39 protein-coding genes and 2 riboswitches (2 of these 41 only partly in view) are annotated in these 57,671 nt (G+C 29.9%); of the genes, 13 read left to right on the top strand and 26 right to left on the bottom strand.

What is annotated here, in order from left to right; genetic code table 4:
* The 15 genes from arcC to ELUMI_RS01135 form a co-directional block, all read right to left on the bottom strand.
* On the bottom strand, window positions 1-313 hold the 5' end (the start) of the coding sequence (arcC, locus tag ELUMI_RS01205; protein ID WP_025734465.1) for a carbamate kinase. The gene continues 620 nt to the left of window position 1, outside the view; the window shows 313 of its 933 coding nt (coding positions 1-313); it begins with the start codon at window positions 311-313; the stop codon falls past the left edge of the window.
* Window positions 314-355: 42 nt separating this feature from the next.
* Window positions 356-2,002, bottom strand: a complete 1,647-nt coding sequence (locus tag ELUMI_RS01200) for a YfcC family protein (protein WP_025734464.1) — start codon at window positions 2,000-2,002, stop codon at window positions 356-358.
* Between the two features lie 53 nt (window positions 2,003-2,055).
* A complete protein-coding gene (gene argF, locus ELUMI_RS01195; RefSeq protein WP_025734463.1) occupies window positions 2,056-3,051 on the bottom strand; it encodes an ornithine carbamoyltransferase in 996 nt (331 codons plus the stop codon).
* A gap of 67 nt (window positions 3,052-3,118) precedes the next feature.
* Window positions 3,119-4,321: an arginine deiminase gene (locus ELUMI_RS01190; protein ID WP_025734462.1), complete on the bottom strand. Its 1,203-nt coding sequence runs from the start codon at window positions 4,319-4,321 to the stop codon at window positions 3,119-3,121.
* 161 nt (window positions 4,322-4,482) lie between these two features.
* Window positions 4,483-5,169 carry a M48 family metallopeptidase gene (locus tag ELUMI_RS01185; RefSeq protein WP_025734461.1) on the bottom strand — a complete coding sequence of 229 codons (687 nt, stop codon included), beginning with the start codon at window positions 5,167-5,169 and terminating at the stop codon, window positions 4,483-4,485.
* A gap of 132 nt (window positions 5,170-5,301) precedes the next feature.
* Complete coding sequence (ychF, locus tag ELUMI_RS01180; protein ID WP_025734460.1) at window positions 5,302-6,396, bottom strand: redox-regulated ATPase YchF; 1,095 nt, start codon at window positions 6,394-6,396, stop codon at window positions 5,302-5,304.
* A complete protein-coding gene (locus tag ELUMI_RS01175; RefSeq protein ID WP_025734459.1) occupies window positions 6,396-6,692 on the bottom strand; it encodes a hypothetical protein in 297 nt (98 codons plus the stop codon). The genes ychF and ELUMI_RS01175 overlap by 1 nt, the downstream gene beginning before the upstream one ends.
* A gap of 189 nt (window positions 6,693-6,881) precedes the next feature.
* A complete protein-coding gene (locus ELUMI_RS01170) occupies window positions 6,882-7,274 on the bottom strand; it encodes a hypothetical protein (protein WP_025734458.1) in 393 nt (130 codons plus the stop codon).
* Window positions 7,275-7,537: 263 nt separating this feature from the next.
* Window positions 7,538-7,933: a hypothetical protein gene (locus tag ELUMI_RS01165; RefSeq protein WP_025734457.1), complete on the bottom strand. Its 396-nt coding sequence runs from the start codon at window positions 7,931-7,933 to the stop codon at window positions 7,538-7,540.
* A gap of 83 nt (window positions 7,934-8,016) precedes the next feature.
* A complete protein-coding gene (gene rsmG / locus ELUMI_RS01160; protein WP_025734456.1) occupies window positions 8,017-8,721 on the bottom strand; it encodes a 16S rRNA (guanine(527)-N(7))-methyltransferase RsmG in 705 nt (234 codons plus the stop codon).
* A complete protein-coding gene (pgsA, locus tag ELUMI_RS01155; protein WP_025734455.1) occupies window positions 8,714-9,337 on the bottom strand; it encodes a CDP-diacylglycerol--glycerol-3-phosphate 3-phosphatidyltransferase in 624 nt (207 codons plus the stop codon). Before pgsA ends, rsmG begins: the two co-directional genes overlap by 8 nt.
* A gap of 48 nt (window positions 9,338-9,385) precedes the next feature.
* Window positions 9,386-10,936, bottom strand: coding sequence for an APC family permease (locus ELUMI_RS01150; RefSeq protein ID WP_025734454.1), 1,551 nt, complete (start codon window positions 10,934-10,936; stop codon window positions 9,386-9,388).
* Window positions 10,923-12,503 (bottom strand): APC family permease, encoded by a 1,581-nt coding sequence (locus ELUMI_RS01145; RefSeq protein WP_025734453.1) that lies wholly within the window; start codon window positions 12,501-12,503, stop codon window positions 10,923-10,925. Before ELUMI_RS01145 ends, ELUMI_RS01150 begins: the two co-directional genes overlap by 14 nt.
* The gene (locus ELUMI_RS01140) at window positions 12,490-14,064 is read right to left on the bottom strand and encodes an APC family permease (RefSeq protein WP_025734452.1); all 1,575 of its coding nucleotides are present in this window, start codon (window positions 14,062-14,064) and stop codon (window positions 12,490-12,492) included. The genes ELUMI_RS01145 and ELUMI_RS01140 overlap by 14 nt, the downstream gene beginning before the upstream one ends.
* 110 nt (window positions 14,065-14,174) lie before the next feature.
* Window positions 14,175-16,838: an HAD-IC family P-type ATPase gene (locus tag ELUMI_RS01135; RefSeq protein ID WP_025734451.1), complete on the bottom strand. Its 2,664-nt coding sequence runs from the start codon at window positions 16,836-16,838 to the stop codon at window positions 14,175-14,177.
* A gap of 631 nt (window positions 16,839-17,469) precedes the next feature.
* Window positions 17,470-17,558, top strand: a riboswitch (TPP riboswitch).
* A gap of 257 nt (window positions 17,559-17,815) precedes the next feature.
* Between ELUMI_RS01135 and ELUMI_RS01130 the strand changes: the two genes are divergently transcribed.
* From ELUMI_RS01130 to ELUMI_RS01100, 6 genes are all read left to right on the top strand, one after another.
* The gene (locus ELUMI_RS01130; RefSeq protein WP_156921448.1) at window positions 17,816-18,622 is read left to right on the top strand and encodes an ECF transporter S component family protein; all 807 of its coding nucleotides are present in this window, start codon (window positions 17,816-17,818) and stop codon (window positions 18,620-18,622) included.
* A gap of 426 nt (window positions 18,623-19,048) precedes the next feature.
* Window positions 19,049-19,137, top strand: a riboswitch (TPP riboswitch).
* Between the two features lie 30 nt (window positions 19,138-19,167).
* The gene (locus tag ELUMI_RS01125) at window positions 19,168-20,211 is read left to right on the top strand and encodes an energy-coupled thiamine transporter ThiT (RefSeq protein WP_025734250.1); all 1,044 of its coding nucleotides are present in this window, start codon (window positions 19,168-19,170) and stop codon (window positions 20,209-20,211) included.
* 228 nt (window positions 20,212-20,439) lie between these two features.
* Window positions 20,440-23,223, top strand: a complete 2,784-nt coding sequence (locus ELUMI_RS01120; RefSeq protein ID WP_025734251.1) for a cation-translocating P-type ATPase — start codon at window positions 20,440-20,442, stop codon at window positions 23,221-23,223.
* Between the two features lie 94 nt (window positions 23,224-23,317).
* Window positions 23,318-26,875 (top strand): ABC transporter permease, encoded by a 3,558-nt coding sequence (locus ELUMI_RS01110; protein ID WP_025734252.1) that lies wholly within the window; start codon window positions 23,318-23,320, stop codon window positions 26,873-26,875.
* 116 nt (window positions 26,876-26,991) lie between these two features.
* The gene (locus tag ELUMI_RS01105) at window positions 26,992-30,519 is read left to right on the top strand and encodes an FtsX-like permease family protein (protein ID WP_025734253.1); all 3,528 of its coding nucleotides are present in this window, start codon (window positions 26,992-26,994) and stop codon (window positions 30,517-30,519) included.
* Window positions 30,520-30,650: 131 nt separating this feature from the next.
* Window positions 30,651-34,157 (top strand): ABC transporter permease, encoded by a 3,507-nt coding sequence (locus tag ELUMI_RS01100; RefSeq protein WP_025734254.1) that lies wholly within the window; start codon window positions 30,651-30,653, stop codon window positions 34,155-34,157.
* Window positions 34,158-34,244: 87 nt separating this feature from the next.
* Here ELUMI_RS01100 and purB read toward each other — a convergent pair whose 3' ends face one another.
* From purB to ELUMI_RS01080, 4 genes are all read right to left on the bottom strand, one after another.
* A complete protein-coding gene (gene purB, locus ELUMI_RS01095) occupies window positions 34,245-35,543 on the bottom strand; it encodes an adenylosuccinate lyase (RefSeq protein ID WP_025734255.1) in 1,299 nt (432 codons plus the stop codon).
* On the bottom strand, window positions 35,536-36,837 hold the full coding sequence (locus tag ELUMI_RS01090) for an adenylosuccinate synthase (RefSeq protein WP_025734256.1): 1,302 nt from the start codon (window positions 36,835-36,837) through the stop codon (window positions 35,536-35,538). Before ELUMI_RS01090 ends, purB begins: the two co-directional genes overlap by 8 nt.
* Before the next feature lie 191 nt (window positions 36,838-37,028).
* A complete protein-coding gene (gene mnmG / locus ELUMI_RS01085) occupies window positions 37,029-38,906 on the bottom strand; it encodes a tRNA uridine-5-carboxymethylaminomethyl(34) synthesis enzyme MnmG (RefSeq protein WP_025734257.1) in 1,878 nt (625 codons plus the stop codon).
* A gap of 148 nt (window positions 38,907-39,054) precedes the next feature.
* On the bottom strand, window positions 39,055-39,648 hold the full coding sequence (locus ELUMI_RS01080) for a lipoprotein (protein ID WP_025734258.1): 594 nt from the start codon (window positions 39,646-39,648) through the stop codon (window positions 39,055-39,057).
* Window positions 39,649-39,962: 314 nt separating this feature from the next.
* Here ELUMI_RS01080 and ELUMI_RS01075 point away from each other — a divergent pair, with 314 nt between their 5' ends.
* From ELUMI_RS01075 to ELUMI_RS01050, 6 genes are all read left to right on the top strand, one after another.
* The gene (locus ELUMI_RS01075) at window positions 39,963-40,910 is read left to right on the top strand and encodes a DHH family phosphoesterase (RefSeq protein ID WP_025734259.1); all 948 of its coding nucleotides are present in this window, start codon (window positions 39,963-39,965) and stop codon (window positions 40,908-40,910) included.
* 2 nt (window positions 40,911-40,912) lie between these two features.
* Window positions 40,913-43,333, top strand: a complete 2,421-nt coding sequence (locus ELUMI_RS01070) for a hypothetical protein (RefSeq protein WP_025734260.1) — start codon at window positions 40,913-40,915, stop codon at window positions 43,331-43,333.
* Window positions 43,334-45,232 carry an ATP-binding cassette domain-containing protein gene (locus ELUMI_RS01065; protein ID WP_025734261.1) on the top strand — a complete coding sequence of 633 codons (1,899 nt, stop codon included), beginning with the start codon at window positions 43,334-43,336 and terminating at the stop codon, window positions 45,230-45,232.
* 1 nt (window position 45,233) lies between these two features.
* Window positions 45,234-46,274 (top strand): carbohydrate ABC transporter permease, encoded by a 1,041-nt coding sequence (locus tag ELUMI_RS01060; RefSeq protein WP_025734262.1) that lies wholly within the window; start codon window positions 45,234-45,236, stop codon window positions 46,272-46,274.
* An 8-nt stretch (window positions 46,275-46,282) separates the two neighbouring features.
* Window positions 46,283-47,485 carry a carbohydrate ABC transporter permease gene (locus ELUMI_RS01055; RefSeq protein ID WP_025734263.1) on the top strand — a complete coding sequence of 401 codons (1,203 nt, stop codon included), beginning with the start codon at window positions 46,283-46,285 and terminating at the stop codon, window positions 47,483-47,485.
* Between the two features lie 508 nt (window positions 47,486-47,993).
* Window positions 47,994-48,584 carry a hypothetical protein gene (locus tag ELUMI_RS01050; protein ID WP_025734264.1) on the top strand — a complete coding sequence of 197 codons (591 nt, stop codon included), beginning with the start codon at window positions 47,994-47,996 and terminating at the stop codon, window positions 48,582-48,584.
* Window positions 48,585-48,671: 87 nt separating this feature from the next.
* Here ELUMI_RS01050 and metG read toward each other — a convergent pair whose 3' ends face one another.
* From metG to ELUMI_RS01035, 3 genes are all read right to left on the bottom strand, one after another.
* Complete coding sequence (gene metG / locus ELUMI_RS01045) at window positions 48,672-50,192, bottom strand: methionine--tRNA ligase (RefSeq protein WP_025734265.1); 1,521 nt, start codon at window positions 50,190-50,192, stop codon at window positions 48,672-48,674.
* 72 nt (window positions 50,193-50,264) lie between these two features.
* Entirely contained in the window at window positions 50,265-51,143 is an 879-nt protein-coding gene (locus ELUMI_RS01040) for a hypothetical protein (RefSeq protein ID WP_025734266.1), read from the bottom strand.
* A complete protein-coding gene (locus ELUMI_RS01035) occupies window positions 51,109-54,135 on the bottom strand; it encodes an endo-beta-N-acetylglucosaminidase (RefSeq protein ID WP_025734267.1) in 3,027 nt (1,008 codons plus the stop codon). Before ELUMI_RS01035 ends, ELUMI_RS01040 begins: the two co-directional genes overlap by 35 nt.
* Window positions 54,136-54,507: 372 nt before the next feature.
* On the opposite strand from ELUMI_RS01035, the gene ELUMI_RS04590 reads away from it, so the two are divergent.
* Window positions 54,508-54,702, top strand: a complete 195-nt coding sequence (locus tag ELUMI_RS04590; protein WP_025734268.1) for a hypothetical protein — start codon at window positions 54,508-54,510, stop codon at window positions 54,700-54,702.
* 324 nt (window positions 54,703-55,026) lie between these two features.
* Here ELUMI_RS04590 and ELUMI_RS01025 read toward each other — a convergent pair whose 3' ends face one another.
* From ELUMI_RS01025 to ELUMI_RS01010, 4 genes are all read right to left on the bottom strand, one after another.
* Complete coding sequence (locus tag ELUMI_RS01025) at window positions 55,027-55,731, bottom strand: ATP-binding cassette domain-containing protein (protein WP_025734269.1); 705 nt, start codon at window positions 55,729-55,731, stop codon at window positions 55,027-55,029.
* Window position 55,732: 1 nt separating this feature from the next.
* Window positions 55,733-56,932, bottom strand: a complete 1,200-nt coding sequence (locus tag ELUMI_RS01020) for a hypothetical protein (protein WP_156921420.1) — start codon at window positions 56,930-56,932, stop codon at window positions 55,733-55,735.
* A gap of 134 nt (window positions 56,933-57,066) precedes the next feature.
* Window positions 57,067-57,627 (bottom strand): aminoacyl-tRNA hydrolase, encoded by a 561-nt coding sequence (pth, locus tag ELUMI_RS01015; protein WP_025734271.1) that lies wholly within the window; start codon window positions 57,625-57,627, stop codon window positions 57,067-57,069.
* Window positions 57,627-57,671 carry the end of a ribose-phosphate diphosphokinase gene (locus tag ELUMI_RS01010; RefSeq protein ID WP_232695341.1) on the bottom strand. 1,038 nt of this gene lie beyond the right edge of the window, so the window shows 45 of its 1,083 coding nt (coding positions 1,039-1,083); the start codon falls outside the window, past its right edge — the gene reads right to left on this strand; it ends in the stop codon at window positions 57,627-57,629. Before ELUMI_RS01010 ends, pth begins: the two co-directional genes overlap by 1 nt.

Raw genomic sequence — 57,671 nt, 5'->3', positions numbered from 1 at the left:
CTGATTTATTTAATTTACGAGCATTAAGTTCATTAATGATCGCTTGTTGTAAATGATAACCAATATAACCTTGACTCATCGCTCCTGCTTCTGGAAAATCAACAATTGGTGATTTTCCATCAGTTTTATGTGCAAGATCAAATCCATTAGAGATCATTCCAACTTGTGGTCCATTACCATGGACGATAATGACTTCGTTGTTTTTGGCAACAAAATCAACTAAGTGTTTGGCTGTGTTTTTGACGATAATTTTTTGTTCTTCAGGATTATTTCCTAAAGCATTACCACCCACAGCAACAACTATTTTTGACATCTATTTTTACTTCCGTATTTTCTATTAGTGTTCAATTGCATGTTATGCGATTGAACCAGCAACTCCAGCAATCGCTCCTCCAATTGCCATTAAAGCAATTGAAGCCACAAGCAGAATCCCTAATAATGGTGCAACACCTTTCAAGAATTTTCCATAGTCAACTCTTGAAATCGCCATTGCCCCCATTACAACTCCACTTGTTGGAGTAATAATATTAATTATTCCTGAAGCAAATGAGAATGCCATCACTGATCCTGATCCAACAACTGGGTCGAATCCACCTCCAGTTTTATTTTGAGCAATCCCTGTTAATAGTGGGAAAACAGCGGCTGCAAATCCTGATGTTGATGGAATTAAGAAAGATAATGGTAAGAAGATAATGTATAAAACAATCACTTTACCAATTCCTGAATCGATACTTCCGATTGAACCAGTTAAACCGGAAACAACTCATTCTTGCATATGTGAATTTTTTAGAACAAAGCCAATTCCAGCAGCTGTCGCAATAATTAGACAGACACTTAAGATGTCAGCAGCTCCACCCATGAAATCTTTTAAGATCATGGTTTCTGCTGTTTGGCCTTCTTCTTTTTTCACACCAATAGTGTTAATCATTCCCACAGCAAGTGCTCCGATTAAGAAGAAACCAGCCACGATTTCTAAACCACCATTCCCGAATCCAGGAATAGTTGAGTTTAAGTATGGAATGTTTACATGGATTCAATTTGCCATATCTTCCATTGCAGTATTACCAAAAATTTTATCTCAACCAACTAAGTAAATGATCATGAATAAGAAAGTTACACCAAAGAATGCTAATGTAGTTTTCTTTCTTCAATTCATCTCAATTTTTTCTGTTACATTTGCTAAGAAAAATTCTTTATCACCTTCACGTGTAGCAAATGTAACTGATTTTTGTGGATTTGATTTAACACGTTTTGCATATCAAAATACAAATCCAATCGCAATTGCAGTAATCACAACTCATGAAATTAAACGTCAAACCAATCCATCTCCAACTGACATTAAGTCAGTTGTTTGACCTGTATTCAATCCGTCAACTGCCACTGAAATTACAAATGGGTTAACAGTTGAAGCAAGCACTCCAGCTCCAGCTCCAACTAGAACAATTAATAATCCTGTGAACGTATCAAATCCAGCAGCAATCATTAACGGAATCATAATCATGTAAAATGCTAATGATTCTTCAGCCATTCCTTCAGCAGTTCCAGCAATTGAGAAAAATATCATCAATGGAATAATTGCTCAAATTTCTTTTCCTTTTAATTTGGCAATGATTGATTGTGAAAATCCTTCAAGTGATTTGGTCACAATAACCATATTAATGAATGCTCCAAGAGTTAGAACAAAAACAATAATTCCTGCTTTTTCTAAGAACCCATTCATTGGTCCGACAAAGATATCTAAAATCCCTAGTGCTTTAATTTTTTCAACATTGTCGTGGGCAGCGATTCAAGTGCCACCTTCTTTGCCGTTTTCTCAAGCTCCTGGGATGTGAACCGTGGTTTCTACTCCAGCTCATTTCAGGATTCAAGAAAGTAAGACAAGAACTACAATAATCAACATTAAGATTGAAAATGCAGATCACATTTTGAATCCTTTTTTATGCTTATTAGAGTTCTTTGGTTTTAATTTAAATAAACCTTTTTTCTCTTCTACGTTAGTCATAGAATTCCTCCTTTTTTAATTTTTTATGTTAAACATAAACAATAGGAAAATTGTTATTTTCCTATTGTTGCAACCATTACGGCTTTAATTGTATGTAAACGGTTTTCAGCTTCTTCAAAGACAACTGAATGTTTTGAATTAAACACTTCGTCAGTTACTTCCATTTCAGTTAGACCAAATTGTTTATGAATATCTTGAGCAACTTCAGTATTTAAATCATGGAATGCTGGTAAGCAATGCATGAATAAAACTTCTGGTTTTGCGACTTTGATTGCATTCATATTCACTTGAAATGGTTTTAATTCCTTAACACGTTTTGCTCAAACTTCAGCTGGTTCTCCCATTGAAACTCAAACGTCTGTGTAGATCACATCAGCATCTTTACATGCTTTTAGCATGTCATCCATCATTTCGATTTTTGCCCCAGTTTCTTTAGCAATTTCTTTGCATGTTTCGACTAGTTTACTATCTGGTCATAAATCTTTTGGCGCAGCTGCGACAAAATGCATTCCCATTTTGGCAGCTCCAACCATTAATGAATTACCCATATTGTTACGAGCATCTCCAGCAAAAACTAATTTGCGTCCTTTTAAGTTTCCTAAGTGTTCTTCAACTGTTAAGAAGTCAGCTAAAATTTGGGTTGGATGAAATTCATCAGTTAAACCATTGTAAACTGGTACTCCTGAATATTTCGCTAAAGCTTCAACATCAGTTTGTTTGTAACCACGGAATTGAATTGCGTCATACATTCTTCCTAAAACTTTGGCTGAATCTTCAACAGATTCTTTTTTCCCAAATTGAGAACCTGAAGGTCCTAAATAAGTTACGTGAGCACCTTGATCTAAAGCCCCAACTTCAAAAGCACAACGTGTTCTTGTTGAATCTTTTTGGAAAAGTAAAACTACGTTTTTACCTTCCATCATTTTTTGTTCTGTTCCTGCATATTTAGCACGTTTTAAATCACGTGATAAATCTAACAAGTACCTGATTTCTCTTGGTGTGAAATCTAGAAGTTTGATGAAACTTCTACCTTTTAAATTTACTGCCATTTTATTTCTCCTTTTATTCTTATTTTATTTTTAAACAAGTATAGCATTTTAAAATTTTATTAATTTATTATGATGATTTTTTTGGTAAATCTTCTCTGATGATTGGCATCGTCATACATCTTGGACCACCACGTCCACGTGATAATTCTGAAGATGGAGTTTTAATAACTTTAACTCCAGCTTTTTCTAACAAGTCGATAGTTACTCAGTTTCTTTCATAAGCAATAACAACACCAGGGGCAATTGTTAAAACATTTGTCCCATCATTTCATTGTTCACGACCAGCTGCGATTGGATCTTCTCCACCACATTTAATTAATTGAACTTTGTAGCCTGTAGCTTCACTTAAAACGTCGACTAATGGTTTTTTAATTTCTTTTTTACCATCTTTTGATAATTCGAAAATTTTAAATTGATCAATTGAATCAAAAATTAATGGATGCACGATAAATTTGTCATAATCAACATTTGTGAAAACAGTATCAAGGTGCATAAATGCTCTACTTTTTGGTAAATCTAAAACCAAAATTTTATTATATGAACCTTCTTTGAAAATTTGCTTTGAAGCCTTTTCGATGGCTGCCATTGAAGTTCTTTGTGAAACACCAATAATTAATGTTTCACTATTTAAGACAAGAATATCTCCACCTTCGATGAAATCTTTTCAGTCTCTTTCATAAAAGTAAGGAACATTTCCTGCGAAACGTTTATGGTTTTTGAAAACCAAATCAGGGAAAATTGTTTCTCTGTTTCTTGTCACTGATCACATGTGATGCATTGTCACACCATTTCCAATTGATGCAAATGGATCTCTTTGGAATAAGACATTTGGTAATGGGTCTGCGATAAATGGATATTTATCAGCATCATTTGTAATTCCTAATTCTAATTTTTTAGTTCCAGCAATCATTTTAACTGCCATATCTAAATTAGTCATTTTCATTAAGAAATCTTTGAAGGGTTTTACCAAGTCTTTTCTCACGCTTGCTTCGTTGATAAATTGATCCACAAACGCTTCTTTAATTTTTGGGTTTTGATCTAATGTTTCTGCAACTAATTCTTCGATGTAAAGCACTTCTGCGCCATTTTCTCTTATTAAACTTGTAAATTTGTTGTGTTCTTCAATAGCCACTTTTTTAAATGGGACATCATCAAACAAAAGCCTTTCTAAGTATTCAGGTGTTAAGTTTTCTACTTCATCTCCAGGACGGTGAACTAAAACACTTTTTAGCTTACCAATTTCTGAAAATACATGAACTTTTTTTTCCATAATTTTATCTCCTTATTTGATATTTTTAATCGGATGTAATTCTTTTTTAGAATTGCCTCACATAAAATATTTTACTCCTGTCGATTACCTATGTAAATAACCATTTCCAAAAAAAAATAAAAAGTTAGAAAATTTTCTAATAGTATACCACAAAAAAAAGCCTATGCCCCAGGCTGATTTAATTCTTTGCTTAACTCTCTATAATGTGGTAAAAATTTTTCAACTCGACGTCAAAAATCTTTTGAATGATTAGGGAATTCTAGGTGTGTAAGTTCATGAACAATGACGTAGTCAATGATTTCTGGTTTGAAATGAATCAATTTTATATTGTACATAATTTTTTGTGTTTGCGGGTAGCAAACACCTCATTTTGTTGTCATTGCTTTTAGACTTAAATTTTTAAAATGTAAATTCATCAAACTCGCTCATTGGCCAGTTTGATTAATAAATCAATTTTTATATTGTTTCGCTAGGAAGGTATAAATTTTAGCTATTTGCTCATCAAGATTCAGATAATTTTTAATATGTAGTTCGTTATTAATCAATTTAGGATGGATGTTATCAGTTGAAAAAACGACGTTAATTTTTTGATCAAAAATTTTGATTCAAGGTTGATTACTATATAAATCATATTTTAAATGCACATCATAACTGATTTGATATTTGTTGATTGTGTGGTAATTTTTATAAATAATTTGTTCAATATCTCAATCATTGGCACGAACTGGGGCAGAAATACAAATTTGGCCATCTCTAACTTTTAACACAAGATTTTTTTGATCTCGATATGTTAAATTGTAGTTAACAAGATTGCCATTAACACTAATTGTTTTTTTCATTGTTGCCATATTTTTGTTCCCTTATAAATTATAAATAATATTATTTGTTTATCGAAAAATAATTCTAAAAAATAAAAATGTAGTTGAGCAAACTACATTTTTAAAAATTATTTTCATGCATTAATGTTTAATTCAAAGTAATTAAACATTAAATTTAAAGAAGCAAACATCACCATCTTGCATGATATATTGTTTACCCTCTAAACGCATTTTACCGTTTTCTTTGACCGCTTTTTCAGTCCCTAATTCAAATAAATCTTTGACGTTATAAACATCTGCTTTAATAAATCCTTTTTCAAAATCAGTATGAATAATTCCAGCTGCTTGTGGGGCTGTCATCCCTTTTTTAAATTGTCATGAATGCGCTTCTTGTGGTCCGGCTGTAAAGTATGTTTGAAGTCCAAGTGTTTCATAAGCTGCTTGAATTAATGATTCTAATCCAGTTTGATCAGCTCCTAATTCATGCAAGAAAGCTAGTCTTTCTTCTTCATCAGCTTCAGATAAATCTTCTTCGATTTTGGCAGAAATTTTAACAACTTTAAAGCCTTGTTTACTTGCATATTCTTGCACTTTTTTAACATAGTCATTATCAATTGAAATTTCATCATCATTGACATTAACAACGTAAATAAATGGTTTTGAAGTTAGTAATTGAAACCCTTGTAAAACTTTAGTTTCTTCTTCTGTTAATGTTAAAGAATTTAACATTAAATTATTTTCTAAATGGGTTTTGCATTTAAGGAGAACATCATTTTCTTCTTTGCTTAATTTATCATTTGATCGAACTTTGGCAGCGATACGCTCAATACGTTTTTTGATTGTCGCTTCATCAGCTAGCATTAATTCTAAATTGATAATTTCAATATCACGAATTGGGTCCACACTTCCCTCAACATGAGTAATATCTTTATTATCAAAACATCTCACAACTTGACAAATTGCATTAGTTTCTCTAATGTTGGCTAAAAAAGCATTTCCTAAACCTTCACCTTTTGAAGCTCCAGCAATTAAACCTGCAATATCAACAAATTCAATTGTTGTTGCCACACGTTTTTTAGAACCAAAAATCTCTTTTAAGCGATCTAGTCTTTTATCAGGAACTTCAACTACTCCCACATTTGGTTCGATTGTTGCAAAAGGATAATTTGCAGCTTCCACTTTAGAGTTAGTAATTGCATTAAACAGGGTAGATTTTCCCACATTTGGTAAACCAACGATTCCAACTTGTAATGCCATTATTGTGATTCCCCAATCTCTTTAATTGGTGCCTCTGTTTTAATTATTGTTTCTTGCGCTACTAGCATCATAATTCCACCAATAATTCCTAAAATAGCACCAAATAGAATTGATAGAACTGCTAGTGGAACCTTTTTTTCCATTGATTGAGTTTTTAGACTTTGGCTTGCCCAAACTAAAATAAGAATGTTGGGAATAAAAAGAAAAATAAATGAAAAAATCAAGGTCATAGAAGCTCCAATGATCATTAAAATTAATCCTGTTTTATATTTTTGTTCAAATTCTGTTTTTTGCATATATACCCCCTAAATAACTTATTAATTATACATTAATATAATTTTATATCTCTAAATTGTTTGAATACTCAAACATATTGCAGTAGTGTTTTGGACATTTTATCCATCAATTTTTAACATCATTTTCAAAATGATGTTAAAAAAAAGATTTATCAAAAATGATAAATCTTTTCGATTTTATAACACATGTTAATTGGTGTTTGACTCAATAGTTGGTTGTGCTGGTGGTGCATTTGCTTGGTCTTGGGGAGCACATAGCATCAAAATTGCACCAATCATTCCAACAATATTTCCAAAAATAATTGATAATACCGCAATCGGAATTGTTTGGTATGGTGATTGTCTTTTTAGGGATATGCTCGAAAAAACGATAATTAAAAGACACGGGACTAAGATCACAACAAATGTGATTAATCATAAGTACGTCATAACAGCTAGATCGACATATCAATCAACGTTTGTAGAAGCACCAGTTGCAATAAAAATTGATGCAATGATTGCAATCAAGGCTATTGTTAAAGCAGCACCGAGAATTGTTAATATTAATCCAGATTTATATAACCCTTCAAATTTTGTTTTCATTTAAACCTCCCCCTTCTTTTTAAATACTATAATATCTTTTGTGTATTGATATTATGATTAATATTTTACATCAAAAAAAGACCTATTCTTTAATAAAGATATTGGTAGAAAAAGTTTTTTTATTATAATCTCAATTGTTTTGTTAAATAATTCGATCAACAAATTAATTTTGTTGTTTTGATAATCACCCTGATTTAATATTTAGTTAAAAAAATTACCAATTTGGTAATTTTTTAAATTTTTTGTTTGAATTTAATATTATTTTATTCAGTCATGTTTTGAGGATTGTCATTGTATGTTATTTCTTTGGATGCAGATAACATCATGATCCCACCAACTAAAAGAATAATTCCAAAAACAAAAATTATTAACAATACTCCGAAAATAATCGACATAATCCCAATTGCGATTCTTTTATCTGCTGATTTATCTTTTAAGCTTTTAGCTCCAAAAATTAAAATTAAAATACTTGGAATTATTCCTATTATACAGATAATCAGTGTGGCCAATCCAAACCCACTGCCAATGTTTTTGAAAACACCCATGCCAATAGCGGCAATTAAGCCAAAAAGTGCAACTCACGCAAGTGAAATAGACGCTCCGACGATCGAAACTATAACTCCAGCTTTATATGTTCCTTCAAATTTTGTTTTATTCATAAAAACCTCCCGAATTTTTATTTTTATTAATCTTACGATCTTGAATTTATCTTATATTAATAACTATAAATTACTTAAAAAACTTAATTTTGCTTTGAATCTTTCTTAATTTGGGCATATTTACGGGGATATTCTTTAGGTGTTTTGGCCTTTTTTTGATAAAACAAATTGGTTCTGCTACCAAAACCAACATCAACTAGAACTTGTTTTTGAACAAGTTCTAGTTTCATTTTTTGATCTTTATTCCCCATATTTTTGATTTCTTCTTCAGCTTTAGGACCTTTTAATAGGACGAAATATCCATCAATTTTGAGCATTTGCACACCGATTTCTAAAATGATATCTAGATAAGCAACTGCTCGTGAAATGACCAGATCAAATTCTTCTTGATGTTCAATTGAAAACACTTCTGCTCTTTGATCAACAACATCAATATCTTTTAAATTAAGCAAATTAATCAGTTGTTTTAAAAATAAAACTTTTTTATTATTAGACTCAATTAATGTGATTTTTAAATTCGGAAAAAAGATTTTTAAAACAACTCCTGGAAATCCAGGACCAGTTCCAATATCGGCAATCGTTTGATTTTCCAAATTAATTTCTTGAGTGAATAGTAATGAATCCAAAAAATGTTTTTCAAAAACTTCGTTTTCAGAAGTGATTCTTGTTAGGTTATATTTTTCATTTTCTGAAACCAGAAAATCATAGTATTGATTTAATTGTGTTTTGATTACATCTGTTAATTTTAGATTTTTATATTCATCAAAAATTTTTCAATTATTAAACATTTGTGTTTCCTTTAAATAGTGTTGGATAAGCTTTAATGAAGTAATCAACTCCAGAATAAAGACTAAATCCTGTGGCGATAAACATCGGAATTTGAACAACCATATTCAATCAACCATATTCTTGGAATTGGTGTTGAGGGAAAAATTTGTATGATAAAAAGAAAATTAAACTTAATCCAAGCATTTGGAAAGTTGTTTTTAATTTTCCTCAAATTCCGGCTGCAAGAGTTACTTGTTTTTTGCTTAAAATCATGCGGATAAAATCGACAAAGATATCTCTTGCAATCAAAATCAAAGCAATCCAAACAGGCAACATTCCTGTTCAAGCAAATAGAATTAACGTTGTATTAACTAAAAGTTTATCCGCGATTGGATCAAAAAATTTTCCAAAATCAGTTACTTGATTATTTTTTCTGGCTAAATATCCGTCTAAAAAATCACTCAAACTTCCTAAAATAAATAAAATTCCAGCAACTAGATAAAAGATCGAAATTTGATAACTATTATTGCCAATAAGAAGTGTTTCTGCTTTTAAATAAAAGCCTAACAACATTAAAATAGTTATAAATGGAACTAATATTAATCTAAAAACAGTTATTCTATTTGGTCAATTCATAAGTTCTCCTAATCTTGTTTAATTTTAGCATGAACAAAAAGTTTTGGATTATACCTTTGCAATTTCCTTTGATGATTTGTTTTTGAAAAGCAGTTTTTCTTGAATGAAATAAGAACCAATTCCCATCACAATTGAGAAAACTAACATGGTTGTAAAGACCATTCCACCAGTTTCAATTCATGGTTTACCTTCTAATAAAAAGGCGTTCGGGAAAACAAATGTAAAGATTCCAAAAAATGTAAATATGCACATGGCAACTGATGAAAAAATAGCTAACGGAACAAAATATTTTACTTTATCAACTTTTACTTTGTTGGTTTTTCGATTACGAACTGCTGCAAACACAATGGCTGAAATCAAGATAAATGAAAGGGCAGAAATCGCAGAAGCAAACTCTCCCATTAACGTTAATGGAGAATATCAAATATCGTTACTCTTCGCGATCATCTCCGGCGTGATAACTGTGTTTATACCATCTCATCCAGACGTCGCAATCGGAATAAAGAATCCCATCAAAATCATAATTGCATAAATGATGATCACCATCAAAGTTTGGGCTCAACTGGCTTTTTTAGGTGTTGCTTTGGCTTGGTTTTTACCAGCATACAACAACCCCATTTCTGTATCAGCTTGCACCCCAACAGACCCGATATATGTAAAGACATTAATATTTAAACCACAAATAACAATTAAAATCACATTCGAAATAATTCTTGCAGCATCAGCTGTGGCTTTACTTGGACTTCCTCCCGATAACATTTTTTCGAAAAGTTGTTGAATTGAACCATCTGGAGAACCCAAGAACAATGAAACCGCCATTAATGCGTAGAAGATTGAAACAAAGATCATTCCAAAGAATAAGGCTTTTGGCACCACATCTTTATGTGTGGCATCTTTTTGAGCATTGGCAATATAAATATAACCATCAAATGAAAACAGAATGGCTCCAAAACCACCGATAAAGGCGGTTTTGGAAATGGAAGTAGTCGATCAATGACTTCCTCCAGCTCCTCCATTTCACATCGCAGATGAATCACCAGTTTTATCAATTAAAATAAATCCTGCAACTAAAGCAATAACTAGGGGAATGAATTTAAAAATCGTTCCAAAAACTTGTAATATTTTATTATATTTAGGTTTATAAATTTGTAATAATGAAAAACCTGTCAAAATCGCAATTCCGGCAGCTAAATAAATTGATAATTGAGTCGCTGGACTAATAACAATTCCTAAAGCTTGAAAGAAATACATAATAAATGTTCCAACAAAAAACGCTTGAGTTGAAGGCACATACATGACTAAATAGAAAATTGCAAAGAATGAGGCCACCTTTCGATTAATAAAAAGTTTTGCTCAATTTCCAATTGTTCCATTACCAAAGTGTTTGGTAGAACTAGAAATCTCAATAAAAACTCTCACTGAGATCACGCAAACAAAACCGACAAGAACTCACAAGCTAATTGCAATAATTGGGTTTTGTGTTTGTTGTAATAACTCGTTATTTTTCATATAAATACCAGCACCCATCACAGTCCCGATAACCATTGTAAATAGTGTTAAAAATTCAAACGTTTTCGTTTTTGGTTTATTCCTTAACATAATCCATTTCCTTTCTTTGGTTTGAAGAAATAAATCCTTCAAAACCACCGTCTAGACCATTTTTTTTGAAAAAATGTTCTTGAATTAAGAATAAACTAAAAACAAAAATAAACAAACAAAAACAGATTATTGTGAATAAAAAGCCTTCAGAGTCGATTCATTTTTCATTATTATTGGGTAAAACGAAAGTGATAATTCCACAAATTACAAAGAAAATTAAGAGCATTGAAGCAATGATTGCAATCGGAATAAAACCTTTCATTTTGACAACTTCTACCTTGTTCGATCTGCGATTAAAAATCGAAGCGATTAGCACAATTCCGATCATTAAGAAACCAAAAGTTGAGATCGCTGTACTGATTGTGTTGATGAAAGCTAAAATATGGTTTGTTGTAAATCTTAAATATTCTGGAACACCTAATTGTTGATGCGAACTTGATCAATTTTCATAATTAGTTGATATTCCCATTCAATTTCCTCTTGGAACTAAGGCCCCCATTAAAACTATAAATGTGAAAAAGAAAATTGTAAAAATGGAATGAACAATCCCTGCTTTGACAAATGAAACATGCTTGTTATTTGTGTAAATCAATTTAGCATCAACATCAGATTCCAAACCATTGATTGCGACCATTGAAAAAATATTAATTCCGAATAGACAAATAAACATCAAAATGATATTTGAAACAATATTTGCAATTGTGTTTGCATTTTCTGAACCAGAAATTGCAAATAATTTGGTTAATAACTGAACAATGCTTCCATCAGGTGATCCCATAAACAACGAAATTGCCATTAACACATAAAATATAGTCACAAAAACAAGTCCAAATAATAATGATTTTGGAACAACATCTTTAAACTTGGCACGTTTTTGTAGATTGGCCATATAAATAAAGCCATCAAAGGCAAATAAAACCGGACCAAAACCACGAATGAAATTTTCTGGGGCGAAATCAGAAGTTGATCACATGTTGCCTTCAAATCCACCATTTTTAATTGATGAATCTGGTCCAATTAAAAAGAAACCAGCAAACAAAGCAATCACTAAAGGAATAAATTTAAAAACCGTTGCTACAATTTGAAATTGTCTTCCGATTTGCGGTTTAAGCATATTTAATAGGTTAAATATCAAGATGAAAACAATTCCACAAACTAATAAAATAATTAGTTGATTGTTGGCAGAAAGTGGTTGATTAATCGATTTGAAAAAGTAAGCAACTAAAGCTCCAGCAAAAAGCGATTGGCAAATTGGATAATATAAAACTGTATAAACAATCGAAAATCAGCTTGCTGTTTTTCGATTAATAAACATCTTCGCTCAAGTTGGAACTGTCCCATTTCCAATATGGGTGGTTGCACTAGAAATTTCAATGAAAACATAGACAATCATGATACAAACCATCCCCACAATCAACCAAGAAATAATCGCAATGATCGGGTTATGAGTTAATTGCAATAACTCGTTATTTTTCATGTAAATACCAGAACCAATCACAGCTCCAATCACCATGATAAATAAGGATAAAAACTCAAACGTTTTTGCTTTTGGTTTATTGTTTGACATGGTTTATGTCCTTTTTATTTCCATGAGAAACAAAACCATCAAAACCACCGTGAACACCGTTCTTTTTAAATAATTGTTCTTGAATCAAAAATAAGATTAAAACAAAAACTAATAGAGCAATGAAAATCATTGTAAAGAAGAAACCATCTGATTCGACTCAAAACTGACCTTTATCAGGTAATGCAAAAGTGATAATTCCACAAGCCACAAAGAACAATAAAAGAATTGAAGAAACAATTGCGATTGGCACAAAATGTTTCACTTTAACAACTTCAACTTTTTGAGTTTTTCGATTAAAGATTGAAGCAATTAATAGCACTCCAACCATCGAAAAACCAAAAGTCGAAATAGCTGTACTTACTGTGTTAATAAAAGCTAAAATTTTATCAGTGGTAAATCCTAAATAATCTTGAATCTGTTTACCTGGATTTAACGCTGATCAACTTTCAAAATTGGTTGAGATTCCATTTCAATTTCCCCTTGCAACTAATGCTCCCATTAAAACTAAAAATAAGTAAACAATAATTGTAAAAATTGAATGAATAATCCCAGCTTTGACAAATGAAACGTGTTTATTATTTGTATAAACTAATTTAGCATCAACATCAGATTCCAACATATTGATTGGGACCATTGAAAAGATGTTTACACCGAATAAACAAATGAACATCAAAATCACATTTGAAACAATATTTGCAATTTTTTTGGCATCTGCAGAACCAGAACTTCCAAATAATTTAGCTAATAATTCAACAATACTTCCATCAGGTGATCCCATAAATAATGACACGGCCATCAACACATAAAAGACGGCCACAAAAATTAGTCCAAACAATAATGACTTGGGTACAACTTCTTTAAATTTTGCCTTTTTTTGAGCATTAGCGATTAAAATAAAACCATCAAAAGCAAATAAAATTGGACCAAAACCTCGAATGAAATTTTCGGGGGCAAAATTTGAAGTTGATCAAGTTCCACCATCCATTCCAGTGGTGTTGATTGATGAATTTGAATCAAATAAAAAGAAACCAGCAAACAAAGCAATTACTAACGGGATAAATTTAAAAATGGTTGCGACAATTTGAAATCGACCTCCAATTTTTTGATTAAACATATTCATTAAATTAAAAATAAGAATAAAAATAATTCCACAAGTTAACAAAATAATCAATTGGTTATTCGCAGATAGTGCTTGATTAATTGTCTTAAAAAAGTAAGCAACAAAAGCACTGGCAAAAAGCGCTTGACAAATTGGGTAGTATAAAACTGTATAAATAATTGAAAACAAACTAGCTGTTTTACGATTAATAAACATTTTGGTTCAAGTCGGAACTGTTCCATTACCCATGTGCATTGTTGCACTTGAAATTTCAATAAAAACATAAACGATCATGATACAAACCATCCCGACAGCCATTCATGAAATAATGGCGATGATAGGGTTATGTGTCAATTGTAATAATTGATTGTTTTTCATATAAATACCAGAACCAATGACAGTTCCAATAGTCATGATAAACAATGATAAAAATTCATAAAATTTTGCTTTGTTTTTAAACATTTTTTTCTCTTTCTAATTATTTGGTCAAAAAATAATTATTTTGATTGTACATTATTTTTTTATGTATGAGACAAAATGTCAAAATTTGTTTGTGTTCTGGTTTTTGAAATTTAATATCATTGTTTAAAAAGCTTTTTATATCCAAATTTTGAACACTCTCCAAGAACTCATGTCATCGCAATTAAACCAAGTAAAACTAATAATCAATAATTATTTGGTTGTTCAAAATTTACAACATGAGCGATTGGATGGATGTAGGTAATTAAGAATGAAAGACCAATAAAAAATACCATTCCCAAAACAAGTTGTCACGAAGGTCGTGATTGAATTAAGGAAATTTTTTCTGTGCGATAAACCAAAATTAACATCATATGTGTGATCATTGATTCTAAAAAGAATGTCGTTTGAAAGCGTTGAATTGCCCCATCAACTCCATTACTAATTTCATTGAATAACCCCATCCCATATCCAATAATTAAGAAGTTGATTACACTAATTATTGTGGCAACTATTCCATTTCAAAATGCAAAAACAATGATTCTATTTGCACTTCATTTTTTGGGATGTTCAATAGAAAATTTATCCACTTTATCGAAAACAAAAATCAAATTCGCAAAATCATATAATAGATTTTGCAATAATAATTGCACAGGTTGCATGGCTGTAAATTTTGAAAATCAAATTGAAGAAATAATTAAAGTTAACAAGAGACCAAAATTAGCTGCGATTGTGATGTTGATATATTTAATGGCATTGGTAAAAATTTCTCTTCCTTTTACAAAAGATTTTTCCAAAACTGCTAAATCTTTTTCCAAAAGAATTACTGAAGATGCAGATTTTGCCAAAGAAGTCCCGTTGTTAACAGAAATCCCAACATCAGCTTTTTTAAGTGAAACCATGTCATTAACACCATCTCCTAAATAAGCAACACTAGCATTATCTTTGGTTTGTAAAATTTCAATAACTTTAGCTTTTTCAATTGGTGAAAGTTTTGCAATGATGTTGACAGTTTTTAAAGCTTCACCCATTTCATCATCATTCATTTTAAAGAATTCATCACTATTTAACGCAATTGGATTTTGGATTTCTAAAGTCTTGGCAATTTTTAAAGCAACTTCCTTAGCGTCACCGGTTAAAATTTTTAGATCAATATTATAATCATGAATTAATTTAATTGCTTCTTTGGCGTTTGGTTTAATTGTTTCTTCAAACAACATCATTCCTTCATAAATTAAGTTTTGATCAACAATCTTTTTACTTTTGTTGTTTGATCCAATAATTAATGTTCTGAAACCTTGTTCTGAATATTCTTTAACTTCTTTCAAAATTTGATCAATGTTTTTTTGCGTAATTTTTTTGACTTCATCATTGATTCTGATGAAGTCAATATGTCTCAACATTTCATCAACACTACCTTTTGTAATTTGAAGCAATTCTTGATCGTTTTGAACTAAAACACTCGCAATTCTTGACTCATGATCAAATGGTTTATCTGCTAATAAGTTATATGTTTTATTATTTAAACAAGTTTCATTTAAAACTTTTAGAATTCCTTGTTCAATTTTGTTGGTCAAATTTTGTTGATTTGAAGCATTCAAATAAATCAATTGCCCAAGTTCATTAGACTGAATTCCATCATAATTAATTCACTTGTTTAAAGTTACTTCTTCATTGGTTAGTGTTCCTGTTTTATCCATTGCCAAAACATTAACACTACCCATGTTTTGAACCACAGATAAGTCTTTAATAACAACTTTATCTTTGGCCATTTTTTTAGACCCTAATTGCAGGTTTGAAGAAATGATCGCTGGCAGTGCTTCCGGAATTAATGAAACTGCAATTGTCAAAGCAAAAATTAATGCTTGGATTCAACTATTTTCTTGACCTCCCAAACGAAAACCAGTTGTCAAAAGAATCACTGGAATCATTGCTAAAATTGAAATAACCAAAAGTTTAACAACTTTAGCTAGTCCTTTTTCATACTCAGAAACCGTTTCTTGTTCTTCAGCCATTGTTGAAATGGAAGCTGCATAATTTTGGATCCCAACATTAATCACGACTCCAAGCAAACTTCCTTCAGTTACTGTTGTTTGAGAAAAAGCAATGTTTTGCATTTCAATCATTTTTTTACCAGTTTTATTTTCACTAAACTTAGCAACAGCTTCGCTTTCTCCAGTTAAAGAAGATTCGTCAAGCATCACGTTTTGACTATAGATAATTCTAATATCTGCTGGAACAACATCTCCTGCTTGCAAAAATATCACATCTCCAACAACTAACTCAGACTGATCTAGTTTTTGTAAATTGTTTTTAACTTTTTTAATATCAATATTGTTGATATCCATTTTTCCGTCATGAACCATGAAAGCATTTTCGATCATGTGGTGAAGTTCCTTATTGGATTTATAAGCTTTGTATTCTTGAAAGTAATCAACCCCACCTGCCAAAACGATCATAAACAAAATCACAAAAGCAGAAACTAAATCAATTGTTTGATGAGTTTTTAAAGCGTAGATTAAAATTTCAGCAATGGCGATTGCTAAAAGTAGAAGGTTAAATGGCTCGATTAAAACACTTAGGAGTTTTTTAAAATGATTAAATTTTTTATGAATAAGTTCGTTTTTACCTTGAACTTCTTGGCGTTGTTGTCTTGATGCAGAACTAACTCCAATTTCAACTTTTAAATTTTCTTCAAAATTTAAAAGTTTTGAATTAGCTAAGTCTAAAACTTTCTGTTCTTCTTGGTACCTTAATTCAGCAGTTTTCTTTTTCATTTTATGTCCTCCGTTGTAAAACTAATTATAAAATAAATTATAAGATTAATTGTTAAATTAAAATGTAAAAATATATTAAAAAATCTTAAAAGTCATATAACATTTTTGTAAATATACGATAGGGGTAGCATAAATTTTATAAACACTAATTGAACCTGATCTAATTAACAACTAGCGAAATAGGTCTGATCAGTTGTTTTAATTGTAAAATTTTTTCTAAAACTATAGTGGTTTTGATTACCTATCAAGTTTTTGGTTGATAATCTATCAAAAACTTTGGTTTATTGTGGTTTTATCGCATTATTGCCTTATTTTACTGGGTTTTTTGAACATTATATTTTTATATAAACCATTTGAAATCAATTGGTTGCGTGATTCTAATCAAATTTATTTACATATTTTAGCTTTATTTATTTTTGAATTCATAAGTATAAAAATAACTTAGATGTTTTGTGAGTTAGAGATACACTCTCCTAATATTCATTTTAATTCAAACGCTTATCAACACTATAACTGAACCCCAATTGAGATTTCATTATTTATAGACAATTAGAAATTAATCTTTAAAAAATTAAAAAAAGGACCTCAGTTCAACTAGTTAATGTTGAACAAGTTATATAATAAATATGTAAATACATGACAGAGGTAGCGCAAGCTTGAGAAACACTCTTTGAACCTGATCTAGTTAATACTAGCGGAGGGAGTCAGATTAGTTGTTTTTTCTTTGTCTCTCAAAAGGAGATTTTTTTATGCAAAAAGAAAAAGTACAAACTGTAAAACCAGTAGGTTTAGACGTAAGAAATAGGTTTAAAAAATTAAGAATTCATAAACCCTGACAACCATTAATAATTAAGATAGGTTTTGGTTTTTCTCTCTTATCTTTTCTCACAATACTGGGCTTATTAATTCTATTTAGTTTACTCAAAATGTCTTGAACCAACATCACAAACATTGAAGTTTTCGAAAATATCAAAACAATGACAATTGCTATTTTTACATTAAGTTTGGTTTTTAATTTGTTAATTACATTTAGTTGATTTTTAACTGACATCGAGCAAATTATGACCAACAAAATGCAGTTTATGCTTTTAAGTATTCTTTCAGGAGCAATTATTAACATCGGTATATTAATTTATATATTCAAAAAATATCAAGTCCAAAAAAGAAAAACAAGCATCACATGAAGGGGTTTTTGACTTAAATTAGGCTTCAGAAAATTAACAGTTTATGACATCGTATTATGTGGTGTTTTCACAGCTTTGACAATCGTGTTTGCCTATTTAGAACAATTCATGCCCGGGCTAGTTGGTGGGGGTGGATTGACTTTTAAATACTTAGGATTAATCATTCTAGGTGTTGCTATTTCACCAGCACTTTCAATTATTGTTGGGATTTGTGGTGCCTTACTTTCACTATTATTTGTCGGATCAACTTTGATCATTTCACCTTGATCATTTATTTTAGATTACTTCATTCCGATGATGATTCCTGGGATTGTAAGTATTTTAAGATTTACAATTACAACCAAAAAAAGTTATATCAATTATTTAAATTACATCATTGTTGGTTTTTTAACTTTTTTAGGAATTTACATTATTCAAACACTTTCTGGTTATTATATTTGAGTGGCGATGGCTGGGGGTCCGGCTTGAGGGAATAATGGAGTTGTTTATTCGGTTGTTTATAATGCCTTATCAATTTGACCATTTAATTATCCATTAACCCAAATCATAATGGTTCCAACAATTAAGGTTGCGTTGTTGGTTAATAAAGGAAAATTTTAGAAAAAAATTCAAAACTTTTTTCTAAAATTCTTACGATTTTTATTGCCAATCAAATCTTTTGGTTGATAATCAATCAACCACTTTGATTTATTTGTTTTTATCTTATTAATGCCTTATTTTACTGGGTTTTTTGAACATTATACATTTATATAAACCATTTGAAACCATTTGATTTGGTGGTTTTAATCAAATTTATTTACATGTTTTAATGCCTATTATTTTTGGGCTTATATACTGAGGTGCTTTGTGAACTTGATTCTTGTCGTCTCGATATTTTCTATTCAAACAACCACTTATTAAAACTATCATAAGTCTCAACAATTAAATTTTACTCATTATTCAACACTGGAAAATTTGTTTTTAAAAAGCCAAAAAACAAACATTACCTGCTCACTAATGTTTAGAAAGTTATATAATAAATACGTAAATATATGACAGAGGTAGCACAAGCTTGAGAAACACTCTTTGAACCTGATCTAGTTAATACTAGCGGAGGGAGTCAGATTAGTTGTTTTTTTCTTTGTCTCTCAAAAGGAGATTTTTTTATGCAAAAAGAAAAAGTACAAAATGTACAAACGGATTTACAAGAAGAAGTGAAACTTTTATTAAATTCACAAACAAATAAAGAAAAGTGATGAGTACATATTCATCCAATTCGTGAAAAACCTTGACTGTTAAAAATAGCTATGATTTGTTCTTTGATTACAACAGTTATGCTTTTAGTTGGATTGATCTTGTTTAGTGTGATGGAAATATCTTGAACTAATATTATCGATCCACAGGTTTTCGAAAATGTCCAAACATTTTCGATTATGCTATTTTCCTTTGCGTTTGCATTCGGAATTTTAATTACAATTAGTTGGTTTTTAGCCGACTTAGATAAAATACTTAATAATAAAATGCAATTCATTTTATTAAGTGTGCTTTCGCTAATGGTTATTAATATTGGAATCTTAATTTATGTGTTTGAAACAAATAAAGGAGCAAAAAGTAAAAGGCATTTAAGTTGAAAGTTATTCGGCATTAGAAAACTAACTATTCATGATGTTGTTTTATGTGGAATGTTCACAGCCTTAACAATTGTGTTTGCTTACACAGAACAATTTATGCCCCAATTACCAAATGGGGGCGGGATTGCTTTAAAATACTTACCACTAATTACACTTGGGGTAGTTTGTTCACCAGTTCTTTCGATTTTAGCAGGGGGTGCATCTGCTTTAATGTCGTTATTATTTTTAAGTTCTGGTTTAATCATTTCGCCATGATCATATTTATTGGATTACTTTATTCCAATGATGATCCCAGGGATGATTTCTATGTTGAAATTTAAGATTACACGCAAAAATGGTTACATTAGTTATTTAAATTATATTATTGTCGGTTTTTTCACTTTTTTAGGAATTTATATTGTTCAAACAATATCAGGATATTTTGTTTGAGTAGCTGCTTTTGGACCTAGTTGAGGAGATAACGGTTGAGTTTATTCAATTATTTATAATGGAATTTCTGTTTGGGCATTAAGTTATCCCGTTAATCAAGTTTTAATGGTTCCAATGATTAAGATTTCATTACTGATAAATAGAAAATAATTTAAGCTTAAAAAAACAAAAAACACAAATTCGATTAGAGGGTTAACCACTAATTGAATTTGTGTTTTTCACTTGGTATTAAAGAGACATGATTGTTAGACTAATAAAAGTTTTTTGACCTTCCAAAATTAATTTGATAAAGAGGCCAATTTCTATTTAAGAAGTTAGAATTTGATATAATTTATTCGCAATTTAAAGTAACTAAAAAGTTGCAAGAGGTAAATTAATATGGAAAAAAATATTGATGCTTTTGATTTTAATCAACCAAAAAAAATAACAAAAAAATGATATCAACTTTCAAATAAAAAGATTGCTAAAATCCTTGATACCAATTTAACAACAGGTTTAACCATTCAAGAAGTCGAACGACGTTTAAAAATTTACGGATTGAATCATTTACCGCAATCTAAAAGACACAATTTTTTGCTTGTTTTTTTAAAAACATTTTTAGATCCATTATGTGTAATAATGGCTCTGACCGGTTTGGTCACAATTATTGCTAATTCAATTGAAGAAAAATTTTCAATGCCCGATATTGCGGGATTATGTGTCATCGGGATAATTATTCTTACAAACTCAATCATCTCCACTTATCAAGAAATGAAATCGCTCAACTACATTTCTTCATTGGACACAACACAAGATACCTTTGTTTCTGTTTTAAGAGATGGTGAAATCCAACAAATCAATCCAATTTTTTTAGTTCCTGGGGATGTGGTGCATGCTAAATTAGGTGAATTTATTCCAGCTGATTTAAGAATTATCAATGAATCCGTTTTAAAAATAGATGAATCATCCTTAACTGGCGAATCAGAACCTGTGGAAAAAATTGCTACAATAATCAAAGCAGACAATTTAATTATTTCAGACCAAAAAAACATGGCCTTCATGTCAACAATGATTTTAGAAGGAAAATTAGTTGGCATCGTTTTAAAAACAGGAACACATTCTGAAATTGGAAAAATTGCTTCTAAAATTACAAAATCAGAGTTTATCAGAACACCTTTGGAAAAGAAAACTAAAGGTTTGACGATTCGAATTGGAATTATTGCCTTCATTTTTGGTTTAATTTTGTTGCTTTTTTCTTTTTTTATTCGAAATCAATTACCAGAAGATTTGAAATCATGAAGTACATTATTGTTATTGGCTGTATCTGCTGCAATCAGTGTGATTCCTGAATCATTAACCATTATTGTGAGGTTATGCATGACCATTGCTACAAAAAAACTTAGCAAAAATAATGTTGATATAAAAAATCCAAAATCAATTGAAACATTGGGCAATGTTAATGTTATTTGTTCTGATAAGACAGGGACATTGACACAAAACAAAATGGATATTGATCAATTTTTTGTTGATTTAAAAGCTGAAAAAGACCCTAGTGTAATTACTAATAATAAGCATTTTTTAAATGCTCTTGCTTTGTGTAATGATGCAGTTTGTGAAAACACAGAAATTATTGGAAGTGCAACCGAAGTCGCTATAATCAAATTTTTGATGAAACAAAACTTTGATTATAGAAAACTTAGAATAAATCACCCTCGTGTTGATGAAATTCCATTTGATTCAAAACGAAAAATGATGACAACAGTTCATCAAGATAAAAATGATTTAATTTTATATACAAAAGGAGCATTCGATTATCTTTTAAAGCACTCCACAAAAAAAATAGTTAATGGCGTTGTTAGTCCTTTAACCAAAAAAGATAGAAATTTAATTCAAGAACAATCATTCAAATATGCACAACAAGGTTTAAGAGTTTTAGGTGTCGCTTACAAACATTTAAACTCAGTTTATGAAGAGTATGAAACTGATTTAATTTTTATTGGTGTCATAGGAATTATTGATCCTCCACGTCCAGAAGTGAAAATGGCTATTGAAAACGCCAATAAGGCCGGGGTTAGGGTCATTATGATTACCGGAGACCACAAGATTACTGCTCAAGAAATTGCCACAAGATTAGGGATTTACACAGACTACTACAACCAAGTTATGGATGGGGCAGAATTAGACACTCTTTCTGATGAAGAATTGGCTGAGAAAATAAAAACAACGAATGTTTTTGCCCGAGTTAGCCCTGAACATAAGGCAATTATTGTGAGAATATTGCAAGCCAACAACAACATCGTTGCAATGACAGGGGATGGAATTAACGATACTCCAAGTATCGTTAAGGCTGATGTTGGAATTGCCATGGGAATTAACGGAACTCAAGTGACTAAAGAAGTTAGTGATGTCATTTTAAAAGATGATAATTTTAAAAGTATTGTTTTTGGAATTCGTGCCGGAAGAAATGTTTATGAAAAAATTAAATATTCAATTTCATTTTTAATCGCTGCCAACATTAGTCAAGTTCTAACAATCTTATTTATTTTATTAATTAATAAAGATATTGCTTTGATTTCAATCAATATTTTATTTCATATTTTAATCATTGAAACAATTGTTGCGATTCCCATCGGAATGCAATATGATCGCAAAGGAGTTATGTTTAATCCCCCACCAAGCCATAAAAAAGAATCGTTGCTTAAAGGAATTAAAATGCAAATTATCATAACAACAGTTTTTAATGCAACATTTGCAGTTTTAAATTATGAAATCGTTAAACTCTTCAATGCGCCTCAAATATTTTCTGAAGAATTTAGTAAGACCGGTGTTTACATGACAATTATGATTTCCCCAATTCTTTACTCGCTTTTATTTAATAATTTCTTTTTACCAATTAATCATGCAGGGGTTGTCAAACCCGTCAAAGAAAAATTTAGCTTAAATAAACGTTTACTCTTTTTTTCTTGCCTTGCTTTAATTATCACAATTATAAGTTTACTTCCTGTGAAAAAAATTAATGATTTTTTTAATTTTAAAACCATCGATCTCCCTTGAGAGTTGCTTGCAATTTTTCTTGTAAACACTCTACTAGTTGTTCCGTGCATTTGATTTAGCTACCAGATTTTTTTAAAATCTAAAAATTTGTGATTCACAAAAAAGTCTAAAAAAATAGTTATAAAATAGAATTAAATCTTCAAAAATCATAAATTTTTGGGATTTAATTCTATTTTTGATATATTCAAATTGATAGGTTATAAAAAATAAGGGGTATTCTTTTATGAAATTAAAATTATTTTTTAAACAATCATTCAAAGATCTAATTGTCTATTGACCCCTTTATGTAACCTTTACATTATTTTTAGCATTTGCAATTTCTTTGTCATTGGGTTTAATTTCCTTTATTTCCATGTTTGGAAAAGATATCGAAAGTTCATTTGGTTCAAAGTATAATGCAAATGCTCGTTTTGTTGCTCAACGCTATACAATCCCTGAAGAAAAAGAAAAAGCCAATGAAGATTTTTTCCAAGAAGAAAAATCAACACTTCCTATTTATAATTTCTTTTATGATGCAATCAATTTCGAAAATAAAGAGATTTGAGAAAAAATAAAATCACTATCTATAACTCATGACTCAATCACAACCGCAGAAGACCAAAATAATCCAGTTCTTAAATTTATATACAAATATTTTGCTAATAATGGTGGTAACATTGTCCGATTAAATGAAAGTGATGTTAGACTTAGTTCTATTTCAAATATTTTTCATACGCCGAGTCATCAACAGATGGTAAAAAATGTTGACATATTGAATAAAATTGTTGATTACATATCACATATTTTTAAAGCAAAATTCAAAACCAATAATATCCAATCGGCTTTTATTATTGATCAATATTTGAAACAAGATTTGAAAACCGACAATGGGATAGATAAATTTTATTTTCAATTTATTCATCAATCAAAAGGAAACTTAAGACTTGAAAATATGTCTCAAAAAATTTCTTTAGACTCATTGGTGACAAATGAAAAAATGGGTGATATTCACCAAGGTTATTATGGAAATAAAATTCTGGAAAAAATTTCAGATTTAAAAAACCCAGAGATGAAAATACCTAATTATAAATTATTTTGAAATAACCAATTCAACAGAATAAATTTTCAAACATCAATTGATTTTGAAAGTGATCAATTTAAAAATTATCTTGATAGAACCAAAGAAGAATTTGGAATGTTTTTTTACATGCAACCAAAAAGTGCGAATGAAGCCAATTTTAAATTGGGAGAAAAATACAAAGTATTTGTCGGAACTGATGAAAAAAGAAAAACCCATGAATTGCTTTATGCAGGAACCATTTTAAATCCCGATCTTTGATATCTTCCAAATGAATGAGATTTTTATACCCCAGCACAAACTATAAATAAAATATTTTATGAAACATCAGCAGAACAAAACACAAATACTAATCAAACTGAATTTCAAAAATATTGAAATTCAGCTCCAAACGCTATCACCAATATAATTTATTTACTCTTTCCAAATAGTAAAAATACAAAAGAAGGACAAGGTCATTTTTCAAATTGATTTGAAACCTATTTAATGGAACATGTAAACGCTAATGGAAATGCACCAAAACTTCAATCAGCAACCGTTTGATCAGATACTGATACCAACACATCAGCGTTAGTCATGTTGAGAGTTTTTATTGGGATTACAATCGTGATTGTTGTGATTGTTTTGATGTTACTTTTCTTGATTTTCTTCTTTATCAGCCATCAAATTATTTTGTTGCAGCAAAAAAATTTATTTTGTTTAAAATCAATTGGAATTAGGAATCATGAATTATCAACTTTAACAACGTTTGCTCTAATACTCCCGACTTTGGTCAGTTTTACTATCGGTATTTTTGGATCGTTGGCGGTCCAAAGCATCTTAATGGATATTGTCTATGAGTTTTGAAATTATTACCATAGTTTTTGAACATTTGGATTCGAATTTATTATTGCTTTTGTTGGTTTGATGTTGGTTTGTTTTGCTGGTTTTTTTATTATCAGCTTGCTGATAATAAATTCAGATGCATTAAAAATATCTGGAATGAGTGTTGCCAAAGGTATTTCGCATTTTCAAATGAAAATGAAATTTTTAATCAAAGGATGAAATCCTAAACTTAGACTTGGTTTTGCCTTTGCTTTCCAAAACGTTTATAAAAATATTGTTTCTTACGTAATTTTAACTTTCTCATTTGCTGTCTTTTTATTTTCCTTTCAATTTAATAGCTCAATTAAAATTTTTAATAATGCTCCCGAAATATGAAACGCACCTTATAAATCGATAAAGCTTAATCACTCATTGCCTTTATTTAATATTGAAGACAAATTAATTGATTCATATAAAACTATTGATGTGAATGAAATTAAATATTTCAAACCACTAGACAAAGATTTTTGAACTAATCCAACTGGTGGCACTGTGCTTGAAAAATTGAATAAAATTGAAGATATGAAAAGCACATATATTCCCAAAGAAACAGTTCTTTGATTTCTAGATGAAGTGATTAAAAAGCCGAAATATTATGATCAAATCTTAAGTCAAGCAAATTCATTTTTTGCAGAATCTAATCTTGCAAAAAACACTCAAAACAAAAATCCGTTCAAAAGTTTTATTGATCAATTGCTAACATTAAGGCTTCAAATTCCTTCGTTTAAAGGTATTAATATTATGTTTGGAAATGTGGTTGGTTCGATTAACCAAAAAACGATTCCAGAAGGTAAACAAAGAGGTATTTTTACGACTAGAGGATTTGATCGAAAGGACAGTCTTTATGTTGATTTAATTGCATTTGAAAATGATGAAGAATCAAAAAAACATTTCGAATACAATGTTGCAGAAACAGATTCAAATGTTGATACAACATTTGAATCTAGTCCCGTTTTAAAAGTTGGCATTTCCAATTTTTATGCCAAGCGAGCTAATTTAAAAGTTGGAGATCAAAAAGATATTGGAGTCAATATTGGTTTCAAAACAGATAAAGGTGCGATTAAACCCATCGCACACAACATAAAATTAAAAGTAAATAAAATAGTAAAAAACACTCTGAGCAAAGAATCTTCTATTTATGTACCTCAAAAAAATTTATTTGCTTATCTCGAAAAAATAAATCGAGATAAGCAAATTATTAGTCAAAAATTTGGTCAAATTGTTAAAGATATGAAAAAAGCTGAACCTGTTTATATTAGCAATTCTTATTTTTCACAACAAAATCTTCCGATGCAATTAGAATATTTTACATTACCGATTTTTCATTCTAATGGTGAGAAGATTCAAGATTATTATTCAAAAAATACTTTTGAAAGGTACCTAAATAGCATCATTAAAAATGTTTTAATATTTAGTGTCGTCACTCAAAAAATGGAAGAAGTAACACAAGGATTTGCTGGTATTTTGAAAATAGCAATTTTTATGTCTTCTGCAATTGCAATCATTGTTTCTGTTTTAGTAACCATTCTGATTTTGTTAGAAAATAGAAGAACAATTCTCTTATTTAAAACAATCGGGTATCGAAAAAGTGAAATTAATAAGTATTTAATTAGCGGATATTTTGTCTCCATGGCGTTTGCGGTTTTAACCGCGATTGGAATTGTGTGATTTTTATTAGAAGTCATGAAGAATGACATTGCAAGCTTGTTTTGATTCAATCTTGAATTATCATTTACGTGAACCCCAATGTTTATCGCGATTTTAATTACTTCTATCACAGCATTTTTCGTCTTAATCAATGCCGCAATCTCGACATACACCAAAAGACAACAACCTAAACACACATTTGAAGATCTCTAGTTTCTTAAATGTAAAAACCCCAAAAACACATCGGTGATATGTGTTTTTAGGGTTTTTTTGATAAAATTTAATCAGAGAAAGCCTTTTTTATAAAAAAATAAGTGAGGTGATTTAATATGCGATTGAAGTTATTTTTTAAACAATCAATTAAAGATTTTATTGTGTATTGGCCATTATACTTAACCTTTACTTTGTTTTTAATCATTGGCATTTCCTTATCTTTGGGTTTGACTTCGTTTGGCTCCTTATTCACCAGTGATCTTAAAAATTCAATCGGTCTAAAGTTAGACAAAAATGCTAAGTTCACTCCAGAGAAGTATTTGGTTGGACCACCACAAGAACACAGCTCAGAATTAGAAAATCTTTTTGCCCAACAAGAACCAACTACACTACCAATCTATAATTTTTTTCTTGAAACTATTGAATACACGAATAACAAAAATGTAACCAATCAAAACAAAAAATTTGATATCTCAAAAGTACCACAAGACATAATCAAAACAATCTATAAATATTTTGCTTATCACGAAGGTAATATCATTCACATCAAAGATGATATTGAAACCATCCCATACTTAAATTTCTCATTAAATGAGGCTGAAATTGATTATGACCAGTTAAATAAGTATGTGGATTATATTCAATTCATGTTCAAATATAAATATAAATCTGCAAATGTTCAATCGGCATTTATCATTAAAAAATATGTTGAACAAAATGCAAAATCAGGAGAAGGTCTTCCTAAATTTAATATCCCAATTTATCGCGATCAACGTTTTAGTATAAAATTTGAAAACATTGAACAAAAAGTAACGTTGGAGACATTACTATCAACTAAAAATATGGGCGATCTCTATCAAGGTTATTATGGAAATATCCTTGCTGATGAATTAAACATTGCAGGAGAAATTCCAAACACTAGTAATCACGATGCGAAAATATTAAACTATCGTTTTTTTCAAAGTGATGAATTTAACAAGATTAATTACGTTAATACAATCAACTTTAAAAACAAAAAATTTAGTCATTATATTGATAAGACCAAACCAGAATTTGGGATGTTTTTCTATCTCCAACCAAGAACTGCTAATTGATTAAATTTAGAATTAGGTAAGAAATACAAAATTGGTGTTCTAACAAATAATTCCCAAATAAACTATGAACTACTTTATGCAGGCACATTTTTAAACAAGGATCTTGCTTGAAATAAAAAGACTTTTAACTTCTATTCTCCAATTCAAACAATCAATAAAATATTGTATGAATCAAACAAAGATGCAACAGAATTTACAGAATTTGGCAAATATTGACTATCATCAAAACCAATCTTTTATAACTCACTTTATTTATATTTAACAAATATTGATAATGTTGCAGAAGGTCAAGAGTTTTTTTCAAACTGATTTGAAAAAAACATGCTTTCACCCATTAAGAGCGATCATAAATTACAATCATCTGTTGCCTGAGCAGACACAGATTTAAATATGTTAAAAAGAACCATGTGAAAAATGTCGATAATTGTTTCGGCAATCATTATTTTGTTTGTTTTTGCACTTCTCTTTTTAACCTTCTTTTTTATTAGTCAACAAATTATTTTACTTAAACAAAAACATTTATTCTTTTTGAAATCCTTGGGAGTAAATAATTTTGAATTATCAATATTGAACACATTTGCTCTACTAACTCCAATTTTAATCGGTTTTACTTTGAGTATTTTTGGTGCATTAATCATTCAAAATACGATTATCAACATTTCATTTAGTTATTTAAATTTCTATCATTGTTTTTGAACAATCGACAATACTTTTATCATTGCTTTTATGGGCTTATTTATAGCTGGTTTTATTGGTTTTTTCACTATTAATTTCTTTATTATCAATTCCAAAATTTTAAAAATATCTGGCATGGGTGTTGCTAAAAATATTTCTAAAATGCAAATGAAGTTAAAATCAATGGTTTATAAATTCAATAGTCGAACTAGAATCGGTCTGGCTTTCACGTTTAAAAATATTTATAAAAATATCATTTCTTACATCATGTTAACGATTTCCTTTAGTATCATTTTCTTTTCATTTCAATTTAGTAATTCCCTGACAGCATTTTCAACAAGTTATGAAAAATGAAACGAACCTTATAAATCAATCAAACTTAACACAGCTCTGCCTTTATACAATTTGATTGAAAATAATGGTGAAAAAGAAGTAATTCCAGCATACGAAACTGTTGATGTTAACGAGTTAAATGCAATGATCAAATTAGATGATGCATTTTGAAATAAACCCAGCGAAATATTAAATGTTTTAACCACGCAAATGCACAATGCCTATATCCCCAAACAAACGGTATCTGATTTTTTAAATAGATTGATCAGAGATCCAGCCTATTATAACAAAATTAAAAAAATCATTGAATCTATTTTCCCAAAAAATCCAGTGGACAAACCACATATGAATGCTGATTCAATAATGAAATTAATAAATCGATTTATCTTATTGAAAATTGAAAATCCTCTCTTTGACGGAATGAACATCATGTTTGGAAAGGTTGTTGGTTCTTACAAGAAACCAAGTATCGAATCAGGAAGACAAATGGGGGTTTATGTTAATGGTTGAGACGATAAACTGTTGAACATTCGTACGAATTTATTAGCCTTTGAAAATGATGAATATTCTCAAAACCATTTTGATTATGGTTTTGATAAATATGGTTTGATTGAACGAACATCTTCAGACAATCGAGAATTAGAACAACAAAAAAATAGATGAGCAATCAATGCAAACGTTTCAAACACTTATGCCAAAAGAACCAAGTTAAACATTGGTGATGAGTTTGTAATTAATACAAATAATTTAGGACCGATCACATTAAGGTTAAACAAAATAATGCATAGTGATACAATTTTTGATTCTTATATTTATGTTCCTCAATCAAGTTTGTTTGAATATCTTGCCAAAACAAATTCTGACAATCCATCGCTTCAAGAATTTTTTGAGTCAATTGTTTCAAATATCAAACAACAAAAATATGTAAGTAATTCCTATTTTTCAACACAAATGTTGCCAATGCAGTTGGAATATTTTACATTGCCTATTTTGAATAAAACGGGTGCAGATGCTGGGTCTAGCATCTTTGATTATTATAAGAAAAATCTTTTTGAAGACTACCTAAATAGCATCAACCAAGGAATTATGATCTTCAATTTAGAAACTCGTCGTTTGGATACATTGATGACTTCATTAACTGGAACAATGAGAATTTCTATTATTGCATCAATATCAATCGCGATGATGGTTTCAATAATTCTGACAATTCTGATTCTTTTAGAAAATAAAAAAACAATTCTAATGTTTAAAACTATCGGATACAAAAAGCGTGAAATTAATCTCTACTTAATCAGTGGATATTTAGTTTCAATAACTCTCGGGGTTTTCACAGCCATCCTTCTTGCTTGAATAACTTTAGAAAAGGTAGTGGCGGAAATTATGAAAACATTGTGATTTGATATTCCACTAAATTTTGGTTGGGGATTAGGATTTATTGGAATTGTGATCGCATCAATTCTTCTCTTTTTCATCTTAATAAACTCAGCAATATCCTACTTCACAAAAATACAACAACCTAAATATGCTTTTGTCGATTTATAGCTTTTATCCATATAACCTATTTTAATTTTTGTGTTGATATTTTTACAAAATGGTGATTTGGGAATTTACCTTAGTTTTGATATATTATAAAAGAGAACTGTTTAATGCAAAAATAGTGCGGGGTATTGGTAATGAAGTTGAAATTATTTCTCAAGCAATCAATAAAAGATTTCATTATTTATTGACCACTATATTTAACATTTACTTTATTTCTAACTTTTGCAGCATCCTTATCACTTGGTTTAATTTCTTTTGCTTCATCATTCTTTAAGGATGTTGATGATTCTATTGGTTTGACAACATCCAAAAATGCCCTTTTCAAACCAGAACCTTATACAGTTATGGTTCCGGAAAAAGATGACTATACTCAACAAGAAAAAGAAGATCTACCAATATATCACTTCTTTCTTGACACTATCGAATACAACAAAGAAGGAGAGTTTTGAAATGGTTTAAAAAGGTTTAATTCCCCACAACTACCAGAAGAAAATATTAAAAATATATATAAATATTTTGCATCTAATTCAGGAAATATCTCGCATTTAAAGCAAGGATACTTAACAGAATTGGATTCTAATCTGGAAGTGATAAATAAATATGTTGATCATATAGCTTATGTGTTCAAATGAAAATTTAAAACCAACAATATTCAATTGGCTTTTATTCTTAATCAATATTTAAATAGCAACTCAACCAAAAAACAAATTGAAAACTTTTATTTTCAATTTTATCGTCAAAACGCTTTTAATGTAAAAATGAAAAATGTTCCTCGAAATGGATCGTTGGAATATTTGGCAACAAATGAAAAGATGGGTGATATTCATCAAGGTTATTACGGAGACGAAATAGTAAAACAAATCGTTAATTTTCCAGAAGGCGAAACCAAAATAACAAATTTTAGTTTGTTTCAAAGCAATGATTTTAATCGAGTTAATTTTCAATCTTCAATTAATTTTCAAAGCGAACAATTTAAAAATTATCTTGATAGAACCAAAGAAGAGTTTGGAATGTTTTTCTATCTCCAACCAAGAGTTGCAAATGATTTGAACTTAAAATTGGGAGAAAAATATTCTGTAAATACTTGGTATGCTGATCGTACAAAAGATTATCAAATGGTTTTTGCCGGAACTATTTTAAACCCTGATATTTGATACCGTCCAACTGATTTGCATCTTTATGTCCCTTTGCAAACTGTAAATAAACTATTATATGAGGTCAGAATACCTCACTTAAATAATTCATTTCAAAACTATTGAAATTCAGCTCAAAATGTTTTTAGCAACCAACTTCATTTGCATTTTGCAAATAAAAACAATGTCGAAGAAGGGCAAAAATATTTTTCTAATTGATTTGAAACAAATATGATGACGAATTTAAAACCTGGTCTAAACCGATCAGGACTTCAATCATCAACATTTTGAGCACATGAAGATCTGGGTTTTACAACGACTTCAATGATGCAGCTGGTTATATTGGTCTCAATCGTTGTTATTATTTTTGTCTTAATATTATTGTTTTTAATTTTCTTTTTTATCAGTCAACAAATTATCTTACTTCAACAAAAAAGTTTGTTTGTCTTAAAATCCATGGGAATAAGAAATTATGAATTATCAATATTAAATACATCAGCATTAATATTTCCAACTTTAATAAGTTTTTCTTTGAGTACTTTTGGGGCATTAATGGTGCAAAGCATATTAACTCAGATGACTTATGATATTTTAAATTTTCATCATAGCTTTTGGACAATGGGATTCCCATTTATCATTTCAATTATCTGTTTGTTTGGAGTTAGCATTATTGGTTTCTTTGTTATAAGTTTACTGATTATGAATTCGGATGTTTTAAAAATATCTGGAATGGGTGTTGTCAAAAGCATTTCAAATGTTCAAATGAAATTAAAATTTTTCACAAGAAGATTTAACAGTAAGGTTAGACTGGGGCTTTCGTTTGCTTTCCAAAATGTATACAAAAACCTTATTTCCTATATAATGCTAACCCTTTCGTTTACAATCCTTTTCTTTGCCTTTCAATTCAACACCTCTGTCAATTATTTCAATTATGGCTATGAACAATGAAACGCCCCTTATAAATCAATAAAATTCAATCACTGATTACCTGAATTTGTTGAATATGAAAAAGAAAAACCAATAATTGATTCCTATCAAAATATCGATGTCAAAGACCTTGAAAAATATAAAAAATTAGACAAGGTTTTTTGAAAACAAGCACCAGATAAAATAATGGAAACATTAACAAATGGATTGGATAAGGCTTATATCCCCAAAGCAACAGTCTTAGCTTTTTTAAATAACGTTTCTGAAAACCCAAAAAATTATGAACAAATATTAAATCAAATGGATTCAATATTTGTTCAAAACAAAGGTTCTGAAACTTTTAAAATTAAGAACCTTTTAAAACCTTTGATCGATAAATTAATAAATTTCAGAAAACAATTTCCGACATTTGATGGAATCAATATTATGTTTGGTAAGGTTGTTGGTAGCCGCCAAGCTTCAAATGTTAATCAAGGCAAACAAATGGGTGTTTACGCAAAAGTTGGTGTTGATCGATCTGAAAGAACTATAACTTTTATTGGGTTTGAAAATGACGAATTTTCAAGAAGGCATTTCGAACACGATGTTAACAGCGAGGGCGTAGTTAAGAGAAAATTGATAAATGGTGAACAAACAACCCTAAAAAACCAGTGAGCTTTAAATGCAAGCATTAATAGTTCCTATGCTAAACGCAATAATTTAAAAATTGGAGACGAATTTGTTGTAAAAGTAAATGTTGGAGTTGGTCAACCTGATGGGTCTAATTCCGAACCAGAAGCAATTTATCATAATGTTATAGCGAGAGTAAACAAAGTACTCTACAGTGATAGTTCTAGTTTTCAATTTGTTTATGTACCTCAAGCAAGTTTATTTTCTTATCTTGAGAAAATAACTCAAGATAAGAAACATATTAGTGAAAAATTTGGCGAAATTGCAAAGAACATAAACCAAGCAAATCCTGTTTATGTGACTAATTCTTATTTTTCAAAATCAATTATTCCAATGCAATTAGAATATTGAACATTACCAATTTATAAATCAACTAATGGCTCGGATAAGGCTGGTTCTAATATTAATGATTATTATTTAAAAAATCATTTTGAATCATACATTAACAACGTTGGTGCTTATGTGATGATTTTTAGTAAAATGACAGAAGCTCAAATCATATTGACTAGACCATTATCTGGAATGATTGGTATTGCTATTGTGATGTCTGGAGCGATTGCTGTTCTTGTATCAATGTTGATTACAATTCTTATTTTGTTGGAAAACAGAAATACGATTTTATTGTTTAAAATCATTGGATATAAAAAACGCGAAATTAATAAATATTTAATTAGTGGTTATTTAGTCTCGATGATGTTTGCTATTTTAACATCTGTTGGTATTGTCTGGATTTTATTAGGACAAATGGGACCTACAATTCAAGATATCTTTTATTTCAATCTTGTAATATCATTTCAATGAACCCTTGGTTTTGTATTCCTTGTTATTACTTCATTGTTGTCATTTTTTATCTTAATAAATTTTGCAATTTCAACATATACTCGAATGCAAAAACCAAAATCACTTCTCTAGTTTAAGTCGTTGCAAAATGAATCAGACTATTTTAAAACCACACTTGAAATAATTTAAAAATTATCTCAAGTGTGGTTTTTATCTAAATTATTTGGTTTTAAAAATTCGATTAAAAATTTCTTTTGTGTGTCGAATAAAATATTGATCATCAAATAATGCATCAAATTCTTTTTGGTCAATAAAATCTAAAATGTTATTTTGTAACAAAACATCTTTTAAATCAGTTTTTTCTGCTCAAGCAATGGTGGTGCAATTTTGAATTAAATCATAAATTTTTTCACGAGTAACTTGATGATTTTGCATAATAATATACGTCAAAACACGTTGTGAAAAATAAATATTTTTAGCTTCCAAAATGTGTTTTTGCATTTGTTTTTTATTGATACTTAAATTTTGTAAAGTTTCATTCATTCTTCTTAAAGAGTAAACTAAAACATTGAAAAGATCAGGAAACATAATTCGTTCATTTGATGAATGAGAGATATCTCGTTCATGTCACAAGTTATTATTTTCAAATGACATAGTCACAAAAGAACGAATAAATCGTGATAATCCAGCAATATTTTCAGAACTAATTGGATTCTTTTTATGTGGCATTGAACTACTTCCTTTTTGACCAACACTAAATCCTTCAGCTAATTCATTCACATCACTGCGTTGAAATAATCTTATTTCTGTAGAAATTTTTTCTAAAGTTGAAGCAATATTTCCAAAGACAGAAATTAAAAACGCATGACGATCACGTTGTGTCACTTGGGTTGAAATTTTATCAATCCCTAACTTCATTTTCTTAGCTACAAACTCTTCGATTTTCAATTCTAAATTAGCATAGTTCCCCATTGAACCAGAAATTTTTGCAACTTCAATATCTCGTCTTGCTAAATTCAATCGTTGAATTTGGCGTTGAATTTCTTCGTATCATAAGGCAAATTTCAAACCAAGTGATGTGGGCTCTCCATACATCCCATGAGTTCGCCCCATGATTAAAACTTTTTCATTTTTCAATGATAAAGATTTTAATGTTTTTGCTAAATTTTCTAACTCTTTTTGAACAATTAAATTTGAAGATTTGATTAAGAAGTTTTGGGCTGTATCAACAACATCTGTTGATGTAATTCCTAAATGAATTCATCGACTTTCATTACCAATTTGTTCGCTTAACATTCTTGTAAAAGCCACAACATCATGTTTAGTTTCTTTTTCAATTTCTAACATTCTTGGTAAATCAATTTTGATTTTTTCTAAAACTAACAAGTCTTGTTTGGGCACAATTTTTAATGTTGATCATGCTTCAACAACATATTTTTCAACGTCCAATCAAACTTGATATTTATTTTGATCAGATCAAATTTTTTCAATTTCTTCAACGCTGTATCGACTAATCATCAAATTCACCTTTTAATAAAATTGTTTGAACACGATCTGGTCCAACTGAAAATCCTAAAAATTCAGCACCTGAATATTCCGCTATTTTGTTCATGTAATTTTTAGCATTTTCAGGCAATTCATCATATGAACGGACTTTAGTAATATCTTCTTTTCAACCTGGCACTTCAACATAAATTGGTTTACATCTTCTAAATTCTTGATCACTTGTTGGCATTGAAGTAATTTGTTTTCCATCAAGTTCATAAGCAATGCAAATTTTTAAATTTTCCTCATGGTCTAAAACATCAAATAGAGTTAAAAATAATTCATCAATTCCACCGACACGAATTGCATATTTCATTGCAACTGCATCAAATCAACCAACACGACGTGGACGGCCCGTATTTGATCCATATTCTCTTCCGCGTTCACGAATTCGATTTCCGGTTTCATCAAATAATTCTGTTGGCATTCCCCCAGTTCCCACACGAGTGTTGTAAGCTTTAGCAACCCCAACCACTTTTTGAATATGTTTATAGTGAACTCCACTTCCTAATGAAGCGTTGTTCGCACTTGTATTTGAACTTGTTACAAATGGATAAGTACCATGATCAATATCAAGTAAAATTCCTTGAGCCCCTTCAAATAAAACAAATTTTTGTTGTTCGATTGTGTCAGCTACTAATTCTCCAGTATCTAAAATATTATTTTTGATCACATCAAAATTTTTCATTAAATTATTATAAATTTCATCAAAAGTAAATTGAATATCTGATTCATATAAATTTTTCAAAATTTTATTATGAGCATCAACAGATTCTTTTAAAATATCTTTAAAATTTGGTTGTAAAACATCATGAACTCTAATTCCCATACGCGCTATTTTATCAGCATATGTTGGCCCAATTCCACGTTTTGTTGTTCCAATTTTATTTTCCTTTCGAAATTCTTCTTGTAGTTCATCAATTTTTAAATTGAAAGGCAAAATAAGGTGAGCGCGCCCTGATATAAACAAGTTTGATGTATCAATTCCTGCTTGGTTTAATCCTGCTAATTCACTGACTAATTTTTCTAAATTAACCACAGTTCCATTACCAATAATGTTTTTTACTTTCGGGTTAAAAATTCCTGATGGAACAATTGTTACTTTGTAACGTACTCCACCAAATTCAATCATGTGACCAGCATTATCTCCACCAGCAAATCGCACAACCATTTCTGCTTTTTGAGCAAAGTAATCAGTAATTTTACCTTTCCCTTCGTCTCCTCACTGAGTTCCTATTACGACCAGTGTTTTAAAATCTCTTTTCATTTCATACTCCTCTTAATTACTTTGTAATTATACCAATTAAAAAATATTTATATTTAAGAAAACAAAATAGTTGATGGGATAATAAACCAAAATTTCAGTTTAAATAAATGTTAATTATAAAATTCAAAAAATAGGCATGATTGCCTATTTTTTGATAATTGGATTTTGATTTTATTACTTAAAATAAAACCTTAATCATTTGCATATTGTGATTTTAAATAAAATAATAGCATTTGAATATCAGCTGGGTTAACTCCAGTAATTCTTGATGCTTGTCCGATATTTAAAGGACGAATTTTTTTCAATTTTTGACGTGCTTCTGATGCTAAATTAGCAACATTATCATAATTTAAATCGTTGGGAATTTGTTTTTTTTCAAGTTTATTAAAGCGTTCAACTTGTTCCAATTCCTTTTTCACATATCCTTCAAATCGAGCATTAATTGTAATTGATTGAATTTGATTAATTCTTAAATTTTGCATGCTCGGAATAAATGGGATCATTTCTTCAACTGGAATATTTGGCATTTTCATTAACTCATATCCAGAATATCCTTGTTTTAAAGAGATTTGATATTTGTTCAATAAAATTTCTGCCAATTCAGATTTTGGGGTAAATCTAATTTCTTTAAGTTCTTGGACTGCTTTTTCATTTTCATCTAAGTAATTTAAATATTCTTTTCATTCATCTTCTTGAATTAAACCAATTTTGTATCCATATTCTTTTAAACGTTGTTCGGCATTATCGTTTCTTAATAATAATCGGTGCTCAGCACGACTTGTTAATAAACGGTATGGTTCTCACACACCTTTATTAATTAAGTCATCGATCATCACCCCGATGTAAGCTTCATTTCTTTTTAAAATTAAAGGTTCTTTTTGATCAACTTGACGAGCGGCATTAATTCCCGCAATCAATCCTTGACCTGCCGCTTCTTCATATCCACTTGTTCCATTAATTTGACCGGCTGTGAATAAACCTTGAATTTTTTGAAGTTCTAAACTTGGTTTTAATTGCATTGGATCAATGCAATCATATTCAATGGCGTATGATCAATGTTTAACGCGCATATTTTCAAATCCTGGTAAACTTTTTAACATTTTTTCTTGAACATCAATTGGCATTGATGTTGAAAATCCTTGAATATATCAAGTGTCTAAATTTTTTGATTCTGGTTCAATAAAAATTTGATGTGTATCTTTTTGCCCAAAACGCACAACTTTATCTTCAAAACTTGGACAATATCTTGGTCCAATTGATTCAACAGTTCCAGAATACATTGGTGAACGATGTAAATTCTCTTCAATAATTTTTTTAGTTTCTTTAGTTGTGTGAATCAAATAACACATTTCTTGTTTTTCAATTGGGGTAAAGGTTTTTGTTGAAAAACTGAATGCTAATTTAGCATCAGTTCCAGGTTCTGGGGCTGCATTTGTTAAATCAACAGAATCTTTATAAATTCTGGCTGGAGTTCCGGTTTTAAATCTAAACAAATCAATTCCAAGTGCTTTTAAACTACCACTAATTCCTTTAGTGGTCATTTCTCCATTTGGTCCAGATTCAGTTTTTTCTTCACCTTGTAAAATTAATGATTTTAAATATGTTCCAGTTGTTAGCACAACTGTTTTAGCATAAATGATTTCTCCAGTTTGTAATTGAACACCAACAATCTTGTTGTTTTCAACAACAAGATCAATAGCAGCGCCCACAATTAAATCTAGATTTTCTTGGTTTTGCACCTTGTTAATCATGTATTTTGAATATTCTTCTTTGTCGGATTGAACACGTAGTGCTCACACCCCTGGTCCTCTTGATGAGTTTAATAGTTTGGTTTGTAAGGCAGTGGCGTCAGCGGCTTTTCCCATTTCTCCACCTAAAGCATCAATTTCTCGCACCACAATTCCTTTAGCGGGTCCCCCCACACTTGGATTACATGGCATCAAAGCGATTTTGTCTGTGTATAAATTAATTAAGCCTGTTTTTTTATGTAAACGAGCAGCTGCTAACGCAGCTTCGACTCCAGCATGTCCAGCACCAACAACCAAAACTTCATAGTTTTTGTTTTGCATATATAACTTCCTTTTAAAATAAGTCGGTATATCTTTGACATATACAATTAGTTGAGCTATTAATTCTTTGACAATAATAACTACATTTATTCTATACCTTTTCTGAAAATGGTCAAAACAAAAAATTAGTAATTAAAAGAAATTAAATTTATGCATTTTGAGTTTGGGGAATTGTAAATTCAACAATTGTTGATTTTGAATGCTTTTGTTCACCCTTAATTAAAGCTTGATATTTATTATCTTTAACTTTGTTGATTTGAAAAACAACAAAGTTAGGATTTAATTCTCGGATTTTTGAGTTTTTTTCAAGAATTGCTTTACGAATAGTTTCTTCTTTGGCATTAGGTAGTGCACCTAGGTTTTGGCCATTGTCTGAAAATAAATTTTTGAAAACTTTATATGTAACAGTTATGTGTCCTTTATAGCCCTTAAAACTATGCAGCATTGCTGATTCATTGCTAATTTGTGAAATTTGAAAATTATCATTGTTTAAATTTAAATTCTGATTGTTATCTCGAAAAGCATCTTTTATCGTGTTCATTCCAATATCTTCTAGAACGCCCAAGTCTCTATTAGACTCTGGAATTACTGTATCAATATCCTTCAAGTTGTTTAATTGATTATTAATTTCTGCTTGTCGATCACCATTATCGTGATGATCATGGTTCTCACATGACACAACGGTTGTCGCTGCTGCTCCAACAATTCCAATGCTTCCCAATAACGTTAGTATCTTTTTCATATCAACACCTCAAGAGCTTACACTCTTATAATTCAATTATATTTCCGTTTTGTTTTGTAAGCAAGAGGGGGTACTGACTTTTGCTAAATTTGAAATTTTAAAAAAAAATTATCATTTTCAAGCCATAAACATTAAAAAAGCACTCAAAAGTGTCCCTTTTTTATATATGATTATCTTGTAAGCATTTTTGTATTAATTTATCTTTTATTAAATAAAATCTATGCCCATAGATGTCTTTATTTTTAAATTAATACATTTGTTTACTTATGAAATCACCAATTCGGTTTTGATTTTTATTAAAGTTAAGGGGTCCAATGGAAATAATAAACAAAATAAAAGCAGAGATTGAAAAACACGAAACTATCATTCTACATCGCCACATTATCCCAGATGGAGATGCTTATGGCTCACAACTAGGATTAAAATATTTAATTAAAGAAAATTACCCAGACAAAGAAGTTCTAGCAGTTGGTTTAGACATTAACTACTTAAACTTTATTGGTTCAATGGATCGTAATGTTTCTGATGCAACTTATAACAATGCTTTGGTCATTGTTACTGATTGTGGAAACACCGAAAGAATTGATGACCAACGCTTTGCTATGGGTAATTTTTTAATTAAATTGGATCATCATCCTAATGCAACTCCGTTTGGGGATTTAATGTGAGTCGACACCAGCTTTACTAGCGCAAGCGAAATGGTTGGTTATTTAGCCAAGGAATTAAATTGAAAAATTACTCCACAAGCAGGAAGGATTATTTATCATGGAATTTTAACTGATTCAATTCGGTTTTTAATTGAAGCAACAACTCCAAGAACACTTGAAGTTGCTGCCCACTTATTAAAAAGCGGTTTTGATTTAAATGCTTTGCATTTAGAAATGTACAATAAAAAGTTTTCTGATTTGCAATTGCAATCAGAATTAATCAAAACCGCAAAACTTGAAGATGGAGTTGGACACATTATCTTAACTGATGAACTAATTCATCAGTATAGGTTAAGGTATGACGAAAATGGTAAATTTGCAAATCTTTTAAGTGGAATTGATGGCGTGGAAATCTGGATTACGTTTGCGATTCGTGAAGACCAGCGCTACCGTGTTGAATTTAGAAGCAAAAGATTTGCAGTGAATGGAATTGCTACCAATTGAGGTGGTGGTGGCCACAAATTAGCAGCTGGAGCGATTATTGATAATCTTGAACAAGCAAAAATGATTGTTCAAGAAGCAAAAGCATGAGTTAAAAAAGGAAAGGGTGAATAGTGATGAGTTTTTGAGATTTAAAAAGAAATAGAGTAGTTCAAGTTTTAGCAGCTCCAGTCTTAACAATCGCTTTGATTGTTTCGACAGGAGCAATTGTTAGTGCTTGAAAATTTAAAGATAACGCTGGAGTTGTTGTTGAATTAATGGGATTAAGACCCGATAAAGCCGAAGCATATAAATTTATTGCCAATAGATATAACAAAGCAAGAAGAGCGACGGGTGATTTAAAACATGAAGTAAGAGTCTTGGTGACACCAATCAATAATATCCAAAATGAAATTTCTTCAGGTCAACCATTGCCAAATTTATACATGGCATATGGTGATAATGTTGCTAAATTTGATGCCCTATTAAAATCAGTTGGTAGAGATGATGTCGCTGTTAATATGGCAGAAGCAATTAACTGAGATACAACTTATCAACCAAAAAAAGAAGAAGCTTTATATGATCGTGTTAAATATATCGAACCTTATGTTCGAAATAATGCAACCAAAGGGAATAAATTAACAGAAGGTAAGTCACTTGATGAAATTACTCATTCTAAAGGACTTAATAACACCAAGTTTAGACCACTTAAGGATTCGTTTATCCGTGAAGGAACATATGGAGAGAAATTGTACGTTGCACCAACTGCAAAATCAAGTATGAACGGAATCATTAATAACCGTCTATTTAAAGAAATTATTGAATTAATCATTGGTCAAAAACAAGAATGGGTAAATGTTGATAGTTATGAAACATTTAACTATTTAAAAACATATGGTGGAGACAATTTATCTTGAACTAATGTTCAAGATAAAGCCCAAAGTTCAATTGATGAAAAAGATGATTACAAATTAACTCAAGCAAATCGTTTTAGAAATTCTAATAAAAATTTAAAAGAACTTATTACAGATTTTTTTGATACACCAGAAATAACTAAAGGTGATGCTAATGCTTATATTGCTAATGCAATGCAAGATATGTCTGTTTTAGAAGTTGTTTTAACTGCCTATGCTAAATTACTGCACACTCAACCAAATAACAAAAAATTCCAACAAACAATCGGAATGGCAATTGATGATGAGTCAGGTTTCGTTTATGCAATGCAACAAAACCTGAAACAAAAAAAAGAAATATACGAATGAGACATGGCACAAAATAGTGGTCACACATTAAAATTAAATGATCAAACTGGGGCTGATGCTTTGAACCAAACAATTGATTTTTATCGACATTTTGCAAAAATATCTAAACTAGATTCACAAGCTGGATCAGCAGGAACTTCTGATCATGGTTATGGTGGTCTTGGAACCAAAGGACAAGATAAAGTTTATTACTCAGACAAGTGAGTTTGAGGAGGAACCTTAACTTACTATGGTTCAACTGCTGGAAATCCTTATTGAGCAAAACCCTTACCTTGAACAGGTCGAATTGAGGGAACATACAATGTTCCCAAAATTGAAGCTGGTATTGACCACACAAAAGATTTTTTCGAGGCATTAACTGCTAAAGACAAAACAAATATCGGTTATATCGAAGGGGACAAAATACAATGAACAGCAATTATTGAAGAAAATCCTAAGGATAAAAAACTTCAATTGGCCATTACTAAAAAGGGGCAAGTTACAAAAGGACAAGATAAGGCAAGCAAAGATGAGAAAGCTTATCTTGATTTATCAACAACTGAACCAACCAAAATTATCACAACTGGTTTTGCTTGAGTGTTAGAAACAGACATTAGTATCATTGCACCACCGGGATATGTTACCGAAACAACCCATTCAAAAAATGAACAAGAGGGGAAAGAAAAACCATTCAAAACTGTGCCCAACTTTGTTCAACAAGGTCCTGGAATAGCAATGTTCAAAAACAAAAATCAAAGCAAAAATGAAGTTGCAATTGATTTTTTAAATTACTTTTTACAGGCTCAAAATAACACTGATTTTGCTTTAACTTCTGGATATGTTCCATCAAATTATTATGCATACTTTACCAATGTTCAAAGTAATTCAGATAATGCTGGTGCTAAAATCGAAAACAATTGAAACCATTACATGAAATATATTAAACATGGGTTAGACGAAACAAAAGGTGGATACAATCCTAAAGAACACAATAAGAATGATTGACCTGCAAAAGTTAAACTATATCCAGCTAAAGAAGCTTTAAAAGAATTTGTTCTGGGTGTTGTTGATGGTAAGTTTAAATTTTGAACACAAATCCCATCACCATTTGGAGATCTAATGAGATTCCAGGTAATAGTTCCTTGAATCCATCAAAAATACCGTGTAACTGGAGCAGAACCTGAAACCAATATGACAAAAGAAAACTTTTGATCAACTGATAATATGAAAAAAATTGAAGTTTCAATTCGAAACATGTATCCAGTGGATGGAAAACTTGAATTAGAATCACAACTTGAAAAGAAAGAGAGCAAATAAATGAGTATTAAATTAAGAAACATCGTAATTGATTATGGAGAATCAATTGCAGTTAATGATATTTCACTATCAATAGAAACAGGTGAATTGGTATCACTTTTAGGACCATCTGGTTGTGGTAAAACAACAACCCTAAATGCTATTGCTGGCTTGGTTCAAACCAGCCAAGGACAAATTATTTTTGATGGTGTTGATGTAACTCAACGTTCTCCACAAAAGAGAAATATTGGTTTGGTTTTTCAAAATTATGCACTATATCCACATTTATCTGTTTTCCAAAATATTGCTTTTCCGCTTTATGAAAATAAAAAATTTAAACAAGAAATTATCAGACATAATAAGTTAATTAAATTGCAAATGCAAAATTTAAAGTTTTTTGGTTCATCAACAAAAACATCAAAATTCCAAGAAGAAATCTCAAAAAACATTCTTAAATTATTGAATGATATTGAAGACAAATTTGATAAATTGCAACAAGTAAAACTCAAAGAAATCCAAAAAATTTCAGATACAAACGCAATCAGCGTTTATGGAACTAAAGAATTAAATGCTTATAGATCTCGTTTATTTACCATTTGATTTGATCAAGCACGTGCCTTTGTTGAAACCCAAAAATACAATTTATTTAATAGCTTTTTTGAAAGTTTAAATGCAAATATTGGGTCAGTAAAAGCGACTTTAGCAGATTGAGATAAAGCATTTAATCTTGATTTAGTAATTTCACAAACTCAAAAATATGTTGAAATTGAATCTTTGGAAATTTCTAAATCAAAAATTAAAAGTATCAATGAATCTGTCAAATCTAATAAAACATTATTGGAAAGTGAGATTAAATCAATCATTAAATTTTGAAAATTGCATGGAAAACCACTTCAATGATTAGTGGATGATCAAACAAAAACAAGCATCTTCCAAAAACAAGAAAATGAATTCAATGACTGAACTCGCCAATTCCAAGAAGCGGTTGTTGCCTTGATGGAAAATAACCAAAAAGAGCAAAAGGCACTTGAAAAAATGTGAGCTAAAATTCTTGAATCAATCGCTTTGATTGAAGACCAAAAAGTTGAGATTGCTGAAAAACATAAAGAATTATATGAACAAAAGAAACACTTCCGACAAGAAGTTAAGAGTGCTGTTTTAGAAGTGGCTGAAAAAGTGGAAATTGTAAATCAATTGCACAAAAAACCATATGAACTATCTGGTGGACAACAACAACGTGTCTCAATTGCCAGAGCAATTGTTAAAAAACCAAAAGTTCTTTTATTGGATGAACCATTATCAAATCTTGATGCAAAACTACGTTCATCAACTCGTGAATGAATTAAAAAATTCCAAAAATCAACAGGAATTACCACCATTTTTGTTACTCATGATCAAGAAGAAGCAATGAGTATTTCTGATAAAATTTTTGTTATGAGTAAAGGTCAATTACAACAAAGTGGTAAACCGATGGAAATTTATAAAAAACCAGAAAACGTTTTTGTTGCTAACTTCATCGGAACTCCTTCAATGAACTTCATTGAAAAAACTAAAGTTGATAAACTTGGAAATGTAACATTTGGTGGTGTCTCATTTGGGCAAATCCAAAATAAAACTTACTTTAATAAAGAAGTAATTATGGGGATTAGACCAGAACATTTTGAATTAGCAAATTCAAAAACTAAAATTGAAAAAGCTAATTCAAAAGTTCTGCAAGCAACAATTGATAACATCGAAAAATTAGGACGAAGCGAGTATATCAAAGCTGTTTTAAAATTTAACAACCAAGAAATTCGTGTGATTTATGATGTGAAAAATATTTCATCAACAAATAATCAAGATATTGAATTAAATGCAATCAAAGGCAATATTTATATTTTTGATATTGAAGATGAGGGAAAATTGGTTGAGGTAATTTAACATGGCAATTACAAATTTAAATGACAAAATTAACCCCGATCAAAAAGTGGTTGTGGTGGTTGAACAACCGCTTTCAACCACCCAAGTTAACAAGAGTTTTAAAACTCGCTTAACTTCGATGAAGTCAAAAATGAAATCAAAGAAAATGAGCAAAAAAGATGACAATGCTTTAATCCAGTTGATTTGAATAACACCAGCCTTGGCGTTCATCGCTTTATTCATTTTCTTTTCAGCTTTTATTGTTTTTAAAAATGGATTTAATAAATTCCCTTTAGACATTAAATGAGAATTTACTTTCGATGTTTTTACAGCTGTTGCTCGTGATGAAACATTTCAAAGGGCTTTAATTAATTCATTAATGTATGTGGCATTTGTTGTTCCAATTGGATTGATCTTTTCAATCGGTGTGGCAAAAGCCTTATCAGCATTATTAAGCAAAAGAATGTTTTCATTTTTACAAGGGATCTTTTTCTTACCTTATGTAACAAGTGCAATGGCTGTGGCGATGGCTTTTGCCTTTATGTTCAGTTCAAATGATGCAGGTATTTTTAATAAACTCTTAGGCGCTTTTGGAATTAAACCAATATCTTGATTAGAAGACCCAAAATATGCGATTGTGACTGTTTTCATTTTTGGAATTTGAAGATCATTACCATTCCAAATCGTGATGTTAACAACAGCATTTATGCGTATTAATACACAATATTATTCTGCTGCAAGTGTTGATGGAATGAAAAAATGAAAACAGTTTTGAAGAGTAAGCATTCCCCAAATAGTTCCAACAATTATTTACTTAGTCACCGTTGGAATCATTGGTTCCTTTAAGGCATTGCCTTTAGGATTGTTTGGTTCTGAAAAGAAAGCTGAATCAGTCAACGCTCAAACTATTGTTTTTTGAATTTATGACCGTACAACCGGAGCTGGGGGAATTCAATCCAATCAAATGGCTGGGGCGGCATCAATTATTCTTTTAGCAATCATTTTAGCCGTCACAATCATCAATAGACAAATTACAAAAATGCTAAATAAGAGATATAGATAGGAGGAGTTATGAAATCAATACAAAACAATAATGAGGCACTAACAAATGAACTTGACTCTATTAGTACAGCCAATAAATTAGCCAAAAGAAAAAATGATTATGAAGCTGCTACAACAGATTTTGAAGAACGCAAAAGAATTTTAGAAGAGAAGAAGAAAAATGCTTCATCTTGATTCGTTCGACATTTAATTATTTTTCAGATGCTTATTGGTCTTTCTTGAAGAAGAAAATACATTCAAATCAGGCATTATTCATATATTAAAATGATCAACCGAAAAAAAGAATTTACAGCCTCAATGACTGGGAATAACTTAAAATCAAAACTTGGAATGATGGCTGTTAGAACTATTTTCTTAGCGATTATGGCAATCATCGTCATCTTCCCATTTTACTGAATGATTTCGATTGCTTTTAGAACTCCAACTGAAATCAACGAAGCAGCAACTGGGCAAATGTCGCTATGACCCCAATCTTGGTCAACAGAGGCTTTTGATATCTTATTTAAAGGCAGAACCGATTTAAACATCACCACAGCAATTTTTATCTCATTTGGGGTAAGTATCACTTCTGTTATCACTCAAACTTCAGTTTCATTGCTTGGTGGATATGGGGTTGCTCACTTCAAAACTCGATCAAGTGAATTCTTTGTAATGATTTTGCTAGCAACGATGATGTTACCAGGAGAAGCGTTATTAGTTGGGCAATATTTAATTGCTACAAAATTAGATATGAAAGAAACATTCCTTGCTCTTTTCATCCCCTTTATTGGTAATGCATTTAGTTTATTTCTCTTTAAAAATGCTTTTGATGGAATCACCGATTCCATCAAACAAGCAGCTAAAATCGATGGAGTTTCAAATTGAAAATTCTTCTGAAAAGTTGCTATCCCACTTGTTAAACCAATTATTTTTACATCAGTTTTAATGTCATTCATTACATCTTGAAACTCAATTTTATGACCACAAATGGTGATTATGGAAAACAAAAAATTATACACAATTCCATTAATCTTATGGGATATCATGAACGCAACAGGTGATCCTCAAAGTGCTTGATCAATCACACTTCCTGATGGAGGAAAACTAATGGACCCCCAAAACTTAAAAATGGCAGCTTCATTAGTTGCAATTGCACCAATGTTTATTCTTTTCGTTGTATCTAAAAAATACTTAATTCGTGGAATCACAAAACAAAGCGGTGCTAAAGGATAACCAACAATATTTAACAATTATTGTTCAGTTACATTCTGAACCATCCAAAAAATGAACAACGAATTTGTTGTTCATTTTTTAATGTTTGGAAGCAAAATCTGATTTCATCGGCCATTCAACTTAAAGACAGTGAGCAGTTAAAACGAAATTAAAATTGGTAAAACATGCAAAAAACGAATTAGCAGATGATCATTAATCTGTTGTTTTGATTAATAAAACACATTTTAAAAATTTACAAAAATACGCCTTTGAGAAGTTGAAATCTTTTTTTTATTGTAAAATGGTAGTGCAATAGAAGGGTTGTAAGCATGTTAATGATTTTAAGATAAAAAACATAATGTCCATTATTATTCTATTTAATTGACAAGAAAATCACTAATTCTATCCATAAAATATATGGGATAAATCCTTAATCTAAAATTGCAAAAAATTGAATAGTTTTTTTGATTATTTTTAAGTTTTATATATTAAAATCATTTTGGTGCTAAAAGAAAGGAAAAGTATTATTATGCTTATTAAAAAAATATTAGGAAAAACTATTAACCTTGTTGTAGTTTTATCATTTTTAGCCATTTTTGGAACAATGTTAACTGTGTTGATTTACGGTTTAACAGGTACCTCAACAGTAACCCCAGAAGAGGCATGGAAGTATTTACAAGATCACGAAACAGTTATGCACGCCGTGATTATTACATACTTATGTTTAATTTCTATTTGTGCGCTGTTCTTTGTTGTGAAATCAATAATGTGAGTGTTCAAATCACGCAAATTCATTATTAAAAGCTTATTACTTTTAATCTTGTTGGCAGCTATTGCATTCGGATTACTTGTTATTGGAATAATTATTTATACAAAAGTAACTGGTGCTGCAGTCAACTTCGACAATTTTATTGAATTCTTTAAATTCAAAGAGGGCCAAATTTTAGACATCGCATCACCTGCAACAATTCTATTAATTTGTGGAAGCGCTGTTTCAGGACTAGGTCTTATCGCTTCAATGGTCAGCTTGTTTAAAGGTGGCAAAAAAGAAGGCGGAAAAAAAGACAAAAAAAAGAATGATAAAGATGTAAAAATCATTATCAATCAAACTCCTCAATAGGATATCAAACCTTACAATTAAAAACACAAAAACTCCTAACATTTGCTAATTGCAAAGGTTAGGAGTTTTTTAATATTAGATGCTTTTTTATTTCAATCTTTGATAGATTATTTTTTTATCACCTAGTTTTTTAAACTTGATTGTTTCAAATGTTTTTAATTCCTCAAAAGATAAAACAACATTTTCTAAACCTATTTGTTCTAACATTAAATCATGGTTTTGAACTAAAACTGGTTTTAATAAATAAACAATGATCCCCAACGTTCTTTGAAGAGTTGCCATCACCATTTCAAGTTCTTGGGTTTTACCTTCTTTTTCTAAATTTCAAGGTTCTTGGACTTCGATAAATTTGTTGGCAGCAGCTCCCAAATCTAAAACCACTCGCATTGCTTCACTAATTTTATATTGATCCATTAATTCAATGTATTTATCAATTGTGTAATTTCCTAATTTGATTAAGTCAGAATCAACATTTTGGATATCTTTAATTTCACCATCAAAATATTTGGTAATCATGTTATTCACACGGCTAATTAAGTTACCAACATTATTTGCCAAGTGGGCATTAAAAGATTCAATAAACATTTCGTTTGTAAAATTTCCATCCTTATCAGTTGGCAATTCATAAGCGATGTAAAACCTCAATGCATCAGCTCCATAAGTATCAATATACTCAATCGGATCAACTACGTTTCCTAAAGACTTGCTCATCTTAGTATCCTTGTTTAAAATTCAACCATGAGCTAATAGATGATTTGGCATTCTTAAATCTAAAGATTTAAGAATGATCGGTCAATAGATAGCGTGGAAACGCACAATTTCTTTTCCAGCTAATTGTAAAATCTCGGTGTCCTCTGATCAGAATTTTTGAAAATTTGAATCATCATTTTGCAAGTACCCCAATGCAGTAATATAGTTGGTTAAAGCATCCAATCAAACATAAACGATATGTTTAGGATCTTCATTAATTGAGATTCCTCATTTAAACGAAACCCTTGTCACTGATAGGTCTTGAATTCCGGGATTAACAAAGTTATTCAACATTTCAGTTCTACGATATTCAGGAACTAAAAAGTCAGTTGCTAATAAATCACTGACAAAATCTTGAAATTTACTTGTTCTTAAAAAGTAAGTATCTTCTTTGACTAATTGTGGTCGATCATTAGAAATTTTACATAAACCAGCTTCATTAATTTGATCTGGTGATAAAAATTCTTCACAACTTACACAATATAAACCTTCATAAAAGCCTTTATAAATTAAGTCTTTTTCAATTAAAATTGAAAAAATCTTTTTGACTGTTGCTTGATGATAATCATCAGTGGTTCTAATAAATTTATCAAATTTAATATCTAATTTTTCTCATAATTCATTAAAATTTAGCACAATTGAATCAAGATATTTCTTTGGTTCTAATCCTGCTTCCTTGGCTTTTTGTTCGATTTTTTGACCATGTTCATCACTTCCTGTTAAAAAGAAAGTTTCAAAACCTTGCATTTGTTTATATCTTTTTAAAATGTCTGCAAGTGTAGTTGTGTAAGCATGACCGATGTGTAATTTTCCGCTCGGATAATAAATCGGTGTTGTTACATAAAATTTTTTTGGCATATATGATACCTCTTTCTTGGTTTATTTTACTATAAAAATCAAGATAAAATGTTCTTTATTTAATCGGTGATTCTATTTTCTATTAATGTTAAAAAATAGAAAAGAAAATCCAGAAATTGAAATACAAATAATTATTGAAAAGAGCAATCCTTGTCATAAATATTTTAGAAAAACCATTCCATCGGTTGGGGTAATAAATTCAATATTTTCTGGGCTTTGAATCATTGAAGATGAGAACATAAAGATTAATCAAACTATATATTTGATTGGATTAATGTACCCTAAAATATTATAAAATAAATTCTTTTTCATGATCGCAGGATCTAATATCAAATCAGAAACTAGCAAAATATACAAAATTAAAATCACTAAAATGATATCTGCAACAATTCGCTTTTTGATTTTTCCAACAATCAAAGTTCCTAATGATAGAGTCGTGATTGCCAGTAAAATATATCCAAAAAGAAATCCTAAATAGTTAAGTCAATAAACATTTAATTGTTCAAAAAAAGTAGTCAGATTTTTCAATTTAAAAACTAAATCAATGATTCAAATTGCAAAAATAGAAGTAAATAGTGCTTGAAAAACAAAACAAAGATTAACCAAATAAAAAGCTAATAAAAATCCATTATTTGTCAAACCACTCATCCTAATTCTTTTAATTAAAATGGAATCTTTTCAATCTGCTAAAATTGTATTTATTAAAAAAATGGAACTTAAACAGCCAATCGCAATCACCCCACCAATCAAAGGTGGTCTTACCTCTTTGACAAAAAATTGACTAATAATTGCATATGACAAAATGCTTAATAAGATTGGAAATATAATTAAAAATAAATATGTTTCAGGAGTTTTTAAATATGTTTTGAACATTAAAATAAAGGTCCTGATTTGTGTGTCTGTTTTTTTGCCAAACTTATTCCCAATTTTTTGGTTTTTTACTAATTGCATAAATGTAAGTTTCTCCTAAAACTTTGTTGTCGTAGTTTTTATATATTGGTTTAATTCCAATTTTCAAATTGGAATTAAACGGTAAATTTTTAACATAATAAATCTCTTGTGTTGTTTCTCCAAGTCGAATTTTTTTATTATCCGCATCGATTGCATAAATCTCATAGTAATCTAAATTGGTTCTATCACCTTCGAATGTTCACCCGATTCTAGCATTTAATGTGTTTTGTCTTTCGACAACATACTCTGAATTAAATGAGCTAATTCTACCTAACGTTTCAGATAAGATTGGTTGCAATGATTTTGTAATTGAAAATTCACCAAGATTAAAAACAACATTTTGAACATCTTGTTTTGGTGTTAAAACCAAACCGATTTTTGACAGTTTTTGATTATCAGAAATTGGATTGGTAACTTGAGACAAATCCAAACTAACATCTAATCAATTAGAATCGAATTTGTCTTTGGTGATTGAAACATCTGGTTTTTTAAGCTCATAAAATTTTGAAAGATTCTTATATCTTGTTAATCGATCAGTTTCAGTGTGATCTTCAGTGAATGAACCATCAGATAAAACCACACCAATATCAAACATATCTTGTAAATCTTGGATGTGTTGAGAATTATCTAATTTGGTGCTTTGATCAGAAATATTGCCTTGAACTTTAAATGATATTTTCTTATCATTCATTTTGGTTTTATCTAAATTAGCCCCCATTATATTTCAAAGAATTCTTTGATCTTTTTTTGCATCAAAACCAACAACTGAACCATCCATATTAATTTTTTTACCCAATGAAATGGAATTACCCTTTTTATAAGGGTGATAATAGTCATAGAATCCAGAAATTTGGTTTTGAGCAAAATTTTGTAAATCTGAATTATACACCCCACCTTTAAATTGTTTAACATCTCATTTATAAGTTGGTTGAACATCGGCTAATCTTCTGTTTGATCATGGATATTGTTCAATTAAATTTCCTTCAAAATCTTTAAAATAAATTCCATTTCCGGTTGAAAAATTAGTCACTAAATCATCATTCATTTCATTATTAATAATGGTTGATTCTTGTCGACTATTCGCCTCACCTGAAGAGTAAATATAATTGCCATCTTTATCTTTTGAAAAGAATCATTGTCTTTGTTTCAAAGACAATTTATTATTCCCATTTTTTCAATCTTCAACTTTTTGAAATGTTGGCAACACGTCTAGTGTTTTAATGATCGCAGCTCTTTTTGATTCATTGGGTCATTCACCATTCACTCATTGGCTATTTCAACCATTATTACTCATTCCATAATCAGATTTTAATTGACTATTAATTTTTCAATCGTTTGGTTGAAATTGCTCAAGTTCTTCATCACTTTTTGGCGTTCCATCAGCATTTAATCAACTAATTTTTCCTTTTTGTGTTTCGTCATATTGTGGATCAGCTTCTCAAGCATAACCACGCACAAAACGATTTCTACCAGTATATAATAAATCATCACTAATCGCGGCCACTTGTTGGGCATACATATTTTCTTTTCATCAAGGCAAAAGACCTTTGGCTTTTGCCTCTTGATATTCAGATGTTTGTTTCATGATATCCAATGCTTCTTGTCCATAATTTGAACCGCCACCACCTTCGAAAAAAGTTGGTGAAATTAATGGATCACCTCAAAATTTAACTTGATTGTTTTGATTCAAAGCATTAGTTCGATCTGAAGAATTATTAAACTCTTTGCCATCATAATTTCTTGCTTCATTAGTGATTGTTCTTGTATCAAAAATACCTCTCAAACCAACACCACCAACCTCAAGAATTGAGAACACCTTATAAGGATCAAGATGCGGAATAAAATTCATCACATTTTTCATTTCATACGGATCAAAACCAAAAGTTTGTTGATATAAACTCGATACTCTTACCATGTCAGCAGCTTCTTGATAATATGGTCTACCAGCTGTGTTGTATTGTAAATTTAAATTTGCATAATATTCATTTTGTAATTTTTGGACTTTGGGATCTTTAGATTTTTTAATAATCTCATTCATTTGTTTAAAAATGATTTTTAATTCTCGGTAGTCTAAAATGGATCCGTTTGGTAAACCACCATTTGCTTCATTGTTTCAAAACCAACCATCAAGATTCATATAAGCCGCCATATTAATTAAGATTTGCGCAATTAAATAATTTCCACTAGAATCTTTTTTCAAAAAATCTCGAAGGAGTTTTTTTGATAACCCATGATAACCATCAAGGAAAATATTTCCAAAAACTTTAATTCCGTTTTTGTGTGATTCTTCCACTAAATCAGCTGGTGGTAATTTAATTAATCCCTCAAATCAAGAACCACCTCAACCGACCATATAATCTGTATATTGTAAATTTGCAAATGAGGTTTCAAAATTATTTTTAAGACCAATGTTGGTTGTGGCAGGAACTCTGTTTTGGATGTTTGAATCAGACAAATATTTGGACAGAACTTTCGGATTTTGACTTGCTGCTCAAGGAGCAGCGACTCGTTTTGATGTAACCGCATTAGCAATGGTTGCTACATTGTATTTTGCATCCATATCATTTTTTGGATTTCATGTTAAAAATGAATTCAATTCTTGAAATTTAATTGCTCGACTAGTTAAACCAAAATCCAATCCAATGTTACCGTTCGGTTGAAATAATTTTCCGGTTGGAGCCCCAGTTACTGCTTGTTTTTTAATTGAATCAACATATTGATAGCCTGTGTGGAAATTTGTGTAATCAAAAACAGAATCTCAAGCATCAGCATAGATTGTGTTTTGATTCACTACATCATGATTATTTTTTAAGTCAATTGGCTTAATTTTAATATCTGGAGCTCGGTCTCCATTAACCGAGCTCCAATCAAAATCGGGTAATGTTTCAAGATAGCGTCGAATGCTTGTATTACCAATATTGACAACAACAAAATTAGCTGTTATCCCAAAAATCAGCACCGATAATATAAAAATAGGAAATGTTTTTTTCATAATTGCGATTACCTCCAGTTAAATAATTTAAACGATATTGGTGTTGATATCGATAATAGAATTATTGATATCAACGATGGAATTCACATTTTAGGAAATGATGCTTGCCCTGAAACATAATCAATAATTTGGGTCATACCTAAGGGATCAATATTGGCATAAGAATTGATAAACAAAGCGAACCACATAAAGTATCTCCCGGGACTAAAATAACCGATAATGACCATTCATTCTCACTGTGATGACATTTGACTATTAACGATAATGTCTGAAAAAATTAATGTAAAGAGCAAGAAACCAAATAGGGTCAGTCGAATGTAACTATTTTTATTCATCTTAAAAATTACAATTAAGAGAATCGAAAATAGAAACATGGCAAACATCACCAATATAAAAAAAGAAATGATCAATGTGTATGCTGTAAAATTTCCCAAAGAGACATTAACGAAATCAATTATCGGAGATAAAAAAGATTGCAGAACATGAATTCCTAATTTAGTGAGGATAAAAAAAATTAACATGTTGAAGAGAACAGAAATCATAAACAATGGAATAAAAATCAAATAAAGCACGAGAATGAAATGAAATTTCGAAACACCATTGATTTTTATTCTTTTTAAAATGATGCTGTTTTTTCAATTCAATAAAATCGGGATTGTAAAAAAAGCACAAAGCACAATATTTAAAGCTAAAAAATTAATCAACATCGGTGGATAAATATTGGCATCAATCGCCACAGTTCAAATAAAGAGCATGATCAATAATGGAAAAAACGGAAATATTAAAAATAAAATGTACGTTTTAGGGTTCTTGATAATAAAGGAAAAAAACAGAAAAAATGTTTTTTGAAATGAATCTTTCGTGAAAACAAGATCGTGATTAGTGTGTAATTTAAATTTTTTTGCCAGCACAATGTTTCACAATCATCTTTCTAATACTTCCGTGTTTTTTGACAACGTCACTCACATTAGCATCTAAAATAACATTTCCTTGTTCTAGTAAAATGATGCGCTTGCACATAATTTCCACTTCTTCAGGCATGTGGGAAATGATCAATAAGGTTGTTTTATTTTCTTTTTGATACTCTTTAAAATAATCAATTAATTTAATTTGCATTTTTAAATCCAAACTGGTAATTAGCTCATCCAAAATAATAACTTCTGGTTCATTGGAAACTGCTAAAAATGCATTAAATCTTTGTTTTTGACCACCCGATAAATTATTTAAATCAGCTTTGAGAATTGATTGAATTTCAAAAATATCAATAATTTTTTGAATTTTTTCTGATTCGGAATAATTTTTTCCGAAATAAAACTTAATGATATCATTGCCCGTTGTTCCCTTGGGCCACATTCCTTCTTGAAATTGAATTCCTAAATTTGTAAATTTTTCTGGTGTTTTTTCATCAAAAAACACCGTCCCACTTGTTGGATTTTGCAAGCCTGCAATGATTTCAACAAGAGTTGTTTTCCCAGATCCATTACTACCTAAAAACGCAACACTTTCTCCTTGGTGAATTTCAAAACTCACGTTATTTAAGACAACGTTCGTTTTAAATTTTTTTATAACGTTATTTACCTTAATTGTTTTTAGCATGTTATTTACCTTTATATTCTTGTAACGATCCCGAATTGACAAGATCATTATTAATTAAAATTTCATTTAAATTTACGATAATCCCATCAGATGATTTAAGTTCTAAATCCATTGTATTTTTTCTCTCAATTTTAGCTTTTAACATAAAATCATTTTCTTGATCTGATATGTCAAATTTATCTGGTTGAACTAAATCTGGAATAACTTTTTGCATAATCTTGTATGTTAATTGAACTTGCTCTTTATAATTTATGAAATAAAAATTTGATAGCATAAATATTTGATACTCTGGTAAATTTTTAATCTTTTCAATTAATTGTTCTTGATCTAATCCTGATGTTTTTGAAATTATATCTATCAGCTTTTTTTGAAAAATTGTGATGTTTTTTTGCATTTGATCAATTTGATAATCATATTGTTCAAAACGAACTTCTATTTCTAATTTCTTTAAATCAATTTGATCTAAAATTTTTTGAATAACATCGGGAGGTTGTTTTTCAGCTTCCGCTTTAGCCAAATCTTCATTTAATTTTTGTAATTCTTTTGCCTTTTGATTTTGCAATTCTGTTTTTGTTAAACTAGACATTTTCATCGCAAAGTAATCTTTTAAACCTGAGTTTCAAAGATTATCAATTTGGTCATCGTATTCTTCTAAATCAACAATTTCTTTAAAAGTTAAATCAACCAAATTTCTAATATCAGGATTCAAACTAATATCAGACAATGCAATCGGTCCTTCTTTAACTATGTTTCAAATAACATATGCTGAATTATTTGAAGTTAAATTCATCAGTTTGAAAGGAATGAGATTTTCTAAATCTTGACCTTGAATTTCATATGTGGATTGATCTTTTGTTATTCGATATAAATTAGCATTTGCCAACATTTCTCTCAAAACATAAACTAAATAATATTGAAAATCATCTTTTTTAGCAATGCATAAACTGATGTAATCATTCATCGAATTTCCTTCCATATCTTTATTTTCTTTAGCGATGTCATATGCAAGGTTTTGGACATTTTCAAAATATTTAGTTTTATTATTTATCGCATCAACTCGAAGCATTTCTCAACCCGTTTTGGTCGTTGGTTCTTTAAAATTCGCCACTGACCACAACGAGTTAGAAGACGAATTATAATTAAAACCAGTTACAATTGTTATTATAGGAACAGAGACTAAAGCAGTACTTAGAATTGACAAAATTATTATTTTTGTCTTTTTCATAATGTAAAGTATATACGCATAAAATTTAATTAAAATAGAAAAAGTAAATTTACGAAAAAAATATTTCTTAACCTAAAATGGACAAAAAAATCAAGAAGAAATTCTTGATTTTAATTATATTTGTTCATGATATTGATGAATGTTTCACCCTTAATTCAATCTTGTAAAAACAAGATTGAATTATTAATTTTTTCATCTAATAATTCAATTTCTTTTTTAGAAAAATTACCCAAAACTCAATCAACCATCGTTTTGGAATTGTTTGGTGCGCCAATTCCTAATCTTCAGCGTTTAAAATCTTCGCCATTCAAATATTGAATGGCACTTTTGATCCCGTTATGACCAGCAGCTGACCCAGATGTCTTAAATTGATTTTTACCAATCGGAAAATCTTTTTCGTCATGGATGATTATTAAATCACTTTTATTAATTTTATAATAATCCAAGATTTGGCGAATACTCATGCCTGAATTATTCATGTATGTTAGTGGTTTAACAAATAGAACTTTTTCATTATTTATTTGAGAGAAGTAAATAGTTGCATTAAATTCTTCTTTTTCTTTTGAAAATCCGTATTTTTCTAAAAGCATATCAATCGCAAAAAAACCTGCGTTATGTCTTGTTTTTTGATATTCTTTTCCCGGATTCCCCAGACCAACAATTAGTTTCATTATTTATTGGTTTTAGTATATTCTTCAATGTATTTTGCTAATTT

Source organism: Williamsoniiplasma luminosum (assembly GCF_002803985.1).
Taxonomy (GTDB): Bacteria; Bacillota_I; Bacilli_A; order Mycoplasmatales; family Mycoplasmataceae; genus Williamsoniiplasma; species Williamsoniiplasma luminosum.
Note: the sequence above shows the minus strand (reverse complement) of the source record. Positions and strands in the feature narration are given on the sequence as shown.